This is a genomic window from Amycolatopsis sp. NPDC006125 (assembly GCF_040614195.1).
GTDB lineage: Bacteria > Actinomycetota > Actinomycetes > Mycobacteriales > Pseudonocardiaceae > Amycolatopsis_E > Amycolatopsis_E tucumanensis.
On sequence record NZ_JBEXTZ010000036.1, the window covers coordinates 1 to 57671 of the forward strand.

43 protein-coding genes and 3 tRNA genes (1 of these 46 running past the window's edge) are annotated in these 57671 nt (G+C 71.3%); 13 read left to right on the forward strand and 33 right to left on the reverse strand.

Annotation, left to right across the window (positions count from 1 at the left end; translation table 11 throughout):
• The 13 genes from ABZ193_RS19695 to rplJ all read right to left on the reverse strand — a co-directional run.
• Window positions 1–948, reverse strand: a 948-nt coding sequence (locus ABZ193_RS19695; RefSeq protein WP_354710910.1) for a hypothetical protein, incomplete at its 3' end; no start/stop codon positions are given.
• Between the two features lie 34 nt (window positions 949–982).
• Window positions 983–1570, reverse strand: a complete 588-nt coding sequence (locus ABZ193_RS19700) for a hypothetical protein (RefSeq protein WP_020417554.1) — start codon at window positions 1568–1570, stop codon at window positions 983–985.
• Window positions 1571–1606: 36 nt separating this feature from the next.
• Window positions 1607–2866: an MlaD family protein gene (locus ABZ193_RS19705; protein WP_354710911.1), complete on the reverse strand. Its 1260-nt coding sequence runs from the start codon at window positions 2864–2866 to the stop codon at window positions 1607–1609.
• Entirely contained in the window at window positions 2866–4077 is a 1212-nt protein-coding gene (locus ABZ193_RS19710) for an MCE family protein (RefSeq protein ID WP_020417552.1), read from the reverse strand. The genes ABZ193_RS19705 and ABZ193_RS19710 overlap by 1 nt, the downstream gene beginning before the upstream one ends.
• Entirely contained in the window at window positions 4074–5258 is a 1185-nt protein-coding gene (locus ABZ193_RS19715; RefSeq protein ID WP_354710912.1) for an MCE family protein, read from the reverse strand. Before ABZ193_RS19715 ends, ABZ193_RS19710 begins: the two co-directional genes overlap by 4 nt.
• Window positions 5255–6241, reverse strand: coding sequence for an MCE family protein (locus tag ABZ193_RS19720; RefSeq protein ID WP_237338062.1), 987 nt, complete (start codon window positions 6239–6241; stop codon window positions 5255–5257). Before ABZ193_RS19720 ends, ABZ193_RS19715 begins: the two co-directional genes overlap by 4 nt.
• Window positions 6238–7269, reverse strand: a complete 1032-nt coding sequence (locus ABZ193_RS19725) for an MCE family protein (RefSeq protein ID WP_354710914.1) — start codon at window positions 7267–7269, stop codon at window positions 6238–6240. The genes ABZ193_RS19720 and ABZ193_RS19725 overlap by 4 nt, the downstream gene beginning before the upstream one ends.
• On the reverse strand, window positions 7266–8600 hold the full coding sequence (locus ABZ193_RS19730; protein WP_354710916.1) for an MCE family protein: 1335 nt from the start codon (window positions 8598–8600) through the stop codon (window positions 7266–7268). Before ABZ193_RS19730 ends, ABZ193_RS19725 begins: the two co-directional genes overlap by 4 nt.
• A gap of 7 nt (window positions 8601–8607) precedes the next feature.
• The gene (locus ABZ193_RS19735; protein WP_020417547.1) at window positions 8608–9447 is read right to left on the reverse strand and encodes an ABC transporter permease; all 840 of its coding nucleotides are present in this window, start codon (window positions 9445–9447) and stop codon (window positions 8608–8610) included.
• 2 nt (window positions 9448–9449) lie between these two features.
• Window positions 9450–10244 carry an ABC transporter permease gene (locus tag ABZ193_RS19740; RefSeq protein ID WP_017986586.1) on the reverse strand — a complete coding sequence of 265 codons (795 nt, stop codon included), beginning with the start codon at window positions 10242–10244 and terminating at the stop codon, window positions 9450–9452.
• The gene (locus ABZ193_RS19745) at window positions 10241–11416 is read right to left on the reverse strand and encodes an ATP-binding cassette domain-containing protein (protein ID WP_354710917.1); all 1176 of its coding nucleotides are present in this window, start codon (window positions 11414–11416) and stop codon (window positions 10241–10243) included. The genes ABZ193_RS19740 and ABZ193_RS19745 overlap by 4 nt, the downstream gene beginning before the upstream one ends.
• A gap of 187 nt (window positions 11417–11603) precedes the next feature.
• A complete protein-coding gene (gene rplL / locus ABZ193_RS19750; protein ID WP_017986584.1) occupies window positions 11604–11996 on the reverse strand; it encodes a 50S ribosomal protein L7/L12 in 393 nt (130 codons plus the stop codon).
• A gap of 45 nt (window positions 11997–12041) precedes the next feature.
• Window positions 12042–12578 (reverse strand): 50S ribosomal protein L10, encoded by a 537-nt coding sequence (gene rplJ / locus ABZ193_RS19755; protein ID WP_017986583.1) that lies wholly within the window; start codon window positions 12576–12578, stop codon window positions 12042–12044.
• 382 nt (window positions 12579–12960) lie between these two features.
• On the opposite strand from rplJ, the gene ABZ193_RS19760 reads away from it, so the two are divergent.
• Entirely contained in the window at window positions 12961–13809 is an 849-nt protein-coding gene (locus ABZ193_RS19760) for a hypothetical protein (RefSeq protein ID WP_020417544.1), read from the forward strand.
• Between the two features lie 50 nt (window positions 13810–13859).
• Here ABZ193_RS19760 and rplA read toward each other — a convergent pair whose 3' ends face one another.
• From rplA to ABZ193_RS19785, 5 genes are all read right to left on the reverse strand, one after another.
• Window positions 13860–14579 carry a 50S ribosomal protein L1 gene (rplA, locus tag ABZ193_RS19765; protein WP_020417543.1) on the reverse strand — a complete coding sequence of 240 codons (720 nt, stop codon included), beginning with the start codon at window positions 14577–14579 and terminating at the stop codon, window positions 13860–13862.
• A gap of 76 nt (window positions 14580–14655) precedes the next feature.
• The gene (gene rplK, locus ABZ193_RS19770; protein ID WP_017986580.1) at window positions 14656–15087 is read right to left on the reverse strand and encodes a 50S ribosomal protein L11; all 432 of its coding nucleotides are present in this window, start codon (window positions 15085–15087) and stop codon (window positions 14656–14658) included.
• Window positions 15088–15164: 77 nt separating this feature from the next.
• Entirely contained in the window at window positions 15165–15995 is an 831-nt protein-coding gene (nusG, locus tag ABZ193_RS19775; RefSeq protein WP_020417541.1) for a transcription termination/antitermination protein NusG, read from the reverse strand.
• 55 nt (window positions 15996–16050) lie between these two features.
• Window positions 16051–16500 carry a preprotein translocase subunit SecE gene (gene secE / locus ABZ193_RS19780; protein ID WP_020417540.1) on the reverse strand — a complete coding sequence of 150 codons (450 nt, stop codon included), beginning with the start codon at window positions 16498–16500 and terminating at the stop codon, window positions 16051–16053.
• 27 nt (window positions 16501–16527) lie between these two features.
• Window positions 16528–16600: transfer RNA gene (locus ABZ193_RS19785), tRNA-Trp, on the reverse strand.
• Window positions 16601–16778: 178 nt separating this feature from the next.
• Here ABZ193_RS19785 and ABZ193_RS19790 point away from each other — a divergent pair.
• Both ABZ193_RS19790 and ABZ193_RS19795 read left to right on the forward strand, forming a co-directional pair.
• Window positions 16779–18005: a pyridoxal phosphate-dependent aminotransferase gene (locus ABZ193_RS19790; protein ID WP_354710919.1), complete on the forward strand. Its 1227-nt coding sequence runs from the start codon at window positions 16779–16781 to the stop codon at window positions 18003–18005.
• Window positions 18006–18081: 76 nt separating this feature from the next.
• The gene (locus tag ABZ193_RS19795; protein WP_020417538.1) at window positions 18082–18987 is read left to right on the forward strand and encodes an SGNH/GDSL hydrolase family protein; all 906 of its coding nucleotides are present in this window, start codon (window positions 18082–18084) and stop codon (window positions 18985–18987) included.
• A gap of 190 nt (window positions 18988–19177) precedes the next feature.
• Here the strand turns inward: ABZ193_RS19795 and ABZ193_RS19800 are convergent, their stop codons facing one another.
• From ABZ193_RS19800 to ABZ193_RS19835, 8 genes are all read right to left on the reverse strand, one after another.
• Window positions 19178–19477 carry a type II toxin-antitoxin system PemK/MazF family toxin gene (locus ABZ193_RS19800; RefSeq protein ID WP_020417537.1) on the reverse strand — a complete coding sequence of 100 codons (300 nt, stop codon included), beginning with the start codon at window positions 19475–19477 and terminating at the stop codon, window positions 19178–19180.
• Window positions 19477–19704 (reverse strand): ribbon-helix-helix domain-containing protein, encoded by a 228-nt coding sequence (locus tag ABZ193_RS19805; RefSeq protein WP_020417536.1) that lies wholly within the window; start codon window positions 19702–19704, stop codon window positions 19477–19479. The genes ABZ193_RS19800 and ABZ193_RS19805 overlap by 1 nt, the downstream gene beginning before the upstream one ends.
• A gap of 29 nt (window positions 19705–19733) precedes the next feature.
• On the reverse strand, window positions 19734–20129 hold the full coding sequence (locus ABZ193_RS19810) for a MaoC family dehydratase (protein ID WP_123684010.1): 396 nt from the start codon (window positions 20127–20129) through the stop codon (window positions 19734–19736).
• Window positions 20129–20578, reverse strand: a complete 450-nt coding sequence (locus ABZ193_RS19815) for a MaoC family dehydratase N-terminal domain-containing protein (RefSeq protein ID WP_354710920.1) — start codon at window positions 20576–20578, stop codon at window positions 20129–20131. Before ABZ193_RS19815 ends, ABZ193_RS19810 begins: the two co-directional genes overlap by 1 nt.
• A 345-nt stretch (window positions 20579–20923) precedes the next feature.
• A complete protein-coding gene (gene rpmG / locus ABZ193_RS19820; RefSeq protein ID WP_005453176.1) occupies window positions 20924–21088 on the reverse strand; it encodes a 50S ribosomal protein L33 in 165 nt (54 codons plus the stop codon).
• A 177-nt stretch (window positions 21089–21265) separates the two neighbouring features.
• A tRNA-Met gene (locus ABZ193_RS19825) sits at window positions 21266–21338 on the reverse strand.
• A 52-nt stretch (window positions 21339–21390) separates the two neighbouring features.
• Window positions 21391–21463: transfer RNA gene (locus ABZ193_RS19830), tRNA-Thr, on the reverse strand.
• 76 nt (window positions 21464–21539) lie between these two features.
• The gene (locus ABZ193_RS19835) at window positions 21540–24164 is read right to left on the reverse strand and encodes an EAL domain-containing protein (RefSeq protein WP_020417533.1); all 2625 of its coding nucleotides are present in this window, start codon (window positions 24162–24164) and stop codon (window positions 21540–21542) included.
• 534 nt (window positions 24165–24698) lie between these two features.
• Here ABZ193_RS19835 and lon point away from each other — a divergent pair.
• Complete coding sequence (lon, locus tag ABZ193_RS19840) at window positions 24699–27107, forward strand: endopeptidase La (protein WP_354710922.1); 2409 nt, start codon at window positions 24699–24701, stop codon at window positions 27105–27107.
• 52 nt (window positions 27108–27159) lie between these two features.
• Here the strand turns inward: lon and ABZ193_RS19845 are convergent, their stop codons facing one another.
• On the reverse strand, window positions 27160–27798 hold the full coding sequence (locus ABZ193_RS19845) for a DedA family protein (RefSeq protein ID WP_237338068.1): 639 nt from the start codon (window positions 27796–27798) through the stop codon (window positions 27160–27162).
• Window positions 27799–27914: 116 nt separating this feature from the next.
• On the opposite strand from ABZ193_RS19845, the gene ABZ193_RS19850 reads away from it, so the two are divergent.
• The 3 genes from ABZ193_RS19850 (at window position 27915) to ABZ193_RS19860 (ending at window position 31299) form a co-directional block, all read left to right on the forward strand.
• Window positions 27915–29036, forward strand: coding sequence for a histidine kinase (locus ABZ193_RS19850; RefSeq protein WP_354710944.1), 1122 nt, complete (start codon window positions 27915–27917; stop codon window positions 29034–29036).
• Window positions 29027–29671, forward strand: coding sequence for a response regulator transcription factor (locus ABZ193_RS19855; RefSeq protein ID WP_237338069.1), 645 nt, complete (start codon window positions 29027–29029; stop codon window positions 29669–29671). Before ABZ193_RS19850 ends, ABZ193_RS19855 begins: the two co-directional genes overlap by 10 nt.
• A 674-nt stretch (window positions 29672–30345) precedes the next feature.
• The gene (locus ABZ193_RS19860; RefSeq protein ID WP_354710923.1) at window positions 30346–31299 is read left to right on the forward strand and encodes a sporulation protein; all 954 of its coding nucleotides are present in this window, start codon (window positions 30346–30348) and stop codon (window positions 31297–31299) included.
• 18 nt (window positions 31300–31317) lie between these two features.
• On the opposite strand, the gene ABZ193_RS19865 is transcribed toward ABZ193_RS19860, so the two are convergent.
• Both ABZ193_RS19865 and ABZ193_RS19870 read right to left on the reverse strand, forming a co-directional pair.
• Complete coding sequence (locus ABZ193_RS19865) at window positions 31318–32778, reverse strand: multicopper oxidase domain-containing protein (RefSeq protein ID WP_354710924.1); 1461 nt, start codon at window positions 32776–32778, stop codon at window positions 31318–31320.
• Window positions 32775–32984 (reverse strand): DUF5957 family protein, encoded by a 210-nt coding sequence (locus tag ABZ193_RS19870; RefSeq protein ID WP_020417526.1) that lies wholly within the window; start codon window positions 32982–32984, stop codon window positions 32775–32777. The genes ABZ193_RS19865 and ABZ193_RS19870 overlap by 4 nt, the downstream gene beginning before the upstream one ends.
• A gap of 108 nt (window positions 32985–33092) precedes the next feature.
• On the opposite strand from ABZ193_RS19870, the gene ABZ193_RS19875 reads away from it, so the two are divergent.
• Both ABZ193_RS19875 and ABZ193_RS19880 read left to right on the forward strand, forming a co-directional pair.
• Window positions 33093–34205, forward strand: a complete 1113-nt coding sequence (locus tag ABZ193_RS19875; protein WP_354710925.1) for a sensor histidine kinase — start codon at window positions 33093–33095, stop codon at window positions 34203–34205.
• Window positions 34202–34864 carry a response regulator transcription factor gene (locus ABZ193_RS19880; protein ID WP_020417524.1) on the forward strand — a complete coding sequence of 221 codons (663 nt, stop codon included), beginning with the start codon at window positions 34202–34204 and terminating at the stop codon, window positions 34862–34864. The genes ABZ193_RS19875 and ABZ193_RS19880 overlap by 4 nt, the downstream gene beginning before the upstream one ends.
• Here the strand turns inward: ABZ193_RS19880 and ABZ193_RS19885 are convergent.
• Complete coding sequence (locus ABZ193_RS19885; RefSeq protein ID WP_354710927.1) at window positions 34822–35460, reverse strand: TetR/AcrR family transcriptional regulator; 639 nt, start codon at window positions 35458–35460, stop codon at window positions 34822–34824. The genes ABZ193_RS19880 and ABZ193_RS19885 overlap by 43 nt on opposite strands.
• Before the next feature lie 53 nt (window positions 35461–35513).
• Here ABZ193_RS19885 and ABZ193_RS19890 point away from each other — a divergent pair, with 53 nt between their 5' ends.
• The 4 genes from ABZ193_RS19890 to ABZ193_RS19905 all read left to right on the forward strand — a co-directional run bounded on the left by ABZ193_RS19890 (window position 35514) and on the right by ABZ193_RS19905 (window position 41402).
• A complete protein-coding gene (locus tag ABZ193_RS19890; protein WP_354710929.1) occupies window positions 35514–36845 on the forward strand; it encodes an MFS transporter in 1332 nt (443 codons plus the stop codon).
• Window positions 36846–36998: 153 nt separating this feature from the next.
• Window positions 36999–38162: a glycosyltransferase family 4 protein gene (locus ABZ193_RS19895; RefSeq protein WP_354710930.1), complete on the forward strand. Its 1164-nt coding sequence runs from the start codon at window positions 36999–37001 to the stop codon at window positions 38160–38162.
• On the forward strand, window positions 38159–40279 hold the full coding sequence (locus tag ABZ193_RS19900) for a glycogen debranching N-terminal domain-containing protein (RefSeq protein ID WP_237338076.1): 2121 nt from the start codon (window positions 38159–38161) through the stop codon (window positions 40277–40279). The genes ABZ193_RS19895 and ABZ193_RS19900 overlap by 4 nt, the downstream gene beginning before the upstream one ends.
• A gap of 106 nt (window positions 40280–40385) precedes the next feature.
• Window positions 40386–41402 (forward strand): ABC transporter substrate-binding protein, encoded by a 1017-nt coding sequence (locus ABZ193_RS19905; RefSeq protein ID WP_354710931.1) that lies wholly within the window; start codon window positions 40386–40388, stop codon window positions 41400–41402.
• Window positions 41403–41690: 288 nt separating this feature from the next.
• Here ABZ193_RS19905 and ABZ193_RS19910 read toward each other — a convergent pair whose 3' ends face one another.
• The 3 genes in view from ABZ193_RS19910 to ABZ193_RS19920 are tightly spaced (each overlapping or abutting the next) and all read right to left on the reverse strand, a layout consistent with a single transcriptional unit that may run on beyond the window.
• Entirely contained in the window at window positions 41691–45074 is a 3384-nt protein-coding gene (locus tag ABZ193_RS19910; RefSeq protein WP_354710932.1) for an amino acid adenylation domain-containing protein, read from the reverse strand.
• Window positions 45068–52249 carry an amino acid adenylation domain-containing protein gene (locus ABZ193_RS19915; RefSeq protein ID WP_354710933.1) on the reverse strand — a complete coding sequence of 2394 codons (7182 nt, stop codon included), beginning with the start codon at window positions 52247–52249 and terminating at the stop codon, window positions 45068–45070. The genes ABZ193_RS19910 and ABZ193_RS19915 overlap by 7 nt, the downstream gene beginning before the upstream one ends.
• Window positions 52246–57671, reverse strand: the 3' end of a protein-coding gene (locus tag ABZ193_RS19920; RefSeq protein ID WP_354710934.1) for an amino acid adenylation domain-containing protein. It continues 6028 nt past the right edge of the window; only the last 5426 of its 11454 coding nucleotides appear in the window; its start codon lies beyond the right edge, outside the window; its stop codon occupies window positions 52246–52248. The genes ABZ193_RS19915 and ABZ193_RS19920 overlap by 4 nt, the downstream gene beginning before the upstream one ends.

Sequence of the window (57671 nt, forward strand, 5' to 3'; positions counted from 1 at the left end):
TTCGTCGATCCAGCCACGCTGTCCGCTCTCCTGCTCCATCCCGCCGCTGCAGCAGCGGCGCCTGTTCAACCAGCAAGTCGACGGCGCGGGCGTGGGCGTCGGCTGGTCTGCCGCGTACGTGTCGAGCGCCGAGACCTTCCACTTCCCGTCCACGTACTGCATGTTCAGCCACAGCTGGGCGCTGCCGCTCGCGGTCTGGTTCTGGTCCGTGCGCGTCGACGTCTGGTCGACGAACACCATGACCTTCGCGCGGTCCCCGTCCAGCATGATCACCGCGCTGCGGGTCGCCTTCACCGTGACCACGATCTTCTGCTGCGGGGCCAGCCGCTCGACCTCGCCGAAGATGCGGTTGTACGTGGCCTTCACCTCGTCGTTGAGGAGCAGGTCCTTGGCCGCGTCCTGGGTCTTCGCGATGTTGTTGAAGTCGTAGGAGAACAGCGACTCCACGGCGTTCGACGCGGCCTTGCTGACGTCCGCGGTACGAGCGGTGTCCAGCAGGGCGGTGTTCGAGGTCATCGCGTCGACGCGGTTGCCCTCGATCTTGAACCACACCGCGAACCCGGCCAGCACCAGCGCCAGGCCGAACAGCGCACCGGCCAGGACGTACGGGCTGGTCTTGCGCCGCGGGCCGGGCTCCGCGGGCTCCTCCTCCGCCGCGGCGGCCTCGGCCTCGGCGTAGCTCTCCGGCTTCGGCTCCCCCGCGTCGCGGGCCTTCGGCCGCGGGCTCGGCCGCCGGGGCTCGGCCGGGGCTTCCTCGGGCTCAACCGATGCGGCCTCAACCGAAGCGGGCTCGGCCGGCGCCGAAGCCTCCTCGACCTCGGGCGCGCTGACCTCGTCGGTCTCGGTGTACTCCTCGTCGCGGGGCCTCGGCGAGGGACGCCGGATCCCGGCGCCTGCGACCTTGGGGCGGCGGCGCACCGGCGGCGGCTGCCGGCGAGACGGTGGCATGACTGGTCCTCTCCTCGTACGCCTGGGGCGACGGCTACTGCCCGCTCACGAGCGGCACCGACCCGATCCCGGACACCTTCCACTCGTCGCCGACCCGGGTCATCTGCACCTCCAGCCGCAACGGCTTGGCGGCGGGCTGCGCGCCCTCCTTGGTGACCAGCGTGCTGATCGCGGCCAGGAAGCTCGCCTTCCCGCCGTGCAGGTCCAGCTCCTCCACGCCGATGTCCTGCACCGTGGTGGTCACCTTGGTCTTGGCGTCGGCCATCGCCTGGCGGTAGTTCTGCTCGCTCGCGGTGATCTGGTCGACCAGCTCCTGGGTCGAGACGGCCTTCTGCTGCGCGAAGTAGGCGTCCGGGTTGGTGTAGTCCAGCTCGGTGTACGCCTTGACCGCCGTGGTGCCCGCCTTGACCACGTCGTCGCGGGCCTGGGCCAGGTCCAGGTTGTCGTCGGCGGAGGCGACCCACCACTGGACGCCGAAGATCCCGGCCACGATCAGCGCCGCCGCGGCCAGCGCGGCCGTGCCCAGCACCAGGTACCGGCCCAGCTTGTCCCCGGCCGCCGGGTCCGCGGCAGGCGGCTCCGGGAAGCCGGCGTCCTCGGTCCGTGCCTCGTCCGAACTCATAACACTCCAGAGTAGGTAGGTCGGGTGTGGGCGGCGTCAGCCGGGCAGCCCCAGCAGGGCGGACAGGCTGGTGATCGAGACGCCCGGCGAGCCGACGACGCCGGGGGTGCCCCGCATGTACGCCAGCTGCTCCTCGTCGCGAGTCGAGTTCTGCTGCACGTCCTGCGGCGTCGGCGCGACCGGCACGCCGTTGTACGGCGCGTTCTGAGCGCCGCGCACGCCGATCGGGCTGCCCGCGGGCTCCGCGCAGTACGAGTTCAGGTTCGGGTCGCGCGGGGTCGTCTCCGCGCCCGTGCGGTACTCCTCCGGGCTCATGTAGCCCTTGGTGCACACCGGCGGGTCGAACAGGTTGAGCGCCAGCCCGAGGTGCGCGGTGCCGTCACCGGGCGCCACGCTGCGGGCGCCCACCGCCAGCACCGGGTAGCTGACGAGCACCTGCTGGATGCCGTCCTGCCGGGTCAGCAGCAGGTTCGATGTGGTCAGCAGGTTCGCGGTCAGCTCACCGAGCCCTGGCCCGAGGTCCGTGACGAACTGGTTGAGCGTCTGCGCCGCGCCGGGGGCGACCTCGATCAGCCGCCGGATGTCGGCGTCGGAGCCCTTCAGCGTCGCCGACAGCTCGTTGAGGTTGGCGCTGAACTCCTTCAGGTTGCCCGCCTGCTGGTTCTGCGTCTGCAGCACCCGCTCGCCGGAGTCGAGCAGCTGCACAGTCTGCGGCAGGTACTGCTGCGCGGTGGCGGTGAAGTCGCGCGCGGTGTCCAGCAGCTGCTGCAGGCCCGGCCCGGTGCCGTTGAACGCGTCGTAGGACTCGTCGACTACGGTCCGCAGCGCGTCCTTCGGCACCGAGGACGCCAGGCTGTCCAGGTCGGTGATGATCTGGTCGGTGCCGATCGGCACCTGGGTCTTCGCGGCCGGGATGACCGAGCCGCCCGCGAGGTACGGTCCGCCGTCGGCGACCGGCCGCAGGTCGACGAACTGCTCGCCGACGGCCGACCGGTTGGCGATGACGGCCTGCAGGTTCGCCGGCACCTGCGGGGTGTCCGGCGCGATCTCCAGGTCCGCTTCCAGCCCCTCGGCGGTGAGCCGCAGCTGGCCGACCTTGCCGATGTTGTAGCCGCGGTAGGTGACCTCGGCCCCGGTGAAGATGCCGCCGGACTGGGTCAGCTCCAGCTTGACCGTGTAGCCGGTCTGGCCGAACACCTGCCCGAGCCCGGCGAACCGGATCAGCGCGTAGACCACGGCCACCACGGAGATGACCAGGAACGCGAGCAGTTGGATCTTGGTCTTGCGGACCAGCATCACACACCCCCCGCCAGCAGGCCGAAGATGCCCGCGACCCCGGTCTGTTGCGGCTGCGCCCCGGTCGCGCCGGTCGCAGCCGTGCTCTGCGGCGCCAGATCCTGCGGCAACGGCAGCGGCGGCGGCTGGTTGGCCTGTTCGCCCTCGACGCCGCCGGTGAGCCCGGCCAGGCTGTCCGGCAGCACGCCGCCGAGGGGGTTCTGCCTGCTGCGGCTCAGGTTCTGCAGCACGTTCTGCAGGTTGAGGTCGATCTTGGCGTAGAGGTTGAAGTAGTCGCCCTTCACGCCGTCGACCGCCGCGTCGGTGAACGGGTAGGTCAGCAGGATCTCCAGCGACTTGGGCAGGTCGGCGCCGGCCTCACCGAGCTTCTGCAGCGTCGGCAGCAGCGCCCGCAGGTCGGCGACCAGGTTCTCCTGGCTCTTGTTCAGCGTGTCGACGGTGACGCCGGAGAGGTTCTGCAGCGCCTGCAGCATGGTGACCAGCTGGGTGCGCTGCTGCTCCAGGACGCCGATGCCGGGGCCGAGGTCGTCGATGGCGTTGACGATCTGGTCCTTCTGCCCGGCCAGCGTGCTGGCGAGCCGGTTGAGGCCGTCCAGCGCGCGGGTGATGTCGCCGGACTGGGCGTCCAGTGTGGACACCAGCTGGTTGGCGTTGTCCAGCAGGCGCCGGATGTCCGGCTCGCGGCCCTCGGTGGCGGCGTTGAGCTCCTTGGTGATGGTGTTGAGCTGCTCGACACCGCCGCCGTTGAGCAGCATGGACAGCGCGCCGAGCACCTCCTCCACCTCGACGCTGCGGTTGGTGCGCGCCAGCGGGATCTCCGCGCCGTCGGTGAGCGTGCCCTGCGCCAGGTCGTCGCCGGGCGAGGCCAGCTCGACGTACTTCTCGCCGAGGAGGCTGGACTGCCGGATGTTGGCGAGCGAGTTGGCGGGCAGCTTGACGTCGCCGTTGAGCTTCACGGTGACCTCGGCGTGCCAGCCGTCCGGCGTCAGGCCGATCGCCTCGACCCGGCCGACCGGGACCTCGTTGACCTTGACGCCAGCCTGCGGCACGAGGTCGAGCACGTCGTTGAACTGGACCTTGACCGTGTACGGGTGGTCGCCGAGGTCGGCGCCGCCGGGCAGCGGCACGTCGTAGATGCCGCCGAACGAGCAACTGGACAGGGTCAGCGCGCCGGCCACGCCGGCGGCGACGAGCGCGATCGTCTTCCTCATCGCGACGCCCCCGTTCCGTAGACCGTCTGCGCCAGCGGGAGCGGCAGCGGCGGCAGCTCGCCGTTCTGCAGGGCGTGCACCGTCTGCGCGACCGACGGCAGCGGCACCGCGCCGTCCAGCAGCGGCGCGACCGAGCTGCACAGGTCGCCGATCGCGTCCAGCGCGGACGGGGTCTGCTTGAGCAGGTTGCAGATCATCACGATCGGCGGCTGGGTCAGCTCGTTGAGGTTGGCCCGCGCGTCGAGCGTGCCCGACGAGCCGTTGTAGGCGTTGATCACGTTGTTCAGGCCGACCGGCGCGACGTCGAGGATCTCGGCGAGCGCGCTGCGCTGGTCCACCAGCACCTGGGTCACGCTGGCCAGCTTGTCCACATTGGACTTCAGCCGGTCGGAGTGGTTGTTGATGAACTGCTGCACCGTGGCGAGCGTGGTGCCGAGCTGCTGCACCGTGGCGGCCAGGTTGTCCTTCTCCCCCGCCAGGTAGCCGGAGACGTCGGCCAGCCGCTGCTCGAACTGGCGCACCTGGTTGTCGCTGTTGGCCAGGGTGGTGGTGAAGTCGGCCAGGTTGGAGATCGTGCCGAACAGGTCGTCCTCGTTGCCGGACAACGTCTTCGACGCCTGGCTCAGCTTGGTGATCGTGTCGTGCAGGGCCTGGCCGTTGCCGTCCAGGTTCTGCGCCAGCGTGGTCAGCAGGTCCGACAGCGAGCCGTTGGAGTTGACCCCGTTCGGGCCGAGCGAGCGGCTGATCTTGTCCAGGCTCTCGTAGAGCTGGTCGACCTCGATCGGCACCGCGGTCTTCTCCAGCGGGATGGTGGCGCCCTCGCTGATCACCTCGCCGCCGGTGTAGGCCGGGGCGAGCTGCACGTACCGGTCGCTGACCAGCGACGGCGCGACGATCGCGGCCTGCGCGTCGGCGGGCACCCGCACCGTGCGGTCGTACTCCATCACGACCTTGACCCGGTCGCCCATCGGCTCGACCGAGGTCACCTTGCCCATGTCCACGCCGAGCACCCGCACGCTGTTGCCGACGTAGAGACCGGTCGCGCTGGTGAAGTAGGCGGTGAGGTGTTTCTTGTCGGCGTCCTTGAGGGTCCACCAGAGCACGCCGGCCACGACGAGGCCGAGCACGCAGGCCGCGGCGACGCCGCGCGCGAGGGATCGGCCGAAGCGGGTCTCCGTCATTTCTGGTTGCACCCCTCTTCGTTCAGGGGGCCGATCGAAGGCAGGATCAGACCGCAGATGTAGTTGTCGAACCAGTGCCCGTTGCCGACGGTGTTGGTGAACACGCGGATGTAGGGCGCGAACCGGGCGATGCCCTGCGCCAGGTTGTCCTGGTTGCGCTGCAGCATCGCGGTGAGCTGGTCCAGCGAGGTCAGCACCGGCGTCAGCTGGGCGTCGTTGTCGCTCACCAGCCCCTGCAGCTGCCGGGACAGCTCCTGCGAGCCGGCCAGCAGCGTGGAGATCGCCTGCTCTCGCGCCGCGACCTCCTGCAGGACGAGGTTGCCGTCCTGCAGCAGCCGGGTCAGCTGCTGGTCGCGGTCGGCCAGCGTCTGCGAGATCTGGTTGGTGTTCTGCAGCAGCTGCGCCAGCTCGGTGTCCCGCTTGGCGATCGTGTCGGACAGCTGCGACAGGCCGTTGAGCGCGCCGCGCACGTTGTCGGACGTGCCGGACAGCGTCTGGGACAGCACGTCGAAGGATTGGGCCAGCTGGTCCGTGTCGATGTCGTTCACCGTCGACGACAGGTCCCGGAACGCGTCCAGCACGTCGTAGGGCGCCAGCGTCCGTTCCTTCGGGATCGGCGTGCCCGGGTCGAGCGCCTTCTCGCCGACCGGGTCGAGCGCGAGGTACTTCTGGCCGAGCAGCGTCTTGATCTTGATCGCCGCCGCGGTCTTGTCGCCAAGCCAGGTGTCCTTGACCTTGAACGTGACCTTCACCGACGCGCCGTCCAGCGCCACGTCGGTGACCTTGCCGACCTTCACGCCTGCCACGCGCACCTCGTCGTCGGCCTTCAGGCCGGCCGCCTCGGTGAACTCCGCCTCGTAGCTGGTCCCGGCGCCGATGATCGGCAGGTCGTCGGCGTTGAGCGCGGCGATGAAGCCCAGCAGCATCAGCACGAGGCCGACGGCCGCGATGGGCACCGGGTTGCGCGACTGGAAGCTCCTCATGATCCGCACCGCGCCTGGGTCGCCGGCATGATCGGGAGGTTGATCTCCTGGTTGATCAGCGGCGGCAGCGACACGCTCCCGCTCGCCGAGCAGAGGTAGAAGTTGAACCAGGAACCGTAGTCGGCCGTGCGCGCCAGCGTCGTGACCTTCTCCGGCAGGAACTGGATGAAGTGCTCCACCAGTGGCTCGCTGTCGTTGAGGTTCTGGGCGAGCCCGCCCAGCGCCGAGATGTCGTTCTTGAGCGGTTCGCGCGCCTCGTCGAGGAAGCCCGCGGTCGTGTTGGCCAGCCCGCCGAGCGCGTCGATCGCGTCACCGATCGAGTCGCGGTCCTGGGCCAGGCCGGTGGTGAGCTGCTGCAGCTTGTCGATCAGGTCGGTCAGCTGCGGGGTGTGCGCGTTGACCGCGTCCAGCACCGTGTTCAGGTTGGTCACCACCTGGCCGATCACCTGGTCCTTCTGCGCGATCGTGGTGGTCAGCGACGCGGTGTGGGCGAGCAGGCTGTCGATCGTGCCGCCCTCGCCCTGCAGGACCTGGATCAGCTCGTAGGACAGCTTGTTGACGTCCTCCGGGTTGAGCGCGCGGAACAGCGGCTTGAACCCGTTGAACAGCTCGTCCAGGTCGAGCGCCGGCGTGGTGCGCTCCAGCGGGATCGTGCTGCCCGGCTTGAGCGTCTGCTTGTCGTCCCCGGTGCCCTGGCCGAGCGAGAGGTACCGCTGGCCGACCAGGTTGCGGTACTTGATCTGCACCGTGACACCGGCGGGCAAGGTGCGGCCCTGGTCGACCTCGAAGTCGATCTGGGCCTGGCGCCGGTCGACGATCTTGACGTCGGTGACCTGCCCGACCTTCACGCCCGCGATGCGGACGTCGTCGCCGGGCAGCACCAGCGTCGCGTCGGTGAAGCGGGCGCTGTAGCCGGTGGTGTCCTGGGTGTTGATGTTGGCGATGCTGATGCCGAGGATCGCCGTGAACAACACGGTGATCACGATGAAGATGGTCAGCTTGACCAGCGGCGCGACCAGTCCCCTCACTTGACCGTCACCTCCGCACCTCGGTAGAGCGGGCCCACGAGCAGGCCGGACCAGCCCGGCATGGCCGCCGGGTCGAGGCCGACCTGCGGGCCGACGAGCTGGGACAGGAAGTCGAGCTCGGCCCGGCTGTTGGCCGGGTTGCTGCCCGCCGCGCCGCCGCCGTTGTAGCCGCCGGCGTCGGCGATGGTGTTGGCGGGCTGGAGCCCGTCACTGGCCGGACGCGAGCCCGGCGTCGGCTGTGCGCCGTCCTTGATCGGGCCCTCCGGCGGGTACTGCGGGAACGGCTGCGGGAAGTCCTTGACGTTGTAGCAGCGCGGGCCCCGCTTGTCCTCGAAGCGCGGCTCGTCGCGGCCTGCCACGTACGGCCCGCGGGTGGTGACGATCTCGATCGTCGCGTGCAGGCCGGGCTGGTTCGTGCCCTTGCCCAGGGCCTCGTCCACGTAGGGCACCAGCTCGGCCATCGAGCCGAACAGGCACGGGTACTCCGGCGCGTACTTCGCCAGCAGCTCGGCCGTCGGCCGGGAGTTCTCGGCGAGGCTGATCAGGTTGCTCGCGTTCGCGCTCACGAACGATTCCAGGGTCTGCGACGCGGCCGTCACGTTGGCGTAGAGGGCCTGCAGGTTCTGCTGCTCGTCGAACACCGTCTTCGTCGTGGTCGACAGGTTGTCCAGCGTCTGCACGAGATCCGGCGCGGCCTCGTTGAGGTTGTCGGAGAACTTCGCCAGCTCGCGCAGGTTCTCCTGCAGCTGCGGCAGGTGCGGGTTCAGGTCGCCGAAGTAGGTGCCCAGCTCCGACAGGGTCTGCCCGAGCGTCTCGCCGCGGCCCTGCAGGGCGGTCGAGATCGCGGTCAGCGTGGTGGACAGCTTCTCCGGCTGCACGGCCTGCAGCACCGGCAGCAGGTTGTCCAGGGCCTGCGACAGCTGGACCGCGTTCTGCGTGCGGTCCTCCGGGATCACGTCGCCCGCGGCGATCGTGCGCGCCGACGGCTGCTCCGGGATCTCCAGCGACACGTACCGCTCGCCGAACAACGTCTTCGGCAGGAACCGGGCGCTCACGTTCTCCGGGATCAGCTTCGCCGACTCCGGGTCCAGCGCGAGCGTCAGCGTGGCGCCCTCGGCGCTCGCGTCGATCGACTTCACCGACCCGACGATCAGCCCGCGCACCTTCACGTCGGACTGCGGCAGCAGCTGGTTGCCGACCTCGCCTGCCTGCAGCTTCACCTCGACGGTCGGCGTGAACGCCTTGTTGTACATGGCGATCGACAGCGTGACGCCCGCCGCGAGCACCACGATCAGGAGCAGGCCGAGCAGCCTGCGGCGCAAGGTCACCACAGTGATGTCACCCCGCGATCCGGACCGTCACCGAGGTCCCCCAGATGGCGAACCCGATGAAGAAGTTGATGATGGCGACCGTGACGATGCTCAGCCGCACCGCGCGGCCCACCGCCACACCCACGCCCGCCGGGCCGCCGGAGGCGCGGTACCCGAAGTAGCAGTGGGTCAGGATGATCACGACGCTGAATATCAGCACCTTGATGAACGAGTAGAAGACGTCCTCGGGAGGTAAGAACAGGTTGAAGTAGTGGTCGTACGTGCCTTCGGACTGCCCGTAGATGTAGATGACCACCAGCCGTGACGCCAGGTACGACGACAGCAGGCCGATCACGTACAGCGGGATGACCGCGACGAACCCGGCGATGATCCGGGTGGTCACCAGGTACGGCAGGCTCGGCACGCCCATCACCTCGAGCGCGTCGATCTCCTCCGAGATCCGCATCGCGCCCAGCTGCGCGGTGAACCCGGCGCCGACGGTCGCCGACAACGCGAGGCCCGCGACCAGCGGGGCGATCTCGCGGGTGTTGAAGAACGCCGTCAGGAAGCCGGTGAACGCCGACGTGCCGATCGAGTTCAGGGCCGAGTAGCCCTGGAGGCCGACCAGGACACCGGTGAACAGGGTGAGGCCGATCATCACGCCGACCGTGCCGCCGATGACCGCCAGCGAGCCCGAGCCGAAGCTGACCTCGGCCAGCAGCCGCAGCACTTCCTTGGTGTAGCGGCGGATCGTGCGTGGCGTCCACGCCAGCGCCCGGATGTAGAACGACATCTGGTCGCCGAAGTTGTCCAGGATCTCCAGTGGACGGTGGGCGATCCGCTTCGCCGTCTGACCGATGTTCGCCATGATCAGCTCAGCTTTCCGGGGACGATCTGCAGGTAGATGAGCGTGATCACGAAGTTCACGACGAAGAGCAGCAGGAACGTGATGACGACGGACTGGTTCACCGCGTCACCCACGCCCTTCGGGCCGCCCGCGGGGTTCAGCCCGCGGTAGGCGGCGACCACGGCGGCGATGAAGCCGAAGATGAGCGCCTTGATCTCGCCGACCCACAGGTCGGGCAGCTGGGCCAGCGCCGAGAAGCTCGCCAGGTACGCGCCCGGAGTGCCGCCCTGCAGCACCACGTTGAAGAAGTAGCCGCCGAGCACGCCGATGACGCTGACCATGCCGTTGAGCAGCAGCGCGACGAGCATCGACGCGAGCACGCGCGGCACGATCAGGCGCTGCACCGCGGAGACGCCGAGCACCTCCATCGCGTCGATCTCCTCGCGGATGGTGCGCGCGCCGATGTCCGCGCAGATCGCGCTGCCGCCCGCGCCCGCGACGAGCAGCGCGGTCACCAGCGGGGCGGCCTGCTGCACGGTGGCGAGCACGCTGCCGGCGCCGGTGTAGGACTGCGCGCCGAGCTGGCGCGCGAGGGACCCGAACTGCAGCGAGATGACCGCGCCGAACGGGATCGCGACGAGGGCCGTAGGCAGGATCGTGACGCTCGCGATGAACCACGACTGCTGGATGAACTCCCGCAACTGGAACGGCCGCTGGAAGAACCCGCGGATGATGTCCAGCCCGAGGGCGAACAGCTTCCCGGTCTCACGCAGCATTCCGATCCCGGGAACCTTGGCCGAGGAGGCCGTCGAGCTCATGCCTCACCGGCCCCCGGGCCACGCAACCGGTCGGTGGTCTCGGTTCTGCTGGGCCACCCGGACTGCGGCATGCGCGCGATTTCCTCGTCGGAGAGCTGCCCCTGGTGGTGCGTCGGCAGCGGCATGGTGGGGGCGGCGTGGCGGCTGCCGGTGTGCACCGCGCGGCGCGGCGTGACGCCGTAGTGGCGCCGCTCCTCCGGGGACAGGGACTCGATGATCCCCTCCTGCGCGGCGGGCGGCAGCGTGTGCAGGATCTTCATGACCCGGTCCTTGCGGCGGATCGCGCCCTGCCGGGTCGGCACGCCCGGGGTCGGCTGCATCTGCGCCGGGATGCCGGTGACGTCCTCGACACCGCCCGCGTGGTGACCGGCCTCGAACATGGCGCGCTCGGCGGCCATCTGGGCGGTGTCCTTCTCCTCGGACATGCCGATCGGGCCGTCCATGCGGCCGTTGAGGAACTGCTTGACGACCGGCTCCTCGCTGGTCAGCAGCACCTCGCGGGGCCCGAACATGACCAGCTCCTTGCGGAACAGCATGCCCAGGTTGTCCGGCACCGTGCGGGCCAGGTTGATGTTGTGCGTGACGATCAGGAACGTCGCGTCGATCTGCGCGTTCACGTCGATGAACAGCTGCGAGATGTAGGTGGTGCGGACCGGGTCCAGACCGGAGTCCGGCTCGTCGACCAGGATGATCTCCGGGTCCAGCACCAGGGCGCGGGCCAGGCCGGCGCGCTTGCGCATACCGCCGGAAATCTCGCCGGGCAGCTTCTTCTCGGCGCCGGCCAGACCGGTCATCTCGAGCTTTTCCAGGACGATCCGGCGGATCTCGGTCTCGGATTTCTTGGTGTGCTCGCGGAGCGGGAACGCGACGTTGTCGTAGAGGTTCATGGAACCGAACAGCGCGCCGTCCTGGAACAGCACTCCGAACAATTTTCGCGTTTCGTACAGCTTGTGCTCGCTGCACCGCACGATGTCGACACCGTTGATCATGCAGCTGCCCCGGTCGGGCTTGAGCAGCCCGATCATGGACTTCAGGAACACCGACTTTCCGGTGCCCGACGGGCCCAGCATGACCGACACCTCACCCGGAGGCAGTGTCAAGGTCACGTCCCGCCAAATGGTCTGCCGCCCGAAGGACTTGGTCAGACCCTCGATGACCACCTCGGCACCCATCGAACCTCCCGCAGCTCCGACGCCGTGGATCAACACCCTGGCACACGCCTGCCCGGCGTCAACAAGGTGCAACGAGTCAAGTCCCGAGCAGGTTACTCATGAGTTTTTCAAGCCACAATCCAGGTGAAGAGAAAAAGGCGGGCCACCCACCGGGTGACCCGCCTTTTTCGAGATGCGGAATTCGCGACTACTTGACGCTGACCTTGGCGCCGGCAGCCTCGAGCTTCTCCTTGGCCGCGTTGGCGGCGTCCTTGTCGACCTTCTCCAGGAGCGGCTTCGGGGCGCCCTCGACGAGCTCCTTGGCCTCCTTCAGGCCCAGGCCGGAGACGACCTCGCGGACGACCTTGATGACCTGGATCTTCTTGTCGCCGGCACCCTCGAGGATGACGTCGAACTCGTCCTTCTCCTCCTCGGCCGGGGCACCGGCAGCGGCGGCACCCGGGGCGGCGGCCGCGACGGCGACCGGCGCGGCGGCGGTGACGTCGAAGGTCTCCTCGAACTTCTTCACGAAGTCCGAGAGCTCCAGCAGGGTCAGCTCCTTGAACGCGTCGAGCAGTTCGTCGGTGCTCAGCTTCGCCATGATGGCGTTCCTTTCCTAACGGGTGGTACGGGGTGGGTGGTTACTTCAGCTCTCGGCGGGTGCCTCGTCGCCCTGCTGCTTGTCCGCGAGGGCCTGCGCGAGGCGGGCGACCTGGGACGCCGGGGCCTGGAACAGAGCCGCGGCCTGGGACAGCTTGGCCTTGAACGCGCCTGCCGCCTTGGCGAGGAGAACCTCGCGGCTGTCGAGGTCGGCGATCTGGTTGACCTCGTCGACGGACAGCGGGCGGCCGTCCATGTAGCCGCCCTTGATGACCAGGGCGGCGTTGTCCTTGGCGAAGTTCTTCAGGGCCTTCGCGGCGTCGACCGGCTCACCCTGCACGAAGGCGATCGCGGTCGGGCCGACGAAGAGATCCTGGAGACCCTCGATGCCGGCCTCTTCCGCGGCCCGCTGCACGAGGGTGTTCTTCGCAACCCGGTACTTGGCACTGGTGCCGAGAGCGCGGCGCAGCTCGCTGAGCTGGGACACGGAGAGGCCGTTGTACTGGGTGATGACGGTGGCCGAGCTGCTGCGGAAGTGGTCCGCGATCTCGGCGACGGCCGCCACCTTGTCCGGCTTCGCCATGGGTCGCCTCCTCTCTTGGCTGGTTTGACCGCCTTGTGCGAGGAGTCCCGGGAAGAAGAAAACGCCCACGCGCAGCAAGCACGGGGCGTGTGGCACACCAGGGGTGTGCGGCCTCGTTCTTCCTGCGCGGGCCGCCCCTCCTTGTTCCGGGGCACTTCGCTTCGCGCCTGACGGCGTGAAGAACCAGCGGTCTTCGGTAGAACCGTCGTCCATAGTACCTGGCCGGCGCGGGCGGCTTGCCGGCCCCCTGGTTACGCGGTCCGTGATGACTCGGCCACCCGGTGGCAGGCATCATGGGCGCGTGGTGGAGCAGCGACCAGGCCAACAGCCCGACGAGCCTTCCCGGGACCCCAGCGGCGAGCCGCCGGCGGGTGGCTCGGCCGTGGAACCGGCCCAGCCGCAGCTCGATCCGGAGCAGCTGCGGCAGTTCCAGCAGTTCCAGCAGTTCCAGGACTTCCTCCGCTACACCGAGGCGCAGCGGCAGAGCAACGGAGACCTGGTGCCGACGCAGAACGCGCCGGTGCAGAACGTCCCGGCCCCGCACGCGCCGGTGCAGAGTGCGCCCGGGTACGGCCCGCCCACACAGCCTGGGCACGGTGGACCGCCCGTTCCGCCACCGCCGTACGGCCAGCTCCAGCCTCTCCCCCAGCCCGGCCCGAAGATCAGGGCACCGAAGTGGGCGAAACGGCTGGCGGGGAAGCTGCTGTCCGCACTGCTGTTCCTGATCGTCCTGATCGTGGCCGGCAAGCTGGCGTACAACCACTTCTTCCCCGAGGACGATCCGGATCTACCCGCCGCCCAGACCGGCGGTGGCACGTACCACACCAACGTGCTCTACTCGGCCAACCCGTACGAAGCGGCTCGCCAGATCTACCAGCAGATCGGTCAGAACCTGCCGGACCGCGCCTGCGGCCTGATCGCACCGGAGGTGCGTCAGAAGTTCGCGAACGACCTCGGGTACGCGACCTGTGAGCAGGCGTCGGCCGAGATCTACAAGCAGGTGACGAACCGGATCAGCTGGGCCAGTTCACTGCCGTTCGGTGGCGCCCCTCCCCAGGGAGCCACCGAGGTGCGCATCGACTCCTGCGAATACGAGATCACCGGCGGCCCCGCGCTCGGCGTCTTCGTCGTCAGGGAGGTCAACACCAACCAGTGGCTCGTCGTGGGCCACGAGCCAGGCCCCACGGTGTGCCCCGCGCCGAGCACGGCGGTCACTCCTACCAGCCGATAGAAGAAGGGCCCCGGCGCAGCAGCGCCGGGGCCCTTCTCTCGAAACTACCGTCAGACGGTCGCGTCCTCGGCGAGGAGGTTGCGCGTCCGGGCGGGGTCGACCGGGATGCCGCGCCCCATGGTGGTCGAGACGACCACCTTCTTGATGTAACGGCCCTTCGCGGCGGACGGCTTCGCCCGCAGGATCTCGTCCAGCGCGGCGGCGTAGTTCTCCACCAGCTTCTCGACGTCGAACGACGACTTGCCGATCACCAGGTGCAGGTTGGCCTGCTTGTCGACGCGGAAGTCGATCTTGCCGCCCTTGATCTCGGTGACCGCCTTCGCCACGTCGGGCGTCACGGTGCCGCTCTTCGGGTTCGGCATCAGGCCACGCGGGCCCAGGATGCGGGCGATGCGCCCGACCTTCGCCATCTGGTCCGGCGTCGCGACAGCGGCGTCGAAGTCGAGCCAGCCACCCTGGATTCGCTCGATCAGGTCGTCGCTGCCGACGGCGTCGGCACCGGCGGCCTCGGCCTGCGCGGCCTTGTCGCCGACGGCGAACGCGATGACGCGGACGGTCTTACCGGTACCGTGCGGCAGGTTCACGGTGCCGCGGACCATCTGGTCGGCCTTGCGGGGGTCGACGCCGAGGCGCATCGCGACCTCGACCGTCTCGTCCATCTTGGACTTGGAGAGCTCCTTCGCCAGCTTGACGGCCTCGAGCGGGGCGTAGAGCCGCTCGCGGTCGATCTGCTCAGCCGTCTGGCGGTAAGCCTTGCTGCGCTTTGCCATGTCTGTCCTTAGCTAGAAAGTGGATCAGTTGTGGTACGAGCCAGCGCCTGGCTCTCCCACTGCAGTCCCGGGGGACTTATTCGACCGTGATGCCCATCGACCGGGCGGTGCCGGCGATGATCTTCGCCGCCTGCTCGATGTCGTTGGCGTTCAGGTCCGACTTCTTGGTCTCGGCGATCTCGCGCACCTGGTCCCAGGTCACCTTGGCGACCTTGGTCTTGTGCGGCTCGGCCGAGCCCTTGTCGATGCCCGCGGCCTTCAGCAGCAGCCGAGCGGCCGGCGGCGTCTTCAGCTTGAAGTCGAACGACCGGTCTTCGTACACGGAGATCTCGACCGGCACCACGTTGCCGCGCTGCGACTCGGTCGCGGCGTTGTAGGCCTTGCAGAACTCCATGATGTTGACGCCGTGCTGACCCAGCGCGGGGCCGACCGGCGGAGCCGGGTTCGCGGCACCCGCCTGAATCTGCAGCTTGATGATCGCTGCAAGCTTCTTCTTCTTGGGTGGCATTCCTAGTTCCTATTCAGTACCGAGTACCCCGCGCGCCTGCCTGCGCGCGAGGGCCAACGATCCAGTGTACTGGGTCGTCAGATCTTGGAGACCTGGTTGAACGACAGCTCGACCGGCGTCTCGCGGCCGAAGATCGAAACCAGGACCTTCAACTTCTGCGCGTCCGCGTTGACCTCGCTGATCGTCGCGGGCAGCGTCGCGAACGGGCCGTCCATGACGGTGACCGACTCGCCCACCTCGAAGTCGACCTCGACCGCGGGCGCGCCCAGCGCGGCCTCCGCCGAGGCGGCCTCGCCCTTGGCCTTCGCCGGGGCGGGCTTTTCGACCTTCGGGGCCAGGAACTTCAGCACGTCGTCGATGCTCAGCGGCGACGGCTTCGAGGTCGCGCCGACGAACCCGGTGACACCCGGCGTGTTGCGCACCGCGCTCCACGAGGCGTCGTTCAGCTCCATCCGGACCAGGATGTAGCCGGGCAGCACCTTCTGCTGCACGACCTTGCGCTGGCCGTTCTTGATCTGCGTGACCTCTTCGGTCGGGACCTCGATCTGGAAGATGTAGTCCTCGACGTCCAGCGTCTGGGTACGGGTCTCGAGGTTGTTCTTGACCTTGTTCTCGTACCCGGCGTAGGAGTGCACGACGTACCAGTCGCCCGGGAGCGAGCGCAGCTCCTTGCGCAGCTTCTCGACCGGGTCCTCGTCGTCGTCCTCGGCGGGCGCGGCCTCGGCGGCCGGCTCGGCCACCTCGTCGCCCGCCTGCTCGTCGTCGGCCGCGGCCTCTTCCGGCTCGGCGTCGAGTTCGGCGACCGCGCCGTCGGCGTCCTGGTCGGACTCGACGGCCTCGTCCTCAGCCACCGCCTCGACCGGCTCGTCGTACTCGTCGCCGGCTGCGACGCCGTTCTCGGAGGTCACGTTCCGTCCTCTCACTTGATCGCTTGTCGTGTCCGTGCCGGCCCGCGGGACGCGCTCAGCCGAACAGCCAGAACACGCCCTTGCGGAACGCGAAGTCCAGCAACGAGACCAGCGCGACCATGAAGGCCACGAAGACCAGCACGACCGTGGTGTAGGTGACCATCTGCTTGCGCGTCGGCCAGATGACCTTGCGCAGCTCGGCCCACACCTCGCGGATGAACCGCACCAGCCTCGCGAACAGCGACGGCTTCTTGTCCTTGCGGGTCCGCTTCGGGGTCGCGCGACCCTTCTTGACCTCGCCCGCCTTGGCCTTGCCGTCGGTGACCGGGCTAGCGGCCGAAGCCTTGCCCGACGGACGCGCCTTGTCGCCGTCCTTGGCCGCCTTGCCGGCAGGGCGCGCGGAGGCGCGACGTTCGCGCCGCGCCGCAGCCGTGACCGGACGCGCAGCCCGCTTGGGCTCCTGCTCCTGGCCCTTGCCGCCGGCGTCGTTGTCGCTCACGACCACTCCTCCGCTAAGGCACCTACATCGACGCAGGGGTGACAGGACTTGAACCTGCAACCTGCGGTTTTGGAGACCGCTGCTCTGCCAATTGAGCTACACCCCTTCGAGCAATCCAGCCGCTCGCTGGACGCCCTTGACCCTCCCCGCATGCCCTGCGGGGTCAGGCGCCGGACGTTCCAAGTTCGGAAGTCTACGGCAAGCCCGGAAGGGGCCCGCAACCGAGGGGCGCAGAACGGCTCCCGCGTGCTCCTCGACACACGCGACGTGCGAACATGAAGGCCATGAGCGCACCCGCAACCGTCACCGCCAGCTCCCGCATTTCGGCCCGGATCGCCGGCATCACGCCGTCGGCCACCCTCGCCGTGGACGCGAAGGCGAAGGAGCTGAAGGCGCAGGGCCGCCCGGTGATCGGCTTCGGTGCGGGGCAGCCGGACTTCCCCACCCCCGACTACGTCGTGGATGCGGCCGCGAAGGCCGTCCACGACCGGGCCAACCACGGTTACACCGCGGCCGGCGGCCTGCCCGAGCTGAAGGAGGCCATCGCGGCGAAGACCCTGCGCGACACCGGCTTCGCCATCGAGCCCAGCCAGGTCCTGGTCACCAACGGCGGCAAGCAGGCCGTCTACTCCGCCTTCGCCACGCTGTGCGACCCGGGCGACGAGGTCCTGCTGCTCGCGCCGTACTGGACCACCTACCCCGAGTCGATCAAGCTCGCCGGTGGTGTGCCGGTGCAGGTCACGGCCGACGAGTCGACCGGATACCGGGTCACCGTCGAGCAGCTGGAGGCCGCGCGCACCGACCGCACCAAGGTGCTGCTGTTCAACTCGCCGTCCAACCCGACCGGCGCGGTCTACAGCCGCGAGCAGATCGAGGCCATCGGCAAGTGGGCCCTCGAGCACGGCATCTGGGTGATCACCGACGAGATCTACGAGCACCTGACCTACGACGGCGTGCAGAACCACTCGATGCCGGTCGTGGTGCCCGAGCTGGCCGACCGGACCCTGGTGCTCAACGGCGTCGCCAAGACCTACTCGATGACCGGCTGGCGCGTCGGCTGGATCGCCGGCCCCAAGGACGTGATCAAGGCCGCGACGAGCTACCAGTCGCACCTGTGCGGCAACGTGTCGAACGTCGCACAGCGGGCCGCGCTGGCCGCCGTCGCGGGGCCGCTGGACGTGGTCGCCGAGATGCGCGCCGCGTTCGACGCCCGCCGCAAGAAGATCGTCTCGCTGCTGTCGGACATCCCGGGCGTCACCTGCCCGACCCCGGAGGGCGCGTTCTACGCGTACCCGTCGTTCAAGGAGCTCCTCGGCAAGGAGATCCGCGGCGAGAAGCCGGCCGACACGCTGGAGCTGGCCGACCTGATGCTGCGCGAGGCCGACGTGGCCGCGGTGCCGGGCGAGGCGTTCGGCACGCCGGGCTACTTCCGGTTCTCCTACGCGCTGGCCGAGTCGGACCTCGTGGAGGGCGTGGAGCGGATCGCCGCCCTGCTGTCCGAGGCGAAGTAACCCGATCGAGTCAACCGAAGCGCCACTTCCGCATGCCGGAAGTGGCGCTTCGGCGTTTTCGGGGTAGCCGTAGCGGGTGGGGAAGAAGGTGCTGATCGGGGTGGTGGTGGCCGCGCTCGTCGGGGCGGCGATCGCCGGTGTCGTGTACTGGCGCAGCGACCGCGGCGAGTCCACCGCGCCACCGAAGCCCCCTGGTTCGGTGATCGGCCCCGGCACCGGCCGGTACGTCGCGCTGGGCGACTCCTACACGTCGGCGCCGCGGACGGGAGCGCCGGCCGGCACGCCGCCGGGCTGCGGGCGGTCGGACAACAACTACCCGCACCTCGTCGCCGCCGAGCTGCGGCCGGTGTCGTTCGCCGACGTGAGCTGCGGCGGGGCGACGACGCAGCACCTGTCGGAGCCGCAGACCACGCCGGACGGGGTGAACCCGCCGCAGCTGGACGCGGTCACCCCGGACACGACGCTGGTGACGCTCGGGATCGGCGGCAACGACATCGGGCTGGTGAGCCTCGCCCGCGACTGCCTCACGACGAACCGCACGGTCTCGCTGTGCAAGCCGCGGCTGACCGCGGGCGGGCGGGACCAGCTGGCGGAGCGGATCGAGGCGACGGCGCCGAAGGTGCGGGCCGCGCTGGCCGCGATCCACGAGCGGGCGCCGCGGGCGCAGGTGATCGTGGTGGGCTACCCGACGGCGCTGCCGGACGGCAACGGGTGCTGGCCGTTCCTGCCCATCGGGCCCGAGGACGTGGCCTACCTGCGGACCTCGCTCGCCCGGCTGAACTCGATGCTGGCCGCGGAGGCGAAGGCGGGCCAGGCCGGGTACGCGGACACGGCGACGCCGTCCAAGGGGAAGGACATGTGCGCCAAGGCGCGGGTCAAGTGGGTCGAGGACGTGGTGCCGTCCTCGCCGGCGATGGAGCTGCATCCCAACGCGGTCGGGGAGCGTGGGATGGCGGACGTGGTGCTGGATCTGGTGGATTGACGCGGCTGCGGCGGCTCGTGTGCCTGAGTGCGGCTTCAAAGATCAAAAGATTGTCCTCGCCGGACGGGCAGGCTCCGGGATGACCTAGCGGTGCCTCGTCTCACCTTGGGCCTGGCTCAAAGTGATCGTTCCGGTGGCAGGCGACGGGATGACCACCCAGCTACCGTGTTCAGGCGCCGCGCTGCGGGCCTCAGTCGAGGTCGAAGGCCAGGCGGATCGCTTCCGTCAGTTCGCGCTCCTGGTCGGGCATCAGGCGGCCGATCTGCTTGCCCAGCGCCGACTTGCGGATCGTCTGGATGTTGTCGCAGCTGACGACGCTTTCGTGGTCCAAGCCGTTGCGGCTGCCGACCCGCACCTCGGTGGACAGGCCGCGGATCGTGCTCGTCACGGGGGCGATCGTGACGCGGGTCAGGTGCGGGCGGACCAGCTCGCGGGTCAGCACCAGCACCGGCCGGACCTTGTCGAGCCGGGCGAGGTGGATCGGGCGCATCAGTCCAGGTCGTCCAGCGGGGCGGCGTGCTCCTCGATCCCGGCGAGATCGTCCGGCACGCCGCCCGTCAGCAGGGCGATGTCGCGCTCCGCGAGCAGGCGCCGGCGCTCCCGCTCCAAGGCGCGGAACACCAGCTCGGCACGGCTCGCGGCGCCGCCCTCCTCCACCACGTGGTCGATGAAGGACACCAGGTCGTCGGGGAGACGAACGGCGATCTGCTTCGTCATACCACTACGGTACCAGTTTGGGATGCACGTCAGCGGACGACGGCCTGGGCCTTCCCGAGCACCGTCTTGCCGTCGAACTTGGCCGTGATGTCCACGCGGGCGGTGCCGTCCTCGCGGACCTCCGCGACCTTGCCGGTGAACTCGACGTCCGCGCCCTCTGGCGAGACCACGACGGGCCTGGTGAAGCGGACGCTGTACTCGACCAGCTTGCCCGGGTCGCCGAGCCAGTCCGTGACGAGCCGGCCGCCCAGCGCCATCGTCAGCATCCCGTGCGCGATCACGTCCGGGAGCCCGACCTCCTTGGCGAACCGCTCGTTCCAGTGGATCGGGTTGAAGTCCAGCGACGCGCCCGCGTACCGGACCAGCTGGTCGCGTGTGACGTGCACCTGCAGCGGCGGCAGCTCGGTGCCCTTCTCGTACGCCATCAGGCCCCCTCTCCCCGCACGACGAGCTGCGCGCGCGTCGTGCACACGAGCTGACCGTCGGCGTCGACGACCTCGCCGCGCACGGTCAGGAAGTCGTTGCCAGCCCTGGCCATGATGTCCTCGACCGTCGTGGTGATGCGGAGCCGGTCGCCGGCGTGCACCGGGCGCGTGTAGCTGAAGGCCTGGTCGCCGTGCACCATCCGGCTGTAGTCCAGCCCCAGCTCCGGGTCGTTCGCGATGGCGTTGATCGCGTCGAGGTTGATCACCGTGAGGAAAGTGGGCGGCGCGATGACGTCCGGGTAGCCGGTCGCGCGGGCCGCCTCCGGGTCCGTGTAGAGCGGGTTGGCGTCGCCGATCGCGGCGGCGAACTCGCGGATCTTCTCGCGGCCGACTTCGTAGGTTGAGTCCGGCGGGTACGTCCGCCCGACGAACGAGGGGTCCAAAGGCACCCGAGCAGCCTACCCACCCGGCGAGCGTGGACAGCGCCGTCGGGTTGCCGGTGCGTGACGGCCCCGCGCCGTCGGGCAGGGGACAGCGGCTGACCTCCTCGCGGAGGGACCGCAGTCCCGCTTCGCCGGTGATCCGGACCTGGCGCAGCAGCCCGGTCGAGGACCCGCGAGCGGCGCGAGGTCGAGCTGGCCGACCCGGCGCTGCCGCCGGGCCGACGGCGCTGGGGCACGCGATCTTCGGCGCCGTGATGCTGTCCGGCGGGCTCTACCTGGCCGGGCCCCGGAAAGCACGAAGGCCGCTCCGGCGAACCGGAGCGGCCTTCGTCGAAACCTGGGGTGCTGGCGTCAGCGGGTTTCCTTGTGAACCCGGTGCGTACCGCAGTTCGGGCAGAACTTCTTCATCTCCAGGCGATCCGGGTCGTTGCGCCGGTTCTTCTTGGTGATGTAGTTGCGGTGCTTGCAGACCTCGCACGCCAGCGTGATCTTCGGTCGCACGTCGGTGGCAGCCACAGCAAAGCCTTTCTCTACACAACGAACCCCCCACAAAGGCGACTTAAGATCTCAAGTCGCCCGGCGTGGGGGTCCAGGGGGCTAGCCCCCTGGCGGGGGTCCGGGGGTCCGACCCCCGGTGCAATGGCGAAGCGGACTCGGCTCACGCAGTCTGTGAGCATAGCTCGCCCATCCGCGTAGCGGTGGCCGGACTTGAACCGGCGACACAGCGATTATGAGCCGCTTGCTCTACCGACTGAGCTACACCGCCTTGACCGGCCTTCAGGCTCCCCCGCCGAAGCGGAGCGGCCTGCTGACCACCGAGCCCCAATACGGAATCGAACCGTAGACCTTCTCCTTACCATGGAGACGCTCTGCCGACTGAGCTATTGGGGCGAGTTCCAACGTCTGAACGTTGAAGCCTCGAAGAGATTACATCGTCCGCCGGAGGGGTCGCGCAGGGGGGTCCCTTTTACGTCAGGAGCGTCAGCACCGTCTCCATCTTGCGCCCCACCGACCGGGCCGTCCGGGCCTGCAACCAGGCCTCCAGGCGGTCCTCGGCCAGCGGGCGGGAGATCAGGTAGCCCTGGGCGACGTCGCAGCCCATCGCCTCCAGCTGGTCCCGCGCGACGTCCTCCTCGACGCCCTCCGCGACGACCGCGAGGCCCAGCGAGTGGCCGAGCTCGACGATCGACCGGACGACCGCCAGGTCGCCGAGGTCCGTGCCCATGCCGAGGACGAAGCTCTTGTCGATCTTGACCTCGTCCACCGGCAGCTGCCGCAGGTAAGCCAGCGACGAGTAGCCGGTGCCGAAGTCGTCGACCGCCAGCACGATGCCGTGCGCGTGCAGTTCGCGCAGGATCGGCAGCGCCTTCTGCGGATCGGCCATCACGCCGGACTCGGTCAGCTCGAACGTGAGCAGCTCGGGCGGCACGTCGAACTTCCGCAGCGCCTCCACGACCTTCGCCGGGAAGTCCTCGTCGGCCAGGTTGCGCACGGACAGGTTGACCGCGACGGAGATCCGCAGCCCCTCGTCCATCCACTTGCGGACCCGGATCAGCGACTGCTCCAGCACGAAGCCGGTCAGCACGCCGACCAGGCCGGCGGCCTCGACCGCGGGCACGAACTCGTCCGGGTCGAGCCGGCCGAACTCGGGGTGCTGCCAGCGCACCAGCGCCTCCACGCCGAGGACCTGCTTGCTCGGCAGCGACACCTTCGGCTGGTAGTGGACGCTGACCTGGCCCTCCTCGATGGCCTGCCGGAACTGGGTGACCATCTGGAACCGGCGCAGGAAGATCTGGCCCATGCTGGGCACGTACCCGCGAACCTCCTCGCCGCCGCGGGTGGCCCGCACGGCGACGTCGGCCCGCTGCAGCAGCGCGTCCACGTCGCCCGGGTCGAGGGTGTCGTCGTCGGCCGTGGAGGCGTAGCCGACCATCGCGTTCGCCTCGACCGTCAGCCGGTCGACCGGGTACGGCACGGACAGCTGCGAGCGCAGCCGCTCGGCCGCTTCGTGCACCCCCTGGCCGCGCACGCCGGTGAGCAGCGCTGCGAACGACGCGCCCTCCAGGCGGGCCAGCGGCACGTCCGGGCCGAGCGCGTCACGCAGGCGGCGCCCGGCGGCGACCACCATCCGGTCCGCCCACGCGTAGCCGAGCGCGTCGCTGACCGCGGAGAACACGTCCAGGTCGATGCGCAGCACCGCGGCGTCGGCGGAGGCGCTGTGCTCGGCCAGCGGCTCGCGCGCGACCTGCCGGAAGCCGGGCCGGTTCAGCAGGCCGGTGAGCGGGTCGTGGTAGGCGTCGTGGCGCAGGGTGGCGAGCAGGCGGCGGTTGTCCAGCGCGGTCGCCAGGTGGCTGGCCATGGTGCCGAGCAGCTGGACGTCGTACTTGCCGAAGCCGCGCCAGCGGGACAGCCGGTCGTGCGCCTCGACCACGCCGAGCAACTGGTTCGCGCTGCGCAGCGGCACCACCAGCGCCTCCTGCGCGCCGCGGTTGAGCAGTCCGCCCGCGATGTCGCTGTTGGCCTCGGTGATGCGGAAGTGCCGCACGTGCGAGCCGGGCAGCCGCAGCATCGGGTCGTCGGCGGGCAGTTCGGCCGACGGCATCGGCTCCCCCGCGACGACCGCGCGCATGTCCGCGGTCGGCTCCAGGCGCAGCCGCAGCACCACGCGGCCCGCGGAGAGCTGGTCCTTGATCCGCTCGGCGATGGTCTCCCACTCGCTGACGTTCACGCCTGCCGCGAGGTCGTCGGCGCCGCTGGCCGGGCGCGCGGCGGCCTGCTGGCCGGAGCGCGCGACCATCAGGCTGACGTCGGAGAGCGCTTCCATGTCCCGCTGCTCGCGCAGCAGGTCGGAGTAGGCCCAGTAGAGCGCGGACAGCCCGGCGAAGACGGCGAGCACCAGCGGCCACGCGTTGGCCGTGCCGGCGATCACCAGGTAGCCGCTCAGGCCGACCGAGGCGTTGACGAACCCGACGACCAGGATGCGGCCGGTGAGCCGCAGCGCGGTGCCGATCCGCATCCGGCGGCGCAGCACCCGGACGGCGGCCAGCGCCAGCAGCGTGCTGGTCAGCGGCGCGGTCAGGGTGCCGGCGAGGGCGGCAGGCCACGTCATCTCGGTGGTGCCCATGATCCGCTCGACCAGGCCGGCCACGGCGAACGCGCTGGTGATCTCCAGCAGGAACGCGCCTGCGTTGTAGAGCACGCGCCCGGAGACGCGGCGGACCACGAGCGTGCTGATCCCGGCGACCAGGTGCGCCGCGAGCACCACTTCGAACGGCGCCACGAAGAAGCCGATGACCAGCGGGATCTCGGTGAACGAGATGGTCCAGGAGATGCCGGACCGGACGTCGACGTTGATGCCGAGCTGCTCGGCGAGCAGGAACGACAGGGCCAGCACCGGGCCGATCCACCACAGCTTCGCCGAGCCGTGGAACGGCAGCCACAGCGACACGGCGGCGGCGGTCAGCACGCCGACGGAGAACACGGTCAGCGTGTAGACCCGGAAGCGGCGCTCGTCCGCCCGCGCCTCGGCACCACCAGAACCGGCGGCTGCCGCCGGGATGGGGCCGTCGGGCCTGCCATCGGAGTCCGGCATGCAACCTCCTTCCACCCATTCGCCCCAGCGCGCACGCCTGCACCCACTCGCGCACGAGACGGTGATCTCGGTGCGAATGAGGGGATCACTGTACCCCGGAGGGCGTACTTCAGCCTCTTTCCGGCCGCCATGACATCACCCCATAGTTAACAACGTGCCAACTACGGTGACCAGCGGAGACTTACGGGTGAGCGAGATCTTTCCGGCGATCGCTCCCGGTAGTCGGCGTTAAGCGTCACGCCCGGCTACGACGAGTTCCCCGCGAGCCGTCGCGCTGCACTCCTCCGCATTGATCGCGATTCAATCGAGATCGGGATTACCGGAAGCGATGACTGAGCGTGGTTTCCCCGGTTACACCCGGGAAAACGTTCCCGGCAATGCGACGATCATCTCAGTCCCGGCACCTGGAACCGCTGCCGGACGTGCCCCGGTTTATTCCCGGAAGCCGTCCGCTCCAAGCGAACTACCTGCGGAAACAAACCCGGCCGCCAGAAAGTTGAGCTAGGCAGACTCAACCAGGTAGGGAGCAACAAGATGACCGACACCAGGCTCCTCCCCGTACTGCCCCTCGACGACGACGTCGTGCTGCCCGGCATGATCGTCCCGCTCGAGCTCGACGACGCCGAAACTCGCGCCGCGGTCGACTCCGCGCAGAGCGGAACGTCACGAGTGCCGAGCTCGTCCTTCCCGGGCATTCGGTCGCTGCCGTCCACGCAGGCCGAGGTCCTGATCGTCCCACGGGTGCACGGGGAGTACGCCGAGCTGGGCGCCGTCGCGACCATCGAGCGCGTCGGCCGGATCCCCGGTGGCAAGGCCGCCGTCCTGCTGCGCGCCACCCGGCGCGCCCGCGTCGGCGAGAACGGCGACGGCCCCGGCGCCGCCCGGTGGGTGTACGCCGAGCCGGTCGCCGAAGTCGTCGGCGAGCAGGCGCGCGCGCTGGCCGCCGAGTACAAGACCGTCGTGATCTCGATCCTCCAGCAGCGCGGCGGCTGGCAGATGATCGACGCGGTGCAGCAGGTCGACGACCCGTCCGCGGTCGCCGACCTCGCGGGCAACTCGCCGTTCCTGAGCACCGACCAGAAGCTGGAGCTGCTGGCCACGCTCGACGTCGCGGCGCGGCTGGAGAAGGCGCTGGAGTGGAGCCGGGAGTACCTGGCCGAGCTCGAGGTGACCGACACCATCCGCAAGGACGTCGCCGAGGGCATGGAGAAGCAGCAGAAGGAGTTCCTGCTGCGCCGCCAGCTGGAGGCGATCCGCAAGGAGCTCGGTGAGCTCGACGGCACCGCCGACCAGGACGACTACCGCGCCCGCGTGGAGCAGGCCGACCTGCCCGAGCACGTCCGCACGGCCGCGCTGGCCGAGGTGGACAAGCTGGAGCGCACCTCCGACGCCTCGCCGGAGGGCGGCTGGATCCGCACCTGGCTGGACACCGTCCTGGAAATCCCCTGGAACGATCGAACCACCGACGTCCACGACATCGCGGCCGCGCGAGCGGTGCTCGACGCCGACCACGCGGGCCTGGACGACGTGAAGGAACGCATCATCGAGTACCTGGCCGTGCGCGCCCGTCGCGCCGAGACCGGCCAGGGGCAGGTGGGCGGCCGTCACTCCGGAGCCGTGCTGGCGCTGGTCGGCCCTCCCGGTGTGGGCAAGACCTCGCTCGGCGAGTCGGTCGCGAAGGCGATGGGCCGGAAGTTCGTCCGCGTCGCGCTCGGCGGTGTCCGGGACGAGGCGGAGATCCGCGGCCACCGGCGCACCTACGTCGGCGCGCTGCCCGGCCGCATCGTCCGCGCCATCAAGGAGGCCGGCTCGATGAACCCGGTCGTGCTGCTGGACGAGGTGGACAAGGTGGGCGCCGACTACCGCGGCGACCCGACCGCGGCGCTGCTGGAGGTCCTCGACCCCGAGCAGAACCACACGTTCCGCGACCACTACCTCGAGGTGGAGCTGGACCTGTCGGACGTGGTGTTCCTCGCCACGGCCAACGCGCTGGAGACCATCCCCGGCCCGCTGCTGGACCGGATGGAGCTGGTGACGCTGGACGGCTACACCGAGCACGAGAAGGTCGTCATCGGCCGCGACCACCTGCTGCCGCGTGAGCTGGAGCGGGCCGGCCTGGGCCGGGACGACGTGCGGTTCACCGACGCGGCGCTGAGCCGGATCGCCGCCGAGTACACCCGCGAGGCGGGCGTGCGCAACGCGAACCGGACCATCGCGAAGGTGCTGCGCAAGATCGCGACCAGGGTCGCGCTGGACGAGGCGACGCTGCCGGTGACCGTCGACGCCGCGGACCTGGAGGGCTACCTCGGACGTCCGCGGCACCTGCCGGAGTCGGCGCTGCCCGCGTCGACGCAGCGGACCGCGACCCCGGGCGTGGCGACCGGCCTGGCCGTCACGGGCGCGGGCGGGGACGTCCTCTACATCGAGGCGTCGCTGGCCGATCCCGAGTCGGGCAGCTCCGGGCTCACGGTCACCGGGCAGCTGGGTGACGTGATGAAGGAGTCGGTGCAGATCGCGCTGTCCTACCTGCGGTCCCGCGGCGCCGAGCTGGAACTCCCGGTCGGCGACCTGAAGGACCGGGGCGTGCACGTCCACGTCCCAGCGGGCGCGGTGCCGAAGGACGGGCCGAGCGCCGGGATCACGATGACCACGGCGCTGGCGTCGCTGCTGTCCGGCCGCGTGGTGCGGTCCGACGTGGCGATGACCGGCGAGGTGTCGCTGACCGGCCGCGTCCTGCCGATCGGCGGGGTCAAGCAGAAGCTGCTGGCCGCGCACCGGGCCGGGATCAAGACCGTGATCATCCCGCAGCGCAACGAGCCGGACCTCGACGACGTCCCCGCGGACGTGCTGGCCCAGCTCGACGTGCACCCGGTGTCGAACGTCCGTGAGGTCCTCGACCTGGCGCTGGCGCCGGCCACCACCCCCGTGGCCCAGGCCGCCTGACGCCCCCGAGCGGAGCCGCCCTCCCCTGCCCCCAGGGAGGGCGGCTCCGTGTTCACGTCCGGACGCGGTCACGCAGCCGGGTGATGACGAACACGGCGAGCGCGATCGCGACGGCGCCGATCACCGCGTACTGGAAGAAGCCGGCGTAGCGGTCCACCACGTGCCAGTTCGCGCCGAGCAGGTAGCCGGCGACGACGAAGATCGTGTTCCAGATCAGGCTGCCCAGCGTGGTGAGCACGAGGAACCGGCCGAACGGCATCCGCTCGATCCCGGCGGGCAGGGAGATCAGGCTGCGGAAGATCGGCACCATCCGGCCGAAGAACACCGCCTTCGTGCCGTGCTTGGCGAACCACGCCTCGGTGCGGTCGAAGTCGGAGGCCTTGACCAGCGGGATGCGCAGCAGCAGCGCGCGGGTCCGGTCGCGGCCGAGCAGCGCGCCCAGCCAGTAGACGACGACGGCGCCGGCCACCGAGCCGAAGGTGGTCCAGGCCAGCGCTTCGAGCAGGCTGAACGTGCCCTGGCCCGCGGAGAACCCGGCGAGCGGCAGCACCAGCTCGCTCGGGATGGGCGGGAAGAGGTTGTCCAGGCCGACGATGATGGCCGCACCCGGTCCGCCGAGCGATTCCATGAGCGAGACGGCCCAGCCGGCGAGTCCCCCGAGCGGTTCGGCCTGTGCGAGTTGGAGATCCATACTTCGAAGCTAGGTTTTCGGGCGGCGTCCAAACATGGGGCGCGGCACCCGATCATCCTGCGGAAAACCTCAGTACCGGCCTGCCGGAACCCCGCTAACCTCGGGTTGTGCCCACAGTGGACCTGCGCCGCGCGATGCGGGTGACGGCGGGGCTGGCGCTCGGCGCGCTGAGCGCGTTCGCCGAGGTGGCCTTCGTCGTCTTGGCGACCCTCGCCCTCGCCGTGCCCGCCGCGCGCCCCGCCGTGTTCCGGGCCACGCGCTGGTTCGCCGAGCGGGAACGGTCGCGGCTTCGGCGGTACCTCGACTACCCCACCTCGGACGACTACCGCGACTCGCGGGCGCTGCGGTACCTGGCGTCCCGCAGCGTCGCGGGCGGCCTCGGCGCGGGGGTCTTCGCGTTGATCGGGCTCGGCCTGGCGACGGCCGTGATCACGGTGTGGCGGCTGGTGAGCGGGCAGCCGCTCGGCGACGACCAGGACTGGTACGACGTGCCCGGGCTGCTGCTGATGGGCGCGTTGCTGGTGTTCCTCGCGGTGCAGGGGCTCATCGGGGTCGGCGCGCTGGAACGCACGCTGGCGCACCACTTCTTCGGTCCCACCAAGCAGGAACGGTTGCAGCGGCGGGTCGACGCGCTCACCCACAGCCGCGCCGAGGTCGTCGAGGCGGTGAACGACGAGCGGCGGCGGATCGAACGCGACATCCACGACGGGGTGCAGCAGCGGATCGTGTCGCTGGGCATGCTGCTCGGCCGCGCCCGCCGCGCGAAGGACCCGGAGCGGGCGGAGGCGCTGCTGCGGCAGGCGCACGAGGAGACGCAGCTGGCGCTGCAGGAACTGCGGGACGTGGCGTGGCGCGTGTACCCGATCGCGCTGGACGAAGGCGGCCTGGGCACGGCGCTGGAGGCGCTGGCCGAGCGGTCGAGCCTGCCGGTCGCGCTCTCGTACACGCTGGAGGAGCGGTTGGATCCGGCGACCGAGACGGTGGCGTACTTCGTGGCGTCGGAGGCGGTGACGAACGCGATCAAGCACGCGGCGGCGAGCCGCATCGAGATCGCGGTGGCGCGGACGGGCAGGATGGTCGGCGTGACGATCACCGACGACGGCGTCGGCGGCGCTCGGGTCGCGGGCAACGGGCTGTCCGGCCTGGCCAGGCGGGTCGGCGCGGCCGATGGCGTGTTCACTGTGGACAGTCCGGCCGGCGGGCCGACGGTCGTGCGGGCGGAGCTGCCGTGCGCGTGATCCTGGCCGAGGATTCGACGTTGCTGCGGGAAGGCCTGATCCGGCTGCTCGCCGAGGAGGGCCACGAGGTGCTCGCCGCGGTCGGCAACGCGACGGAGCTGCTCGACGAGGTGTCCCGGGAGCAGCCGGACGTGGTGGTGACGGACATCCGGATGCCGCCCGACCACACCGACGAGGGCCTGCGGGCGGCGCTGGAGATCCGGCGGCGCTGGCCGGACGTCGGGGTGCTGGTGCTGTCACAGTACGTGGAGAAGCGGTACGCGACGGAACTGATCACCGACGACGGCGGGCGGGTCGGGTACCTGCTCAAGGACCGGGTGATGCAGGTCGGCGAGTTCCTCGACGCGCTGGAGCGGGTCGGGTCCGGCGGGGCGGCGTTCGACCCCGAGGTCGTCCGGCGGCTGCTGGCGCGCACCACGCACGCCGACCCGCTCGCGACGCTGACCGCCCGGGAACGCGAGGTGCTGGCGAAGATGGCCGAGGGGCACACGAACGCCGGCATCGCGGCCGAGCTGTACGTGTCGCAGTCCGCGGTGGAGAAGCACGTGAACGCGATCTTCGACAAGCTGCGGTTGAGTCATACCTCCGGGTACAGCCGGCGGGTGCTGGCTGTTTTGCGGTACTTGGGTTCGTAGGCGCTACTTGGGTTCGTAGGCGCTACGCGCGTATCTGCGCTGCGCGCGGCTGGAAGCGCCGGCTTCGCTTCGCTACGCCCGGATCTGCCCCTTCCGAACCCGATCTTTCAGTGTTCGGTTGCCGAGACACCGCGTCAAGCCGGGAAAGCGTGGCTTGACCCGGTGGCTCGGCAACCGATTTGGCTGGGGATCGGGTTGCGGGAGGGGGGTGGCTCGGAGGGGTTGGTGCGTGGGGTTGCCGGGTGGCTGTTGGGTGGGGGTGACGGGTGGCTTCGCGCGGTGGGTTTCCGGGCGCTGCCGGATGACGCTCGCGCGGGTGCGCGGTGCGACTCATGGGGTGACGGGTGGCTTCGCGCGGTGGGTTTCCGGGCGCTGCCGGACGACGCTCGGGCGGGCGGGCGGTGCGACTCGTCGGGTGACGGATGGCTTCGCGCGGTGAGTTTCCGGACGCTGCCGGATAACGCTCCGGCGGGTGCGCGGTGCGACTCGCGGGGTGACGGACGGCTTCGCGCGGTGAGTTTCCGGACGCTGCCGGACGACGCTCCGGCGGGTGCGCGGTGCGACTCGTGGGGTGACTGGCTTTCGTTGCCGGGTTCCTGGTGGTGAGCGGGGTTTTGCTGCCGGTAGTCTCGATCTTGAGCCTGTTTTGTCCGGATCCCCAGGAGGAACTGTCCATGTTCAAACGGATGCTCAGCGCCTTCGGCGTCGGTGGGCCGTCGGTCGACACCGTGCTCGACTCGGGCCACTCGGCGCCCGGTCAGGTGGTCACGGGGCAGGTCCGGATCCAGGGCGGCAGCGCCGACGCGGCCATCGACCAGGTCGTCCTGTCGCTGGTCACGCGGGTCGAGATCGAGCACGGCGGGCACGAGTCCGCGGCCACCGGGGAGTTCCACCGCCAGCTCGTGCAGCAGGGCGTTCGGGTGCCGTCCGGTCAGCTCGTCACCGTGCCGTTCGAGCTGCGCCTGCCGTGGGAGACGCCCATCACCGCGGTCGGTGACTCGCTTCTGCACGGCATGGCCGTGGGCGTGCGGACCGAGCTGGTGATCTCGGGCGCGCCCGACAAGGGTGACCTCGACCCGGTCCACGTGCACCCGCTGCCCTCCCAGGACCGGGTGCTCGACGCGTTCGGGCAGCTCGGGTTCCGGTTCCGCAACGCCGACGTGGAAGCGGGCCGCCTCTACGGCGTGCGCCAGGAGCTGGGCTTCTACCAGGAGCTCGAGTTCTTCCCGCCGGCCGAGTTCGCCGGGCGGATCAACGAGGTCGAGCTGACCTTCGTCGCCGGGCCGCACGACCTCGCCGTCGTGCTCGAAGCTGACCGGCGGGGGCGCTTCATGCAGGCCGGCGGCGACTCGTTCGGCCGCTTCCAGCTGTCGCACCAGGACGCGGAGAACGCCGACTGGGCCGCGCTCATCGGGCAGTGGCTGACCGAAGCCGCCCAGCGCGGCGGGCACTCCGCGTTCGGCAACCCGGCCTTCGGCGGCCACCACCCGGGCCACCACGGCCACCACGGTCACGGCCGCGGCATGGGCGTCGGCGGCATGGTGGCCGGCGCGGCGGCCGGTGTCGTCGGCGGCATGATCATGGGCGAGATGCTGGAAGAGGCCTTCGAGTTCGACGGCGAGGAGTGAGTCACCGCACCAGCCCATTCACCGGACCACGAAGTTCGCCATCATCATCATGTCCTCGTGTTCGAGGTTGTGGCAGTGCAGGACGTACTTCCCGCGATAACCCTCGAACCGGACGAGCACCTCGGCCTGGTCGCCGTTGCCCAGGTCGACCGTGTCCTTCCAGCCGTGCGCCGTGCCCGGCACCTGGAACGGCGCGAGGTGGATGTGGATCGGGTGCGGCACGTTCTGCGCCCGCAACCGCCACAGCTCCACCGTGCCCAGTGCCGGCTCGGCCACGACGCCGTCCGCGCTGAACGGCATCCCGTTGACCGTCCACAGTGTCATCCCGTGGTGCTCGGCCCCGCCGCGGCGGAACGTGAACTCGCGTTCCGCCACGGCATCCGAGCGGGACAGCGGCCGTACGTCGGCCAACCGGTCCGGGATGGCGCTGTCGTCGCGCGCCCGGCGGGTCACCACGAACCGCATCACCCGCGCTGTGCCGCCGTCGCCGAGCCGGTTCACCAGCGTCACCTCCTGGCCGGGCGAATACGCCGAGAAATCGATCACCACGTCGTACCGTTCGGCCTGCGCGATCTGCAGCCGCTCGTGCCGGACCGGCGCGGCCAGCAGCCCCTGGTCGCCGCCGATCTGTGTGAACCCGGGCCCCGGCGGGTCCAGCGCGAGCCGGTAGCGGCGGGCGTTGGAGGCGTTGAGGATCCGGAACCGGTAACGCGCGGCCTCGACCTCCATCACCGGCCACAGCGCGCCGTTGACCAGGATGCAGTCGCCGAGCACGCCACTGACGAAGTCGCTGGTCACGCCCGGCTGCCGGAGCAGTGACGGGTCGATCGACGGGTAGGCGAACGAGCCGTCCGCGGCGAACGACCGGTCGGTGATCATCAACGGCACCTCGCGCTCGCCGCGCGGCAGGGGCAGCGCGTCCTCCTCGTCGTCACGCACCAGGTGGAACCCGGCGAGCCCGCGGTAGACCTGCGGGCCGGTGAAGTCGGCCCGGTGGTCGTGGTACCAGAGCGTGGCCGCGGGCTGGTCCAGCGGATAGACGTACTCCCGGGCGGCGCCGGGCGCGACCAGGTCGAGCGGGTAGCCGTCGTGCTCGGGCGGGGTGCGGCCGCCGTGCAGGTGCACCACCACCGGCACGCCGAGCTCGTTGCGGTGCCGGACGACGGTGGTCTCGCCGCGGCGGGATTCGATCGTGGGGCCGGGGAAGATCCCGTCGTACCCCCAGACCGTCGTGCGCAGCCCGGGCAGGATCTCCACCTCGGCGGCGCGCTGGGTGATCTCGTAGTGGCCGGGGCGGACCGGCCGCAGCACCGGCGGCACCGGCAGCGGCACGGTGAACGGCTCGGGCAGTTTCGCCGCGCTGCGCAACAGGGTGCCCGCGCTGGACTCGGTCTCGGTGTTCGCGCCGCCGCTCGAACAGCCCGCCACGAGCAGGCCGGCCGCGGTGACACGGAACAGGTCACGCCGGGACAGGTTCACCGGTTCCGCCTCCGCTGGTCGATCAACACGGCGGCGACGGCGCCCGCGACGGCGAGCAGTTGCGGCCCGAACCCGATCACGAACGTCCAGGGCGCGTCGACCTGGCCGTCCCGCGCGGCCAGCCGTCCGACGAGTTCGCTGAAGACCAGAAAGCCCACCGCGAGGCCCGCGAACAGGCCGAGGATGGCGACACCCAGGGTTCTCATGCGAGCCGAAACTAGGCAGGTCCGCGCCACCCGTCGTCCGTCCGCAGGCGATCGCACAGTCAACATCCGGCGACTGTGCGCGGGCCCGGACCTGGCTATTCTCGGGACGTGAGCGAGCGAAAGCGGGTGCTCGCCGACGCCGCTCTGGGGGTCGCGACCTCCACCGTGGTGGCCGTCGCCATCGCGATAAACCTCGGCGGCGCACGGGCCCCCGACCCGGTGGCGTATCTGTTCGCGGTGTGCCTCGGCGCGCTGATGCTCGTGCGCCGCCGCTTCCCGGTGCTGGCGCTGGCCGCGACCGCGGCCGGGCTGCTCGCCTACCACGCGGCCGGCTACCCGCCGGTCGGGCTCGCGCTGCCCGTCGCGGCCGCCCTGTTCTCCGCGGCCGAGGCCGGCCGGGCACGCGTCGCGGCGGTGACGGCGGCGGGGTTGGTGCTGGTCAGCACGTTCTTCCGGTTGCGGCAGGGGGAGGACCCGGACTACCTGCTCGGGTTCGAGCTCGCCTCGACGGTGGGGCTGATGCTGAGCGCGATCGCGCTGGGGGCGTTGCGCGCCGAGCAACGCCGCACCGCGCGGCAGGCCGCCGTGGAACGGGAGTGGGAGGCCAGGCGGCGGGTCGAGGAGGAACGCCTGCGCATCGCGCGGGACCTGCACGACGCCGTCGGGCACACGCTGGCGGTGGTGTCGGTGCAGGCCAGTGTCGCCGCCGAGGCCCTCGACGACGACCCGGACGCGGCCCGGTCCGCGCTGGCGACCCTCCGGCTGGCCGCCGACGGAGCCGCCCACGACCTGCGGACCACGCTCGGCCTGCTGACCGACGACACCGGCCGCGCCCCGGCAGGCAGCCTGCGCCACCTCGACGCGCTGGTGACCGCCACCGTCCGAAGTGGTCTGGAGGTGACCGTGTCGACCGAGGGTGAACCGGTCGCGTTGCCCGCTGCCGTGGACACCACGGCGTACCGGATCGTGCAGGAGGCGCTGACCAACTGCCTCCGTCACGCCCGGGCGAGCAAGGCGGAGGTGCGGCTGCGCTACGAACCGGGCCGGCTGCGGATCCAGGTCTGCGACGACGGCGCCGGCGCCGAACTGCCTGCCCGTGGTGGCCGCGGTCTGGACGGCATGCGGGACCGGGCCGAGCTGCTCGGCGGTTCGGTGACGCTGGAGTCCCGCCCTGGCGCGGGTTTCCGGATCGACGCGAGCCTGCCGGTGGAGCGGCGATGATCCGCGTCGCGCTCGCCGACGACCAGCACCTGATGCGGGCCGGCCTGTCCGCGCTGCTCGCCCGCGCCGACGACATCACCGTCGTGGGCGAGGCCGCCGACGGCGCGGAAGCGGTGACGCTCGCGCTCACCGCGCGGCCGGACATCGTGCTGATGGACATCCGCATGCCCGGCGTGGACGGCATCGAGGCCACGCGGCGCATCGTCGCCGACCCGCGGTTGCGCGCCGTGCGGGTCGTCGTGCTGACCACCTTCGACACCGACGAGCACATCCTGGACGCGATCCGCGCCGGCGCCTCGGGGTTCCTGCTGAAGAACACCGAACCGGACGACCTGCGGGCCGCGGTGCGGACGGTCGCCGCCGGTGACGCGCTGCTGTCGCCGTCGGTCACCCGGCGCGTGATGGCGGCGGTGGCGCACGGGCACCGCACCGACCCGGCGCGGCTGGCGCGCCTGACCGAGCGGGAACGGGAACTGCTCGCCGAGGTCGCCGCGGGCCGGTCCAACGACGAGATCGCCGGGCGGCTGTTCCTGAGCCCGGCCACCACCCGAACCTACGTGAGCCGCCTGCTGTCCAAACTGGACGCGCGCGACCGCGCCCAGCTGGTGCACATCGCCTACGAGTCCGGCCTGGTCCGCCCCGGCGACCCCGGCCGGTGACCGCAGCCGCGCCACCCCGGCGCGGCGACGCCGGTCAGCACCACGTCGACCACCTGCTCCGCCAGGAGATCGGTGACCGGCAGGTGTCCGAAGAGGACCCGGTAGTAGGTGGTCGAGGCGAGCATGTCGAGCACGAGGTCGAAGTCGAGGTCCGGGTCGAGGTCGCCGCGCTCGATGCCCCGGCGCAGCGCCTCTGCGGTGGACGTCCGTCGCGTGTGGAAGTAGTCGCGCAGGAACACCTCGGCGAGTTCCGGATCGTCGGCGAGGTCGGCGACCAGCGCGGGCAGCACGCGCCGTCCGATCCTGGTGGTGAAGGCCTCGCTGAGCGTCCCGATCCCCGCGATCAGATCGCAGCGGGTGCACCCGGTGTCCGGCGTGGGCACCGCGCCGACCGTGGCCACCAGCGCGTCGACGACCAAGTGTTGCCGTCCCCGCCAGCGGCGGCGTAGCGCGGGTTTGCTCGTGCCCGCCCTGCTCGCCACCGCCTCCAGGGTGAGCGCCGCGTAGCCCACCTCGTTCAGCAGGTCCACCGTCACTTCGCGGACGGCTCCGTCGATGCGCTCGTCGCGTGGCCGTCCGGCCCGAGTGCTCGTCACAGCCGTCACCCTAGCACTTCCATTTCGTTCCGGTACGGAACATAATCGCCGTCATGACCCTCTCCTCGGCTGCCGAGGGTGTGCTCTCGGCCCGCTACCGGGCCCGCACCGTCGGCATCGTGCTCACCGTCGGACTGGTCGCGCTCGAATCCCTCGGGGTGGCGACCATCCTCCCGGACATCTCCCGCCTGCTCGGCGGCCTCGGCTCCTACGGCTGGGCGCTGGCCGCGCTGATGCTCGCCAACATCGTCGGCACCGTCCTCGCCGGTCACGCCGCCGACCGGGGTGGAGCGGCCCGTCCGCTGGCCGCCGGGCTGGTCGCGTTCGCACTGGGCAGCGCGCTGGCCGGCCTCGCCCCGTCGTGGCCGCTGTTCCTGCTCGGCCGGTTCACGCAGGGCCTCGGGGTCGGCGCGGTGATGGCGATGGCCTACGCGCTGATCGGGCTGGTCTACCCCGAACGGTTGCGCGCGCGCATGTTCGCCCTGCTGTCCTCGGCCTGGACGATCCCGTCGCTGGTCGGGCCGGTCGTCGCGGCGGCGGTGGCGAGCTCGGCAGGCTGGCGGTGGGTGTTCCTCGCCATGATCCCGCTCACCGGGGTCGCGGCTTGGTGCACGCTCCCCGGACTGGCACGGCCGGCCGCCACAACCTCGGAGTCCTCTCGGTGGCGGCCGCTCGTCAGCAGCGTCGCGCTCGCCGCAGGCACCGCGATCCTGTTGGCCGCACTGGAACTCCACACGGTCGCGGTGCTGGTTCCGCTCGCCGCCGCCGGGTTCGTCCTCGCCGTGCTGGCGCTGCGGCAGGTCACCCCGGCCGGGACGCTCGTCGTCCGGCGCGGGGTGCCGGCCGGGGTGGTCGTGCGGTTCCTGCTGTGCGCGGTGTACTTCGGCACCGAGGCGTTCCTGCCGCTGGGGCTGACCGAACTGCGGCACGTGAGCGCGTTCGAGGCCGGGCTGGGGCTGTCGGCCGGGGCGCTGAGCTGGGTGGCCGGATCGGCGGCGCAGGCGAAGTGGGACCGCAACCGGCGGGTGGCGGTGGCTCTGGGTTTCGCGGTCCTGGTGGCCGGGGTGGCGGTGCTGGCCTACGGCGTGCTCGTCGGCCCCGGGCTGGTCGCGGTGCTCGGCTGGGTGATCGGTGGGGCAGGCATGGGTGTGGCGTTCAACGCCGCCACCACCGAAACCCTCGGCCGCGCCGCGGACGGGCAGCAGGGCTCGGTCAGCGCGGCGCTCCAGCTGGCGCAGACCCTCGCCACCGCTGTCGCGAGTGGACTCGGCGGCGCGCTCATCGCCGCCGAAGGCGCGGCACCGGCGGCGTTCCTCGCGGTCTTCGCCGGCACCGCGGCACTCGGCCTCGCGGGCGTCGTGGCGGCACGGCGGATCACTATGTGACACAGATCTCCCCCGCCCGGAGCTTGCCGAGGCGATCACCGCTGTATTAGCACTCTTAGGAGGAGAGTGCTAATTGCATAGACGGTCCGAGGAGGCAGCTTGAGCAGCGCGCACCGCCCCGCGTGGAAAGCCCGATCTGTTTCGCACGCCGCCGTGCGACGGAACGATCCCGACCGCCCGCTCCGCGTGGCGATGGTCGTCCCGCCCTACTTCGACGTTCCTCCGAAGGCCTACGGCGGGGTGGAGGCGGTGGTGGCCGACCTCGCGGACGCCCTCGTCGACCGCGGGCACCACGTCACCCTGATCGGCGCGGGGCGTCCCGGCACGAAGGCGCGGTTCGTCCCGGTGTGGGACCGCACCGTGCCGGAGCTGCTCGGCGAGCCCTACCCGGAGGTCATGCACGCCATCGCCGCGCGCCGGGCCGTGCAGCGGCTCGCGGCGACCGAGGGCGTCGACGTGGTGCACGACCACTCGCTGGCCGGCCCGCTCAACGCCCCCGCCTACGGTGTGCCGACCGTGGTGACCGTACACGGCCCGGTCGGCGAGGACATGGCGCGCTACTACACCGAACTGGGCGACGACGTGCACCTGGTGGCGATCAGCGACCGGCAGCGCGAGCTGGCGCCCGGCCTGAACTGGATCGGCACCGTCCACAACGCACTGCGGCTGGCCGACTGGCCGTTCGAGTCCGAAAAGGACGACTACACGTTGTTCCTCGGCCGGTTCCACCCGGACAAGGCGCCGCACCTGGCGCTGGAGGTCGCGCACCGGGCCGGGCTGCGGCTGGTCCTGGCCGGAAAGTGCGCCGAGCCGATCGAGAAGGAGTACTTCGAGCGGGAGGTCCGGCCGCGCCTGACCGACAACGACCACGTGTTCGGCGTCGCCGACGCGACCGCGAAGCGTGAGCTGCTCGCCAAGGCCCGCTGCCTGATCTTCCCCATCCAGTGGGAGGAGCCGTTCGGGATGGTCATGATCGAGGCGATGGCGTGCGGCACGCCGGTGGTGGCGCTGCGGTCCGGCGCGGTGCCGGAGGTGGTCGTGGACGGCGTCACCGGCCTGGTGCGCGACGACCCGGCCGACCTGGTGCAGGCCCTGCACGACGTCCGCCACCTCGACCCGGCCAAGTGCCGCGCGCACGTCGCCGAGCACTTCGACGTCGGCGGGCTGGGCGCCGGTTACGAGGCCGCGTACCGGCGGGCGGTCGAGGTCAGCAGGCTGCGGCGCGACTACGCCGCCCTCGACTCGGCGCTCGACCGCGCCTACGACCAGATGGACAACGACGGCCCCACCCTGCAGCCATCCGGAGGACGGCCATGACGCCGGAGGCGTTCAACGCGGGCGAGCCGGTGCCCGTGACCAGCGCGGGCGGCACGGTCACGCTCGTCGAAGGCAGCACGTTCTGCCTGTCCGGCACGAACGGCGACATCCAGCCGGGCACCTCGCACGGCCTGTTCTTCCGGGACGCGCGGCTGATCTCGCGGTGGGAGCTGCGGCTGGACGGGCAGTCGCCGCACCCGCTGTCGGTCATCTCGCCCGAGGCCTTCGCGGCGCAGTTCGTGCTGCGCCGCAACCCCAAGCCGGGCCAGGCCGACAGCACGCTGCTGCTGGTGCGGGAGCGGCTGGTCGGCGACGGCCTGCGGGAGACGATCACACTGCGGAACCTGGGGCGGGAGAACACCGTCGCGACGCTGACCCTGCACGTCGACGCGGACTTCTCGGACCTGTTCGCGGTCAAGGAGGGCCGCCCCGCGCACGGTGGGGCGGACGCCACCGTGGCCGGCTCGGAACTGTTGCTGCGCGACCGGACCGACGGCTCGCGCGGCCTGTCGGTGAGCGCCACCGCGGACCCGCTGGCCGCGCCCGGTGTGCTGAACTGGCGGGTCGTCGTGCCCGCCCGCGGCGAGTGGTCGACCGAGATCGTGGTGCAGCCGACCGTCGGGAACCGGCGGGTGCGGCCGCAGTTCGACCGCGGCGAGGAGGTCGAGGCGAGCGGCCCGGCGCGCAAGATCCGCGCGTGGCGCGACGTGAGCACGATGATCGCGGCCGACGACCCGGTGCTCACGCAGGTGCTGCAGCGCACCGAAAGCGACCTCGGGGCGTTGCAGATCCACGACAGCAGCCAGGACGGACGGCCGTTCGTCGCGGCGGGCGCGCCCTGGTTCATGACGTTGTTCGGCCGGGACAGCCTGCTCACCGCGTGGATGGCGCTGCCACTGGACGTCGGTCTCGCGCTGGGCACGCTGGAGACGCTGGCGGAGCTGCAGGGCAAGCGCGTCGACCCGCTGACCGAGGAGGAACCCGGCCGGATCCTGCACGAGCTGCGGCTCGGGCCGGACAGCGACCAGGTGCTCGGCGGCAGCCACTACTACGGCACGGTGGACGCGTCGCCGCTGTTCGTCATGCTGCTGGCCGAGTGCTGGCGCTGGGGCGCGGGCGAGACGGCGGTGCGAGCACTGCTCCCGGCCGCCGACGCGGCGCTGGAGTGGCTGGAGCGCTACGGCGACCGCGACGGCGACGGGTTCGTCGAGTACCGGCGCGCGACCGACCGGGGCCTGCTCAACCAGGGCTGGAAGGACAGCTTCGACGGCATCAACGACGCGGCCGGGCGGCTGGCGACCACGCCGATCGCGTTGTGCGAGGTGCAGGGCTACGCCTACGCGGCCTGGCTGGCGCGCGCCGAACTGGCCGACGCGTTCAACGACCCGGCCACCTCGGCGCGCTGCCGGGAGCGGGCCGAGCGGTTGCGGGAGCGGTTCGCCGAGGCGTTCTGGCTGCCGGAGCAGGGCTGGTACGCGGTCGCGCTGGACGGGCGCAAGCAGCCGCTGGACGCGCTGACCAGCAACACCGCGCACTGCCTGTGGTCCGGCATCGCGACCGACGAGCACGCCGCGGTGCTGATCGAGCGGCTCAGCCGCCCGGAGATGGACAGCGGCTACGGGCTGCGGACGCTGTCCTCGGCGATGGGCGCGTACAACCCGATGAGCTACCACAACGGCTCGGTGTGGCCGCACGACACGGCGATCGCGGTGGCCGGGCTGCTGCGGTACGCGCACCTGCCGGGCGCGGTGGACCTGGCGCAGCGGCTGGCGACCGGGCTGCTCGACGCGGCGGCTTCGTTCGGCGGGCGGCTGCCCGAGCTGTTCTGCGGGTTCTCGCGGTCGGAGTTCAGCCCGCCGATCCCGTACCCGACGTCGTGTTCGCCGCAGGCCTGGGCGAGCGCGGCGCCGTTGCTGCTGGTGCGGTCGTTCCTCGGGCTCGAACCACACGTGCCGCAGCAGCGGCTGGTGGTCCGCCCGCACCTGCCGGGGCAGTGGGGGCGGGTGCGGTTGTCGGACCTGCGGCTCGGTGAGCTGACCGTGCACGTCGAGGCAGATCACGAAGTGGCCAAGGTTCGGGGGCTGCCGGAGGGCTGGGACCTGCGTCTAGCTGGGTGAACGGCGTTCGGGGGTGATCCGCGTCGCACACTGCGGGGTTGATTCCTTAGGTTAGCCTTGCTTGACTTGGCGCAATTTGTCGCAGTTCCTTCGAAAGGGTGTTGCCATGTCTCGCAGGGTTCGCCTGCCCGGACTCCGCTCACTCGTGGCCGCTTCGGTCGCGGGTGTGCTCGGCCTCGGGCTCGTGGCGTGTGGCAATGTGCAGGATTCGTCGACGCAGTCGGCGTCCTCAGCGAGCGCCGACGCGTCGGCCTTCCCGGTGAGCATCACGCACAAGTTCGGCACCACGACGATCGAGAAGGCGCCGCAGCGCGTCGTCGTGATCGGCACGTCGACCGACGACCTCGACGCGGCCGTCGCGCTCGGTGTCACGCCGGTCGCGTTCTTCAACAAGTCCGGGATGGACGGTGTGCCGTCCTGGCTGCAGGGCAGGGTCGACCCGGCCAAGACGCAGATCGTCAACGCGGCGAGCGGTGTCAACGCCGAGCAGGTCGGGGCGCTCGCGCCGGACCTGATCCTGGCGACCGCGGACTACGGTCTCGAAGAGGAGTACGCGAACCTGTCCCGGATCGCGCCGACGGTGGGCTACGCGACCGAGTGGGGTTCGCAGAGCTGGCAGGAACACCTCAACGTGGTCGCGCAGGCGCTCGGCAAGACCGCCGACGCCAAGCAGGTCGAGACGAGCACCCAGGGCGCGATCGACCAGCTGAAGGCGCAGTACCCGAACGCGGCAGGCAAGACGTTCACCGCGTCCGTCGGCAACACCGCGGGCAAGATGTTCACGCTGGTGTCGCAGAAGGACTTCGCGGTGCAGCTCGTGGAGTCGCTCGGCCTGAAGCTGAGCCCGACGGTGACGGACGCCGCGCAGACCGACGCGGGCAGCCCGACCGGCTCGCTGACCCCCGAGCAGTACGACAAGCTCGCCGCGGACCTGGTGATCGTCGCCTACACCTCGCCCGACTACCGGACGGCGTTCGAGAGCAACCAGCTGGTGGCCCCCATCAAGGCAGGCAACTACCTGGTGGTGGACATGGAGACGATCTCGGCGCTGCGTGCTCCTACCGTGCTGGACATTCCTTGGGTTCTGGAGAAGTTGAAGCCCGGGTTGGCGAAGCTGGGTTGATTTTGGCCTGAAGGAGCCCTCCCTCTTCGGGAGGGCTCCTTTTTGTTGCCGCTACGCGGGTGTCTAGGGCGCCGGGCTTCGCTTCGCTACGCCCGGATGTCGGCGCGCCCCGATTTTTCATTGTTTCTACGGCCGAGCAGGGGTTGTCAAGGCTGGAAAGAGTACCTTGACAACCCCTGGTCGGCCGCAGAACTGGGCTGTGGATCGGGGAGCGGGGGAGGGCTGGACGGCCGGGTGGGTGCTTTGCGTTGCCGGCTCACGTCGTGCGGCCAGCCGCCCAGGCCCGAATCACAACTGCGCGTTCAAGTCCTCCTCGGAGAGTGCGTCCACCTCCAGGTAAATCTCCGCCACCTGCTCCAGCCGCCCGGGCACCGACTGGTCGGCCACCAGGCGCGCCGCCATCGCGCCCACCGTCAGCGCCGAGAACAGCGTCCGCACCGTCACTTCCGACGTGTCCAGCGCCTCCCGCAGGCGGCCGACGATCATCGTCGCCAGCACGGAGTCTCCGCCGAGCGCGAAGAACGGGTCGTCGCGGCCGACGCGTTCCACTCCGAGCACCTCGGCCCACACCTTGGCCAGCACCTGCTCCAACGGAGTCTCCGGCGCGACATAACTGTCCGCCGACGCCTGCCAGTGCACCGCCACCGCGCGGCGGTCCACCTTGCCGTTCGCCGTCAGCGGCAGGGCGTCCAGCACCACCACGCGCGCCGGGACCATGTGCGGCGGCAACAACGTCTGGACGAACTCCCGGACCTCGTCGCCGTCCACCGCACCCCCGACGGCGGCCACGAGCTGGTTGCCGGCCACGCCCGCGACGCCCCGGTGCACCCCGGGGAACTCGGCCAGCGCCGCCTCGACCTCGCCCAGCTCGATCCGCACACCGCGCACCTTCACCTGGAAGTCCCGGCGCCCCAGGAACTCCAGCGTGCCGTCCGGCCAGTACCGCGCCAAATCGCCGGTGCGGTACCAGCGGCGGCCCTCGTGCTCCACGAACCGGTCCGCGGTCCGCTCCGGATCCGCCCGATACCCGTGGGCGACCCCGTCGCCGCCGATCCACAGCTCCCCGGCGACCCAGTCCGGGCAGTCCCGGCCACGCACGTCCACCACGCGGCACACGACGTTGCGCAGCGGCGTCCCGTACGGCACCGAACGCCACGACGACGGCACCCCGTGCACCTCGCACACCGTCGAATGGATCGCCGTCTCCGTGGTGCCGCCGAGCCCGGCGAACCGGCACCGCGGCGCCTGCTCCGCCACCCGGCCGGGCAGGTCCGTGCCCACCCAGTCACCGCCCAGCAGCACCGTCCGCAACCCGCTCAACTCCCCCGGCCGGGCCGCGGACAACAGCATGTCCAGCAACGCAGGCACGCAGTTGACCAGCGTGACGCGGCGCGAGGCGGCCAGCTCGACCCACTGCCGCGCCTCCTTGCGGTCGCCCTCCTCGACCAGCACGACCGCGCCGCCCGCGGACAGCAGGCCGAAGACGTCGTACACCGACAGGTCGAAGTCCAGCGCGGACACCGCGAGGCACCGGTCGTCGGCACCCACCGCGAACCTCTCGTTGAGGTCGTCGATCGTGTTCATCGCCGCCCGGTGCGGCACCTCCACGCCCTTCGGCTCCCCCGTCGAACCGGACGTGAACAGCACGTACGCGATCTGCTCCTCGTCCACCCGCACCGGCTCGGCGAGCGGCTCGGCCGCCTCCTCCGCGGACGTCAGCACGTGCGAGAACCCGGCGATCCGCCGGATCCGCTCCGCCCGCGCCGCCGGCTGGTCGACACCGATCGGCACGTACCCGGCGCCCGCGGCCAGCACACCGAGCACCGCCGCGATCTGGTCCGGGCCCTTCGGCAGGCTCACACCGACCAGGTCACCGGGCGCGACACCCTTGTCCTGCAACGACTTCGCGATCCGCAGCGCGCGGTCACGCAAAGCGCCGTAGCTGAGCACGCCATCGGCGCCCCACAGCAGCGCGGGCGCGTCCGGCTGCGCGACGGCACGCTCGAAGAACCCGTCCTGCAGCAACCGCCCGCTGCGCGGCCCCTCCGTCGCGTTGACCCGCGCCCGCACCTCGGCCTGCTCCCGCGGCAACGTGCCGCCGACCGGCTGCTCCCACGCGTCGTCCCGCTGCCCGAGCCGCGTGATCAGGTCCTGGAACGCGGCGAACATCGCGTCGATCATCCCGGCCGGGAACGCGTGCTCCCGCACGTCCCAGTTGATCAGCAGGCCCTCGTTGACCTCGGTGACCTGCGCGTCCAGCAGCACCTGCGGGCCCTGCGAGATGATCCACACCGCCTCGCCGAAGCAGCGCCGCACGCGTGCGTCGAACAGCTCGCCCAGGTTGAGCGCACTGGTGAACACCACCGGCGCGAGCACCTGCTCACCGTGGTGCCGGGACAGGTCCCGCAGCACCTCGACACCCGAGTACGCGGCGTGCTCGGCGTCGGCGTGCATCCGGTCCTGCAACGCCTTCGCGTGCTCCACGAAGGACGCCTCCGTCGAGAAATCGACTTCCAGCAGCACCGAGCTGGTGAAGTCGCCGACCAGCTTGTCGACGTCCGGGTGGGTGCTCTGCCGGTCGAACATCGGCAGGTTCATCAGGAACCGCGGCTGCGCGCTCCACGACGACAGGGTCTCCGCGAACGCGGCCGCGACGACCATCGCCGGGGTCAGCCCGTGTTCGTGCGCGCGGGCGCCGAGGCGCTTGCGGTCCTCCGGCGCCAGCCAGTGGTGCCGGCGGGTGACGCGGGTGGCGTCGGCGCGCTCGGTCTCCGGCACCAGCGGCAGGTCCGGCGCGCCGGGCAGCTCGGGAACCCGCCGCTGCCACCACTCGCGGGCCTTCTCCTGCTCGGCCTGGCGGGTCACCTCACGTTCGGCCAGGTAGCGCGGGTAGCTGTAGCCGATCGGCTCCAGTTCGGCGTCCGGCTCGTCGTAGAACCGCGCGAGGTCCGACAGCAGCACGCGGTAGCTCAACGCGTCCGCGGCGAGCATGTCCACGTCGACGTGCAGCCGCGCCCGGTCACCGGGACGGCGGCTGAGCTGGATCTTGAACACCTCGCCGTTCGCCACGTCCAGGCGCGCGTGCGAAGACGCGTCCCGCAGGTCGGCAAGGCGACGCTGCTCGGCCTCTTCGTCCAGGTCACGCAGGTCGTGCACCAGCAGCGACGGCTGGGCGCGCTCGGGCAGGATCCGCTGGCGGCCGTCGTCGAGGAAGGCGGCGCGCAGCATCCCGTGCCGGGCCACGAGCTTCCGCACCGCCACGTCGAGGCGTTGCGGGTCCAGGTCCGGGCCGTCGAACTCGACGTAGAGGTGCGCGGCGACCGAGCCGAGCGTGGTCTCCTCGTCGCGGCCGATCCAGTACGCGTGCTGCATCAACGCGAGCGGGAACGGCTCGGTCTCGTCGACCTCGACGGTCACCTCGGGCTCGGGCGCGACCCCGGCCGCGGTGGCCAGGATCTCCCGCCACCCGGCCAGCGTCGGGTTCTTGGCCAGCTTGGCGAAGCCGACCTTGATGCCCTGCTTGCGCCACTTGTTCGCGACCTGCATGAGCTGGATCGAGTCGAGGCCCCACTCGATGAGGCTGTCGTTCTCGGACAGCTCCGCCGCCTCGGGCCCCAGCAGGTCGGTGACCTCGCGCAGGAGCTCTCCCACCGTCGGCTGCTGACTCACCACGTGCCCAGCTCCTCTTCGAACTCGTCGATGTCTTCTTCGGAAACGTCCGCCAGCGCGGTGTCCGCCGCGGTCGGCGCGCTGCTCAGCGCCTTGCGGAACAGCTCGGTCAGCTCGGGCACCGCGGGCCCGGTGATCGCGACGCGCAACTGCCCGTCCACGCTGACCGCGTTGACCTCCATCGCCCACTGCGGGGTGCGCGGCGGCACCCGCAGCATCGGGGCCTCCGGCGCGACCGACCACGGCTCGCCGGTCCCGCTCGGCAGGCGGCCGAGGTAGTTGACGACGATCGTCGGCTCCGGCAGGTCCAGCGGGCGGAGCAGCCCGTAGCCGAGGCCGTGGTCGGGCAGGCTGTCCAGCTGCTCACGCACGTCCCGCAGCCGCGTGCCCGGCCGCAGCCGGAGCGGGAAGATCGTGGTGAACCAGCCGACCGTGGCCGACAGGTCGGCCCCGAGCTGTTCCTCCCGGCCGTGCCCCTCGACCGCGATCACCGCGTCGCCGCGACCACGCCAGGTTTCGAGCGCCTCGGCGAACGCGCTGATCAGCAGTTCCTGCACCCCGGCCTGTTCGGCGCTCTCGGGCAGCGGCACGGTGAACCCGGTCTCGTGCCGTTCGCCGCCGGGTTCGAGCACCGGGTCGGCGCCGTCCAGGATTTCACGCCACAGTCCGGTTTCCGCGCTGCGGTCCTGCGCGGCGAGCAGTTCGCTCCAGCGCCGGAACGACGTGCCGGTGCGCACGAGTTCCTTGCCTGCCCAGGCCTCGGCGAGGTCGTCCATGATGATCCGCCACGAGACGCCGTCCACGACGAGGTGGTCGGCGACGATCAGCACCCGGTCGGGGAAGCGGACCACCTGCAGCATCCGCTCGTCGGTCAGCCGCTCACGCGCGGCCCGCAGCTCCGCGTCCAGCTCGCCGGTGGCATCCCGGACGATCTCGGCCGCGTCGAAGGATTCGGCCGGGACCACCAGCGCGCCGTCCCAGCGGGCGCGGAGCACGTCGTGCCGGTCGAGGATCGCCTGCACCACCCGGACCAGGCCGTCGCGGGTCAGGCCGTCGGGGGCGACCAGGAGCATCGCCTGCGCGAGGCCGCGTTCGCTCCAGCGCATGATCGGGGTCGGCTCGATGCGGCCGGTGCCGTCGTCGGCCTCCGTGACGGCGGCTCCGGCGACCGCGGCGAGCCCGGCCGGGGTGCGCTGCTCGAACACCTGCCGCGGGGTGATCGTCAACCCCGCCTTGCGGGCCCGGCTGACCAGCTGGACGGACACGATGCTGTCGCCGCCGAGGGCGAAGAAGCTGTCCTGCGCTCCGACCTCGGCCAGGCCGAGGACCTCGGCGAACAGCTTGCACAGCAACGCTTCCCGCTCAGTCGCGGGCTCGGCCTTGCCCGCCAGCGCGGCGAAGTCGGGCGCGGGCAGGGCCTTGCGGTCGAGCTTGCCACTGGGCGTCAGCGGGAACTCGTCCAGCTGGACGATCGCGGACGGGATCATGTGGTCGGGCAGTTCGCGGGCCAGGCTGTTCGCGTCGGCTTCGCCGAGGACGTAGGCGATCAGGCGGTCGTCGCGCACCACCGCGACGGCGCTGCGCGCGCCGGCCCGGGTGAGCGCGACCTCGACCTCGCCCAGCTCGATCCGGAACCCCCGCAGCTTGACCTGGTCGTCGGCGCGGCCGAGGAACTCGAGCACGCCGTCGCGGTGCCGCACCAGGTCCCCGGTCCGGTAGAGCCGTTCCCCGTTCGGCGCGGCCACGAACCTGGAAGCCGTGAGCCCCAGCCGGTTCAGGTAGCCGCGGGCAAGCTGGACGCCGCCCAGGTACAGCTCGCCGGTGACGCCCGGCGGCACCGGCCGCAGGTACCGGTCGAGCACGTGGACCTGCGTGTTCCACACCGGCCGCCCGATCGGCACCGTGCCCTCGCCCGCGCCGTCGGCGCACGGCCAGTAGGTGACGTCGACCGCGGCTTCGGTGGGGCCGTAGAGGTTGTGCACGTTCGGGCCCGCCAGATCGCACGGCAGGGCCTCGCCGCTGCAGATCACCCGCGTCAGCACCGACAGGTCGCCGCCCGAGGAGACGAACGCCCGCAGCATCGACGGCACGAAGTGCGCGGTGGTGATCCGCTCGCGGGCGATGAGGCCGGCCAGGTACTCCGGGTCCTTGTGCCCGTCCGGCCTGGCGAACACCAGCGTCCCACCGGTGATCAGGGGCCAGAAGAACTCCCACACCGACACGTCGAAGCTCGACGGAGTCTTCTGCAACACCCGGTCCTCCGGCGTGAGCCGGTACTCGTGCTGCATCCACAGTAGACGGTTGACGATCGCGCGGTGGCTGACCACGACGCCCTTGGGCCTGCCGGTGGAGCCCGAGGTGTAGATGACGTAGGCCGGGTGATCCGGCCCCGCCGGGCGCAGCTCCCCCTCACCTTCCAAGGAGGCGGGAAGAACCACGGTGGGCTGGGCATCCTCGATCATCATGCTCAACCGCTCCGCCGGGTACGACGGATCCAGCGGCAGGTAGGCACCGCCCGCCTTGTGCACCGCCAGCAGGGAGACGATCAGGTCGAGCGAACGATCCTGCCGCACCCCGACGATGTGCTCCGGCCCCACACCCGCACCCGCCAGCCGCCGCGCCAGCGCGCTCGCACGGGCATCCAGCTCGGCGTAGGTCAGGGACTCGCCCTCGAAGACCACCGCGGTGGCATCCGGCGTACGAGCCACCTGGGCGGCGAACAGCTCCGCCAAGGTCGCCGGAGGAACCTCACGCGTCTCACCGGCCGGGAGCACGTCCTCCGGAGTGAGCACCGACGTGGCCGAGAGCCGCCGGTCCGGGTCCGCCAGGAGATCGCCGACCAGCCGCGTGAAACGGGCCACCAGGTCGTCCACAGTGGACCGGTCGAAGAGGTCTTCGCTGTAGACGAGCCAGCCGTCGATGCCCGCGTCCTGCTCGAACAGGTGGAACGACAGGTCGAGCCGCGCCGCGTAGAAGTCGACGTGCTCCTCGCGCAGCGACGCGTGCCCGAACGGCACCGGCCCGCCGGGCGCGCGCTGGTAGGCCAGCATGACCTGGAACAGCGGGTGCCGCCCCATCGACCGGGCCGGGTTCAGCGCCTCGACCAGCCGCTCGAACGGCAGGTCCTGGTGCGCGAACGCGTCCAGGTCGGTGCGCCGCACCCGCTCGACGAGCTGCCGGAACGTCGGGTCGCCGGTCAGGTCCGTGCGCAGCACGAGGTTGTTGACGAAGAACCCGACCAGGCCGTCCAGGGCGTCGTCGGTGCGGCCGGCGACCGGCGCGCCGATCGGCACGTCCTCCCCCGCGCCCATCTGGGCGAGCAGCGCGACGACGGCGGCCTGGACGACCATGAACGTCGTGGCGCCGGTCTGCCGCGCCAGCTCCGCCAGCGCCCGGTGCGTCTCCGGCGGCAGCTTGAACCGCACCGCGTCCCCGCGGAACGACGGATCGGCCGGACGTGGCCGGTCGGCCGGCAGGCTGATCTCCTCCGGCAGGTCGGCGAGCTGCCGCGTCCAGTAGGCGAGCTGGGTGGACGCGAGGCTGTTCGGGTCGGCGTCGTTGCCCAGCAGGTCCCGCTGCCAGAGCGCGTAGTCCGCGTACTGCACCGGCAGCGGCGCCCACCCGGGGCCGCGGCCCTGCAGCCGGGCGGTGTAGGCGGTGGTCAGGTCGGCCAGCAGCCGTTCGGCGGACCAGCCATCGCTCGCGATGTGGTGCGTCAGCAGGGACAGCACGTGCGAGTCGCCGTCGCGGAACAGCCGCGCCTCGAACGGCGGCTCGCGGTCCAGCTCGAACTCCCGTTGCGCGGCCTCGCGTGGCGAGCCGTCGTCGAGGATCAGCGGCGGGATCGTGTCGAGGACCTGCTGGTAGGGCTTGCCCTCGAACTCCGGGTAGATCGTGCGCAGCACCTCGTGCCTGCTCACGACGTCGGCGAGCGCGGCCCGCAGCGCGTCCACGTCGAGCGGGCCGTCCAGGCGCACCGCGAACGGCACGTTGTAGGTCGCGCTCGGGCCTTCCAGCCGGTACAGGAACCACAACCGCTGCTGCGCCGACGACAGCGGGATGCGGCGCGGGCGCGGCATCGGCGTGAGCGCGGGCCGCTTCTGCGTGCCGCCGTCGAGCGCCGTGGCCAGGCGGGCGACGGTCGGCGCGTCGAAGACGGTCCCGATCGCCAGGTCGACGCCGAGGTCCGCGCGGATGCGGCCGACGAGCTTGGTCGCCAGCAGGGAATGCCCGCCGAGGGCGAAGAAGTCGTCGTCCCTGCCGACGCGCTCGACGCCGAGCAGGTCGGCGAACAACGCGGCCAGCGCCCGCTCGCGCTCGGTTTCCGGCTCCGCCGCCGCGGTCGCCGCCTCCGGCTCGGGCAGTGCCTTGCGGTCCAGCTTGCCGCTCGGGCTCAGCGGCAGCTCGTCGAGGAACGTGATGACCGACGGCACCAGGTGCTCGGGCAGCGTGGCGCCGAGCTGCCGCCGGATGCCGGCCGCGTCCGTGCCCGGCTTGGCGACCACGTAGCCGAGGAGCTGCTGCCGCTCCGGCCGCGCGACCACCCCGGCGCTCACCACCTCGGGCAACGCGGTCAGCGCGGCCTCGACCTCGCCCAGTTCGACGCGGAACCCGCGGATCTTGACCTGGTCGTCGGCGCGGCCGAGGAACTCCAGGGCGTCGCCGGTGCGGCGCACCAGGTCGCCGGTGCGGTACAGCCTCGACCCGTCCGGCCCGGCCACGAACCGCGACGCAGTGAGCCCGGGCCGGTTCAGGTAGCCCCGCGCGAGCTGGACCCCGCCCAGGTACAGCTCGCCGACGGCGCCGGGCGCGACCGGCTGCAGGTGCCGGTCCAGGACGTGCAGTTGCGTGTTCCACACCGGCCGCCCGATCGGCACGGTGCCGATGCCGGCGCCCTCGGTCACGGGCCAGTGGCTCACGTCGACCGCGGCTTCCGTGGGGCCGTACAGGTTGTGCACCTGCGGCAGTTCGCGCGCGAGGTCGGACGGCAGCGCTTCACCGCTGCAGATCACGCGACGCAGGGTGCTCGGCCGCGCGCCGGACTCGACGAACGCCCGCAGCATCGACGGGACGAAGTGGACGGTGGTGACCCGCTCCCGCGCGATCAGTTCGCTCAGGTAACGCGGGTCCTTGTGGCCGCCCGGCTTGGCGAACACCAGCGTCGCGCCGGTGATCAACGGCCAGAAGAACTCCCACACCGAGACGTCGAAGCTCGACGGCGTCTTCTGCAGCACCCGGTCCTCCGGGGTGAGCCGGTACTCGTGCTGCATCCACAACAGCCGGTTCACGATCGCCCGGTGGCTGACCACCACACCCTTCGGGCGGCCAGTCGAACCCGAGGTGTAGATGACGTACGCCGGGTTGTCCGGCCCCGCCGCCCGCAACTCCCCCTCATCGTGGAGCTCGGCAGGCAGCACGACCGTGGGCTGAGCATCCTCGATCATCATGCTCAACCGCTCCGCGGGATACGACGGATCCAGCGGCAGATACGCCCCGCCCGCCTTCAACACCGCCAGCAGCGAGACGATCAGATCCAGCGAACGGTCCTGCCGCACACCGACGATGTGCTCCGGCCCAACACCCGCGCCCGCCAACCCCCGCGCCAGCTCAGAGGCGCGCGCGTCCAGCTCGGCGTAGGTCAGCGCGACGCCCTCGTAGACCACCGCGGTCGCGTCCGGCGTGCGCGCCACCTGCTCGGCGAACAGCTCCGGCAGCGTCGTCTCCGGCACCTCGCGCGCGTCGCCGATCAGGGCGGTGTCCTCGAAGAACTCCAGCCGGCTCACCGGCCGGTCCGGCGCGCCCACCGCGGCGGCGAGCAGCGATTCCAGGTGCGCCAGGAACCGCTCGACGGTCGCGGCGGTGAACAGCTCCGTCGAGTACGTGGCCTCGACCCGCATCTCGCCGTCGACCAGGAACGCCTCCAGCGCCAGGTCGAACTGGGTGGTGTCGTTGTGCACCGTCTCCCAGCTCGCCTCAACGCCGGGCAGGTCGAAGCCCTGCAACCCCTGGGTGAGGAACAACAGCATCACGTCGAACAGCACCGACCGGCCCGGCACGCGCGGCGGCCGCAGCCGCTCGACGAGCAGGTCGAACGGGAGGTCCTGGTGCGCGTAGCCGTCGGTGCACACGCGCCGCACCCGGTCCACCAGCTCGGCGAACGACGGGTCGCCGGACAGGTCGGCCCGCAGCACGAGCGTGTTGCCGAAGTTGCCGATCAGCCGCTCGACCTCGCCGGCGTCGCGGTTCATCGACGCCGACCCGATCGGCACGTCCGTCGCGCCGGTCCAGCGCGACAGCAGCGCCGCGTACCCGGCGAACACCACCATGAACGGCGTGACCCCGCGGGCCTGCGCGAACTCGCCGATCCGGTCGGTCACGGCCCGGTCGAAGGTGTGGAAGCGCCGGTCCCCGCGGTCCGACCGCGCGGGCGGGCGCGGCAGGTCGGTGGGCAGCGACAGGTTCTCCGGCGCGGGGGTCAGCTCGCGGCGCCAGTAGTCGAGATCGCCGGCGAGCTTCTCGTCGGTCAGCGTCTTCCGCTGCCACACCGCGAAGTCGGCGTACTGCACCGGCAGCGGGTCCAAACCGGACGGTTGCCCGGTGGTGTCCTCCCGGTACAGGGCGGACAGGTCTCGCGACAGCGTGTTGAACGTGTAGCCGTCCCACGCGATGTGGTGCACGGTCAGCACCAGCACGTGGTCCTCGTCGCCGCGGCGCAGCAGGCGCAGGCGCAGCGAGTGCTCCTTGGCGAGGTCGAACGCGTGCGCCGACTCCTCCCGCGCCACTCGCTCGACGGTCCGGTCCCGGTCCTCTTCGGACAGGCCACGCAGGTCCGACTCCGGCATCGTCACCACGGCGTACGGGTCGACGATCTGCCGCGGCTCGCCGTCCGGCCCGGCCACGTACCGGGTGCGCAGGATCTCGTGCCGCTCCACGAGCCGCTGGAACGACCGGTGCAGCGCGGCCTTGTCCAGCGCGCCGCGCAGCGTGATCGCCAGGCACACGTTGTAGGCCGGGCTCGCCGGGTCGAGCTGCTGCAGGAACCACATGCGGGACTGGGCGTACGACAACGGCAGGTCGTCGTCGGAGTCCCGCTTCGGGATCGACGTCGTGCTGGCCAGGCCGGCCTGGGCCAGCCGTCGGCGCAGCAGCTCACGCTTGCGGGCGGCGAGGTCACTCACCGGGGGCCTCCTTGCGCGATCAGGGTCAGCGCGGCGAACCACTCACGGGACAGCTGCTGAATCCGGTCTTCGGTGAACAACGCGGACGGCCACTGCCAGTCGGCCTCCAGCGTCGAGCCGCGGACCAGCACGTTCAGCACCAGGCAGTACGGCGCGGGCATGTCGTCGTCGACACCGCCGCCCATCGCGCCCACCTCCGGCGCACCGGACCACGGCTCGCCGTCGCGCTCGCCCACCGTGAGCCTGCCGAGGTAGTTGAACTCCAGCTGCGGCTCGGGCAGCGCTTCCAGCTCGGCCGCGGTGTCCGGGTTGAGGTACCGCAGCAGGCCGTGGCCGATGCCCTTGTCCGGCAGGGCGAGCTGCTCGCTGACCCGCGTGAGCCCCTGGTGCACGCCGCTCGCGAGGTCGCCGGGGTCGACGCGGACCGGGAACACGCTGGTGAACCACCCGACCGTGCCGGACAGGTCCGCGCCGGGGACGATCTGCTCCTCACGCCCGTGGCCTTCCAGCGCGAGCAGGAGCGACGTGTCGTCGCCGCCGCGCCAGCGGGACACCGCGTGCGCGAGCCCGGCCAGCAGGACGTCGTTGATCGTGACGCCGTGCCGCTCGGGCACCTCCGTGAGCAGCTTGCCGGTGACCTCGGGGTCGAGGAACGTCCGCGTGGTTCGCATGGACGCGCGGGTGTCGATGGCCGGGTCGAGGCGGCGGGCGCCGAGCACCTGGTCCGGGCCGGACAGGATCTCCCGCCACAGCGGCATCTCGCTCGCCTTGGCCCGCGCCACCTCGGGCAGCGCCTGTGCCCACTCCCGGTACGACGTGCCGACGGGCGGCAGCTCGCGGCCCGCCCACAGCTCGGCCAGCTCGGGCACCAGCACACCCCACGACGCGCCGTCCACGACGAGGTGGTGCAGCACGATCAGCAGGCGGCCGGAGCGGTCCGGGCCGGTGTCGAACCAGACGAACCGCACCATGTCGCCGGACGGCGGGTCGAGCCGGATCTCCCGCATCAGGCCGGGCAGCCGCTCCGCGATGTCCCCGTACGCCAGGTCGCCGGCGTCGATCCGGGTGACGCAAGCGCTTGCGTCCACCGCCCCGCGCGGGCGGACGACGAACGTGCCGTCGAAGGTCGCGCGCAGCACGTCGTGCCGGTCCAGCAGGAGTTGCACCAGCTCACGCAGCCGGTCCAGGTCGAGCCCGGCCGGGGTGCAGAGCATCCGGGCCTGGCTGAGCTGACCGTACGGCTGGTTGCGGTTGAGCCAGTGGAGCATCGGCGTCAGCGGCACCTCGCCGATGCCCGCGTCGGCGTCCGCACGGTGCACGGCCTCCCCGGCGACCTGCGCCAGCGCCGCGACCGTGCGCTGCTCGAACACGTCCCGCGGGGTGAACGCCAGCCCGGCCCCACGGGCCTTGCTGACCAGCCGCATCGACACGATGCTGTCGCCGCCGAGCGCGAAGAAGCTGTCGTCCGCGCCGACCTCGGGCAGGCCGAGGACATCGGCGAACAGGCCGGCGATGCGCTTCTCCAGTTCCGTCGCGGGCGCCCGGGACGTGGTGCTCGTGTAGTCCGGCGCGGGCAGCGCCTTGACGTCGAGCTTGTCGTTGCGCGTCAACGGGAAGCCGTCGACCGCGACGAGCGCGGCCGGGACCATGTACTCCGGCAACGCGGCGGCGACCCGCTCGCGCAGACCGTCCGTGCCGCTCGCGACGACGTACGCGACCAGCCGCTTCACGCCGGGCGTGTCCTCGCGCGGCACCACGACCGCCCGCTCGACCCGCTCGTCCCGCAGCAGCACCGCCTCGATCTCGCCGGGCTCGATGCGGAACCCGCGGATCTTGACCTGGTCATCGACGCGGCCGAGCAGCTCGATCAGCCCCTCGGCGTTCCAGCGCGCCACGTCACCGGTCCGGTACATGCGGGTGCCGGGTTCGCCGAACGGGTCGGCCACGAACCGCTCGGCCGTCGTGCCCGGCCGCCGCAGGTAACCGCGGGCGAGACCGGCGCCGGACAGGTACAGCTCACCCTCCACGCCCGGCGGGCAGGGCCGCAGGTGCCGGTCGAGGATGTAGGCGCGCGCGTTGCCGACCGGCGAGCCGATGCACGGGTTCTCGGTGCGGTCGAAGTCGCATGCCGCGGAGTCCACAGTGCACTCGGTCGGGCCGTAGAGGTTCCACACGGCCAGGTCCGGCTCGTCCCGCAGCGACCGCCACAGCTGCGCGGGCACCGCCTCGCCGCCGACGCCGAGCACCTTGAGCGCGCCGCGCCAGCCCGGTTCGGTCGCGACCTGCGCGAGCAGCGACGGGGACAGCTCGACGAACTCGATCTCGTGGTCCCGCAGGAACGCCCGCAGCAGGTCCGCGTCGCGGCGGGTGTCCGGCGGCACCAGGTGCAGCTCGTGCCCGGCGAACATCCACAGCATCGGCTGCCACGACGCGTCGAACGCCATCGGCCACGCGTGCGCGACCCGCAGCGGGCGGCCGACCCGCTCGCGTGCCGGGTCGAACAGGTCGGTGCGGTGGCTGACCAGCAGGTTCGCGATCGAGCTGTGCGGCACCACGACGGCCTTCGGCGTGCCGGTCGAGCCGGACGTGTAGATGACGTACGCCGGGTGCTGCGGTTTCGCCCGCGGCGGCAGGTCGTCCGTCGAGCCCGTCGCTTCCGGCAGTTCGGTCAGGACCAGCTTCGGGGCGGCGTCGGCGAGCATGAAGTCGATCCGCTCGGCAGGCCAGTCCGGGTCGAGCGGCAGGTACGCGCCGCCCGCCTTAAACACCGCCAGCAGCGCGACCAGCATGTCCGGCCCGGCCGGCATGCGCAGCGCCACCACGTCCTCCGGGCCGACGCCCTGCTCGATGAGCACCCGCGCGACCTGGTTGGCGCGGGCGTTGAACTCGGCGAAGGTCAGCCGGGTCTCCCCCGCCACGATCGCCACGGCGTCCGGCGTCGCCCGAGCCTGATCGCGCAGGACCTCCGGCAGCGTCGTCGCCGGGGCGTCCAGGACCTTGCCGGTGCCGATGCGGCGCAGCTCGGCCAGGGTCTCCTCGCCGAGCAGGTCGACGCCCGTCACGTTTTGCGCAGGGGCAGCCGCGAAGGCCTCCGCGGCCCGGCGGAACCAGCCGCTCAGCGACTCCGCCCACGCCTCGTCGAACGTGTCCGGCCGGTACTCGAAGACGACCGACAACCGCTCCTCGGCGGCGACCGCCAGGGTCAGCGGGTAGTGCGTCGAGTCCTCGACCTCGACCCGGTCGATCGTGATCCCGGCGGCCCGCTCGCTCGCGCTCACCGCGTCCGAGTCGATCGGGTAGCTCTCGAACACGACCAGCGTGTCGAACAGGTCGCCGTGCCCGGCCGCCCGCTGGATGTCGGTGAGGCCGAGGTACTGGTGGTCCATCAGCCGCGCCTGCTCGTCCTGCACGCCCCGCAGGACGTCCAGCAGCGAACCGCGCAGGCGGACCCGCACCGGCACGGTGTTGATGAACAGGCCGACCATGCCGTCCACACCGGACAGATCGGCGGGCCGTCCGGAGACGGTGGCGCCGAACAGGACGTCGTCGCGGCCGGTCAGCCGGGCCAGCACGAGACCCCACAGCCCCTGGACGACCGTGTTGACGGTCAGGCCGTGCTCCCGGGCGACCGCGTATAGCCGTTCCGTGATCTCGGCGGGCAGGTCGAGGCGCAGCTTGCCGGGGCGCATCGGCACCCGCGACGCGGCCGGAGCCAGCAGCGTCGGCTCCTCGACGTCGTCCAGCGCGGCCAGCCACGCCTCGGCGGAGGCGTCCCGGTCCCGCCCGGCGAGCCAGGTCAGGTAGTCGCGGTACGGCCGCGGCGACGGCGGCTCGGTGCCGGCGTAGAGCGCGAGCAGGTCCCGCACCAGCAGCGGCAGCGACCAGCCGTCGAGCAGGATGTGGTGGTTGGACAGGACCAGCCGGTGGTCCCGCTCGCCCAGCTTCACCAGCGTCATCCGCAGCAGCGGCGGCTCGTCGAGCGCGAACCGTCCGGCCCGGTCCCTGGCCAGGAACTCGTCGAACTCCTCGTGGCTGAGCGTCAGCTCGGCCCATGGCAGCTCGGCCTCGCGGCGGATGACCTGCTTCGGCTCGTCGTCGTGCACGAAGGCCGCGCGCAGGTTCGGGTGCCGGTCCAGCAGGCCCTGCGCGGCCCGGCGCAGCCGCGCCGCGTCGACCTCGCCGGTCAGGCCCAGCACGAACTGGACGGTGTAGACGTCGTCCGCGCTTTCGTCGTAGAGCGCGTGGAAGAGCATGCCCTGCTGCAGCGGGGACAGCGGCAGGACCTCCTCCGGCTCCTCGGCGGCGGTGAGGTCGCGCAGGGCGTCCTGCCACCTCGCGATCAAGCCGTCCACTTCGGACTCGGTGAACCGGTCGGTCCAGGACCAGGTCGCGGTCAGCACCGGAACGTCCGGACCGTCCTCGGTCACGACGTTGATCTCCAGCGGCCGGTGCTGGACCTCCGGCGGCGGCAACTGCTCCGCGGCCGGGACCCAGAACCCCTCGCTGACGTCGAACCGGCCGAGGTAGTTGAAGCCGACCTCCGGCTCCGGCACGTCGGCGAGCTCGCCGTGCAGCCAGCGGAGGATGCCGAACCCGATGCCGTTGTCCGGCACGGCCCGCAGCCGCTCCTGGATCTCCGGCGGAGTCGCGGCGGCGGGCAGTTCGACCGGGTAGACGCTGGTGAACCAGCCGACCGTGCGGGACAGGTCCGCGCCGGGCACCAGGTGCTCCTCGCGGCCGTGGCCCTCCAGCGCGACCAGCCGCGGCTCGCCGAAGGCGTGCGCGAGCGCGCTGAGCAGCACCTCCTGCACGCCGGTGCGGAACTTGCCGGGCACCTCGGCGACCAGTTCCGCGCCGAGCGTCAGCTCCCGGCGGCCTGCCGTGCGGGCGGGCCGGACGTCCGCCGATCCGGTGCGCGGCAAGGACTTCCACTGCTCGGCGCTCGCGGTCGGCAGGTGCCGCGCCCACCAGCGGAACGAGGTGGGCACCGGGTCGAGCTTGGCCGGGTGGCCGGACGAGCGCGCCTCCCAGGCCTGCGCCAGGTCCCCGGCGAGGATGCGCCACGACACCCCGTCCACCACCAGGTGGTGCAGCACGAGCAGCAGCCGGCCGGGCTCGTCCCCGTGGTCGAACCACACGGCCCGCACCAGCACGCCCGCCTCCGGGTCGAGCGCGCCGACCGCCTCGGCGTACTTCTCCGCCACCGGCGTGTCCCCGGGTACGTGTTCGAGGACGTCCGTCACCGCGCCCGGCGGGCGGACCTCGAGCACGTCTCCCCGCAACCGGGCACGCAGCAGGTCGTGGTGGTCGAGCACGTCCCGCAGCACCCCGGCGAAGATCTCCGGCCCGTCCGCGGGCGGCACCCGCAGCAACGCGGCCTGGGCCATTGTGCGGTCACCGGTTTCCCGCCACCACCGCATGA

What these genes read in the sequence shown, in the direction of transcription:
- ABZ193_RS19700 (WP_020417554.1), bottom strand. Translation starts at nt 1,570, where the DNA reads ATGAGTTCGGACGAGGCACGGACCGAGGACGCCGGCTTCCCGGAGCCG.
- ABZ193_RS19705 (WP_354710911.1), bottom strand. Translation starts at nt 2,866, where the DNA reads ATGCTGGTCCGCAAGACCAAGATCCAACTGCTCGCGTTCCTGGTCATC.
- ABZ193_RS19710 (WP_020417552.1), bottom strand. Translation starts at nt 4,077, where the DNA reads ATGAGGAAGACGATCGCGCTCGTCGCCGCCGGCGTGGCCGGCGCGCTG.
- ABZ193_RS19715 (WP_354710912.1), bottom strand. Translation starts at nt 5,258, where the DNA reads ATGACGGAGACCCGCTTCGGCCGATCCCTCGCGCGCGGCGTCGCCGCG.
- ABZ193_RS19720 (WP_237338062.1), bottom strand. Translation starts at nt 6,241, where the DNA reads ATGAGGAGCTTCCAGTCGCGCAACCCGGTGCCCATCGCGGCCGTCGGC.
- ABZ193_RS19735 (WP_020417547.1), bottom strand. Translation starts at nt 9,447, where the DNA reads ATGGCGAACATCGGTCAGACGGCGAAGCGGATCGCCCACCGTCCACTG.
- ABZ193_RS19740 (WP_017986586.1), bottom strand. Translation starts at nt 10,244, where the DNA reads ATGAGCTCGACGGCCTCCTCGGCCAAGGTTCCCGGGATCGGAATGCTG.
- ABZ193_RS19745 (WP_354710917.1), bottom strand. Translation starts at nt 11,416, where the DNA reads ATGGGTGCCGAGGTGGTCATCGAGGGTCTGACCAAGTCCTTCGGGCGG.
- rplL (WP_017986584.1), bottom strand. Translation starts at nt 11,996, where the DNA reads ATGGCGAAGCTGAGCACCGACGAACTGCTCGACGCGTTCAAGGAGCTG.
- rplJ (WP_017986583.1), bottom strand. Translation starts at nt 12,578, where the DNA reads ATGGCGAAGCCGGACAAGGTGGCGGCCGTCGCCGAGATCGCGGACCAC.
- rplA (WP_020417543.1), bottom strand. Translation starts at nt 14,579, where the DNA reads ATGGCAAAGCGCAGCAAGGCTTACCGCCAGACGGCTGAGCAGATCGAC.
- rplK (WP_017986580.1), bottom strand. Translation starts at nt 15,087, where the DNA reads ATGCCACCCAAGAAGAAGAAGCTTGCAGCGATCATCAAGCTGCAGATT.
- ABZ193_RS19790 (WP_354710919.1), top strand. Translation starts at nt 16,779, where the DNA reads ATGAGCGCACCCGCAACCGTCACCGCCAGCTCCCGCATTTCGGCCCGG.
- ABZ193_RS19800 (WP_020417537.1), bottom strand. Translation starts at nt 19,477, where the DNA reads ATGCGCCCGATCCACCTCGCCCGGCTCGACAAGGTCCGGCCGGTGCTG.
- ABZ193_RS19805 (WP_020417536.1), bottom strand. Translation starts at nt 19,704, where the DNA reads ATGACGAAGCAGATCGCCGTTCGTCTCCCCGACGACCTGGTGTCCTTC.
- ABZ193_RS19810 (WP_123684010.1), bottom strand. Translation starts at nt 20,129, where the DNA reads ATGGCGTACGAGAAGGGCACCGAGCTGCCGCCGCTGCAGGTGCACGTC.
- ABZ193_RS19835 (WP_020417533.1), bottom strand. Translation starts at nt 24,164, where the DNA reads ATGCCGGACTCCGATGGCAGGCCCGACGGCCCCATCCCGGCGGCAGCC.
- lon (WP_354710922.1), top strand. Translation starts at nt 24,699, where the DNA reads ATGACCGACACCAGGCTCCTCCCCGTACTGCCCCTCGACGACGACGTC.
- ABZ193_RS19845 (WP_237338068.1), bottom strand. Translation starts at nt 27,798, where the DNA reads ATGGATCTCCAACTCGCACAGGCCGAACCGCTCGGGGGACTCGCCGGC.
- ABZ193_RS19860 (WP_354710923.1), top strand. Translation starts at nt 30,346, where the DNA reads ATGTTCAAACGGATGCTCAGCGCCTTCGGCGTCGGTGGGCCGTCGGTC.
- ABZ193_RS19870 (WP_020417526.1), bottom strand. Translation starts at nt 32,984, where the DNA reads ATGAGAACCCTGGGTGTCGCCATCCTCGGCCTGTTCGCGGGCCTCGCG.
- ABZ193_RS19880 (WP_020417524.1), top strand. Translation starts at nt 34,202, where the DNA reads ATGATCCGCGTCGCGCTCGCCGACGACCAGCACCTGATGCGGGCCGGC.
- ABZ193_RS19890 (WP_354710929.1), top strand. Translation starts at nt 35,514, where the DNA reads ATGACCCTCTCCTCGGCTGCCGAGGGTGTGCTCTCGGCCCGCTACCGG.
- ABZ193_RS19900 (WP_237338076.1), top strand. Translation starts at nt 38,159, where the DNA reads ATGACGCCGGAGGCGTTCAACGCGGGCGAGCCGGTGCCCGTGACCAGC.
- ABZ193_RS19905 (WP_354710931.1), top strand. Translation starts at nt 40,386, where the DNA reads ATGTCTCGCAGGGTTCGCCTGCCCGGACTCCGCTCACTCGTGGCCGCT.